49 protein-coding genes, 1 riboswitch and 1 other annotated feature (2 of these 51 only partly in view) are annotated in these 55,961 nt (G+C 68.3%); of the genes, 30 read left to right on the forward strand and 19 right to left on the reverse strand.

What is annotated here, in order from left to right:
* Positions 1-513, reverse strand: the start of a protein-coding gene (locus ACO07Z_RS18965; RefSeq protein WP_421700131.1) for an NtaA/DmoA family FMN-dependent monooxygenase. Its footprint begins 801 nt before the window's first position; 513 of the gene's 1,314 nt are visible here — the first part of the coding sequence; the start codon lies at positions 511-513; its stop codon lies off the left edge, out of view.
* Between the two features lie 262 nt (positions 514-775).
* On the opposite strand from ACO07Z_RS18965, the gene ACO07Z_RS18970 reads away from it, so the two are divergent.
* From ACO07Z_RS18970 to gltS, 12 genes are all read left to right on the forward strand, one after another.
* Positions 776-1,807, forward strand: a complete 1,032-nt coding sequence (locus ACO07Z_RS18970) for a LysR family transcriptional regulator (protein WP_421700132.1) — start codon at positions 776-778, stop codon at positions 1,805-1,807.
* 428 nt (positions 1,808-2,235) lie between these two features.
* A complete protein-coding gene (locus ACO07Z_RS18975; protein WP_421700133.1) occupies positions 2,236-3,870 on the forward strand; it encodes a C2 family cysteine protease in 1,635 nt (544 codons plus the stop codon).
* Positions 3,871-3,912: 42 nt separating this feature from the next.
* Positions 3,913-8,583, forward strand: coding sequence for a DUF6603 domain-containing protein (locus ACO07Z_RS18980; RefSeq protein ID WP_421700134.1), 4,671 nt, complete (start codon positions 3,913-3,915; stop codon positions 8,581-8,583).
* Positions 8,584-8,585: 2 nt separating this feature from the next.
* Entirely contained in the window at positions 8,586-10,589 is a 2,004-nt protein-coding gene (locus tag ACO07Z_RS18985; protein WP_421700135.1) for a hypothetical protein, read from the forward strand.
* A complete protein-coding gene (locus ACO07Z_RS18990) occupies positions 10,586-14,209 on the forward strand; it encodes a hypothetical protein (protein ID WP_421700136.1) in 3,624 nt (1,207 codons plus the stop codon). The genes ACO07Z_RS18985 and ACO07Z_RS18990 overlap by 4 nt, the downstream gene beginning before the upstream one ends.
* A gap of 5 nt (positions 14,210-14,214) precedes the next feature.
* The gene (locus ACO07Z_RS18995; RefSeq protein ID WP_421700137.1) at positions 14,215-16,815 is read left to right on the forward strand and encodes a hypothetical protein; all 2,601 of its coding nucleotides are present in this window, start codon (positions 14,215-14,217) and stop codon (positions 16,813-16,815) included.
* A 52-nt stretch (positions 16,816-16,867) separates the two neighbouring features.
* A complete protein-coding gene (locus tag ACO07Z_RS19000) occupies positions 16,868-17,905 on the forward strand; it encodes a hypothetical protein (RefSeq protein ID WP_421700138.1) in 1,038 nt (345 codons plus the stop codon).
* Positions 17,906-17,945: 40 nt separating this feature from the next.
* Entirely contained in the window at positions 17,946-18,584 is a 639-nt protein-coding gene (locus ACO07Z_RS19005) for a hypothetical protein (RefSeq protein WP_421700139.1), read from the forward strand.
* Between the two features lie 152 nt (positions 18,585-18,736).
* Positions 18,737-19,912 carry a nucleotidyltransferase domain-containing protein gene (locus tag ACO07Z_RS19010; RefSeq protein WP_421700140.1) on the forward strand — a complete coding sequence of 392 codons (1,176 nt, stop codon included), beginning with the start codon at positions 18,737-18,739 and terminating at the stop codon, positions 19,910-19,912.
* Positions 19,913-20,075: 163 nt separating this feature from the next.
* Complete coding sequence (locus ACO07Z_RS19015) at positions 20,076-20,204, forward strand: hypothetical protein (RefSeq protein ID WP_421700141.1); 129 nt, start codon at positions 20,076-20,078, stop codon at positions 20,202-20,204.
* A 210-nt stretch (positions 20,205-20,414) separates the two neighbouring features.
* Complete coding sequence (locus tag ACO07Z_RS19020) at positions 20,415-21,434, forward strand: patatin-like phospholipase family protein (RefSeq protein WP_421700142.1); 1,020 nt, start codon at positions 20,415-20,417, stop codon at positions 21,432-21,434.
* 115 nt (positions 21,435-21,549) lie between these two features.
* On the forward strand, positions 21,550-22,755 hold the full coding sequence (gene gltS, locus ACO07Z_RS19025) for a sodium/glutamate symporter (RefSeq protein ID WP_421700143.1): 1,206 nt from the start codon (positions 21,550-21,552) through the stop codon (positions 22,753-22,755).
* A 9-nt stretch (positions 22,756-22,764) separates the two neighbouring features.
* Here gltS and ACO07Z_RS19030 read toward each other — a convergent pair whose 3' ends face one another.
* From ACO07Z_RS19030 to ACO07Z_RS19040, 3 genes are all read right to left on the reverse strand, one after another.
* Positions 22,765-23,982 carry an alpha/beta hydrolase gene (locus tag ACO07Z_RS19030; RefSeq protein ID WP_421700144.1) on the reverse strand — a complete coding sequence of 406 codons (1,218 nt, stop codon included), beginning with the start codon at positions 23,980-23,982 and terminating at the stop codon, positions 22,765-22,767.
* A 97-nt stretch (positions 23,983-24,079) separates the two neighbouring features.
* Positions 24,080-25,573 carry an alpha/beta hydrolase gene (locus ACO07Z_RS19035; RefSeq protein ID WP_421700145.1) on the reverse strand — a complete coding sequence of 498 codons (1,494 nt, stop codon included), beginning with the start codon at positions 25,571-25,573 and terminating at the stop codon, positions 24,080-24,082.
* Positions 25,570-26,601, reverse strand: coding sequence for an AI-2E family transporter (locus ACO07Z_RS19040; protein ID WP_421700146.1), 1,032 nt, complete (start codon positions 26,599-26,601; stop codon positions 25,570-25,572). The genes ACO07Z_RS19035 and ACO07Z_RS19040 overlap by 4 nt, the downstream gene beginning before the upstream one ends.
* Before the next feature lie 245 nt (positions 26,602-26,846).
* Here ACO07Z_RS19040 and ACO07Z_RS19045 point away from each other — a divergent pair, with 245 nt between their 5' ends.
* On the forward strand, positions 26,847-27,386 hold the full coding sequence (locus ACO07Z_RS19045) for a TRAP transporter small permease subunit (protein ID WP_421700147.1): 540 nt from the start codon (positions 26,847-26,849) through the stop codon (positions 27,384-27,386).
* A 53-nt stretch (positions 27,387-27,439) separates the two neighbouring features.
* Positions 27,440-28,852 (forward strand): TRAP transporter large permease, encoded by a 1,413-nt coding sequence (locus ACO07Z_RS19050; RefSeq protein ID WP_421700148.1) that lies wholly within the window; start codon positions 27,440-27,442, stop codon positions 28,850-28,852.
* A gap of 2 nt (positions 28,853-28,854) precedes the next feature.
* Here the strand turns inward: ACO07Z_RS19050 and ACO07Z_RS19055 are convergent, their stop codons facing one another.
* Positions 28,855-29,346, reverse strand: a complete 492-nt coding sequence (locus tag ACO07Z_RS19055; RefSeq protein WP_421700149.1) for a hypothetical protein — start codon at positions 29,344-29,346, stop codon at positions 28,855-28,857.
* Between the two features lie 264 nt (positions 29,347-29,610).
* On the opposite strand from ACO07Z_RS19055, the gene ACO07Z_RS19060 reads away from it, so the two are divergent.
* On the forward strand, positions 29,611-30,879 hold the full coding sequence (locus tag ACO07Z_RS19060; RefSeq protein WP_421700150.1) for a multidrug effflux MFS transporter: 1,269 nt from the start codon (positions 29,611-29,613) through the stop codon (positions 30,877-30,879).
* A 124-nt stretch (positions 30,880-31,003) separates the two neighbouring features.
* On the forward strand, positions 31,004-31,411 hold the full coding sequence (locus ACO07Z_RS19065; protein WP_244375418.1) for a DUF1236 domain-containing protein: 408 nt from the start codon (positions 31,004-31,006) through the stop codon (positions 31,409-31,411).
* A gap of 22 nt (positions 31,412-31,433) precedes the next feature.
* Here ACO07Z_RS19065 and ACO07Z_RS19070 read toward each other — a convergent pair whose 3' ends face one another.
* On the reverse strand, positions 31,434-31,973 hold the full coding sequence (locus tag ACO07Z_RS19070; protein ID WP_421700151.1) for an NUDIX hydrolase: 540 nt from the start codon (positions 31,971-31,973) through the stop codon (positions 31,434-31,436).
* A gap of 75 nt (positions 31,974-32,048) precedes the next feature.
* Here ACO07Z_RS19070 and ACO07Z_RS19075 point away from each other — a divergent pair, with 75 nt between their 5' ends.
* Positions 32,049-32,447, forward strand: a complete 399-nt coding sequence (locus ACO07Z_RS19075; RefSeq protein ID WP_421700152.1) for an MAPEG family protein — start codon at positions 32,049-32,051, stop codon at positions 32,445-32,447.
* 13 nt (positions 32,448-32,460) lie between these two features.
* A complete protein-coding gene (locus tag ACO07Z_RS19080; RefSeq protein WP_421700153.1) occupies positions 32,461-33,027 on the forward strand; it encodes an RBBP9/YdeN family alpha/beta hydrolase in 567 nt (188 codons plus the stop codon).
* A gap of 12 nt (positions 33,028-33,039) precedes the next feature.
* On the opposite strand, the gene ACO07Z_RS19085 is transcribed toward ACO07Z_RS19080, so the two are convergent.
* The gene (locus tag ACO07Z_RS19085; RefSeq protein ID WP_244375426.1) at positions 33,040-33,249 is read right to left on the reverse strand and encodes a hypothetical protein; all 210 of its coding nucleotides are present in this window, start codon (positions 33,247-33,249) and stop codon (positions 33,040-33,042) included.
* Between the two features lie 93 nt (positions 33,250-33,342).
* Positions 33,343-34,125, reverse strand: coding sequence for a phosphatase PAP2 family protein (locus ACO07Z_RS19090; protein ID WP_421700154.1), 783 nt, complete (start codon positions 34,123-34,125; stop codon positions 33,343-33,345).
* A 290-nt stretch (positions 34,126-34,415) separates the two neighbouring features.
* On the opposite strand from ACO07Z_RS19090, the gene ACO07Z_RS19095 reads away from it, so the two are divergent.
* The 5 genes from ACO07Z_RS19095 to ACO07Z_RS19115 all read left to right on the forward strand — a co-directional run bounded on the left by ACO07Z_RS19095 (position 34,416) and on the right by ACO07Z_RS19115 (position 39,602).
* Positions 34,416-36,737, forward strand: a complete 2,322-nt coding sequence (locus ACO07Z_RS19095; RefSeq protein WP_421700155.1) for an MHYT domain-containing protein — start codon at positions 34,416-34,418, stop codon at positions 36,735-36,737.
* A gap of 57 nt (positions 36,738-36,794) precedes the next feature.
* Positions 36,795-36,914: riboswitch (TPP riboswitch) on the forward strand.
* A gap of 51 nt (positions 36,915-36,965) precedes the next feature.
* Positions 36,966-37,988, forward strand: coding sequence for a glycine oxidase ThiO (gene thiO, locus ACO07Z_RS19100; RefSeq protein WP_421700844.1), 1,023 nt, complete (start codon positions 36,966-36,968; stop codon positions 37,986-37,988).
* Complete coding sequence (gene thiS, locus ACO07Z_RS19105) at positions 37,966-38,163, forward strand: sulfur carrier protein ThiS (protein ID WP_421700156.1); 198 nt, start codon at positions 37,966-37,968, stop codon at positions 38,161-38,163. Before thiO ends, thiS begins: the two co-directional genes overlap by 23 nt.
* Positions 38,164-38,166: 3 nt before the next feature.
* Positions 38,167-38,985 carry a thiazole synthase gene (locus ACO07Z_RS19110; protein WP_421700157.1) on the forward strand — a complete coding sequence of 273 codons (819 nt, stop codon included), beginning with the start codon at positions 38,167-38,169 and terminating at the stop codon, positions 38,983-38,985.
* Positions 38,986-39,005: 20 nt separating this feature from the next.
* On the forward strand, positions 39,006-39,602 hold the full coding sequence (locus ACO07Z_RS19115) for a thiamine phosphate synthase (RefSeq protein WP_421700158.1): 597 nt from the start codon (positions 39,006-39,008) through the stop codon (positions 39,600-39,602).
* Between the two features lie 147 nt (positions 39,603-39,749).
* Here the strand turns inward: ACO07Z_RS19115 and ACO07Z_RS19120 are convergent, their stop codons facing one another.
* The 6 genes from ACO07Z_RS19120 to ACO07Z_RS19145 form a co-directional block, all read right to left on the reverse strand.
* Positions 39,750-40,301 (reverse strand): DUF2087 domain-containing protein, encoded by a 552-nt coding sequence (locus tag ACO07Z_RS19120; protein ID WP_421700159.1) that lies wholly within the window; start codon positions 40,299-40,301, stop codon positions 39,750-39,752.
* Between the two features lie 194 nt (positions 40,302-40,495).
* On the reverse strand, positions 40,496-41,977 hold the full coding sequence (locus ACO07Z_RS19125) for a SulP family inorganic anion transporter (RefSeq protein ID WP_421700160.1): 1,482 nt from the start codon (positions 41,975-41,977) through the stop codon (positions 40,496-40,498).
* Positions 41,978-42,040: 63 nt separating this feature from the next.
* Positions 42,041-42,096: a sequence feature (sul1 is cis-regulatory element that is thought to sense ions involved in sulfur or methionine metabolism; They are found in Alphaproteobacteria), on the reverse strand.
* Between the two features lie 257 nt (positions 42,097-42,353).
* On the reverse strand, positions 42,354-43,709 hold the full coding sequence (locus ACO07Z_RS19130) for an NAD(P)H-dependent oxidoreductase (RefSeq protein WP_421700161.1): 1,356 nt from the start codon (positions 43,707-43,709) through the stop codon (positions 42,354-42,356).
* A gap of 96 nt (positions 43,710-43,805) precedes the next feature.
* Positions 43,806-44,918 (reverse strand): hypothetical protein, encoded by a 1,113-nt coding sequence (locus tag ACO07Z_RS19135; RefSeq protein WP_421700162.1) that lies wholly within the window; start codon positions 44,916-44,918, stop codon positions 43,806-43,808.
* A gap of 121 nt (positions 44,919-45,039) precedes the next feature.
* Complete coding sequence (locus tag ACO07Z_RS19140; RefSeq protein WP_421700163.1) at positions 45,040-45,612, reverse strand: DUF1134 domain-containing protein; 573 nt, start codon at positions 45,610-45,612, stop codon at positions 45,040-45,042.
* Positions 45,613-45,783: 171 nt separating this feature from the next.
* Positions 45,784-46,611 (reverse strand): 3'(2'),5'-bisphosphate nucleotidase CysQ family protein, encoded by an 828-nt coding sequence (locus ACO07Z_RS19145; RefSeq protein ID WP_421700164.1) that lies wholly within the window; start codon positions 46,609-46,611, stop codon positions 45,784-45,786.
* 154 nt (positions 46,612-46,765) lie between these two features.
* Here ACO07Z_RS19145 and chpT point away from each other — a divergent pair, with 154 nt between their 5' ends.
* The 4 genes from chpT (at position 46,766) to copM (ending at position 49,681) form a co-directional block, all read left to right on the forward strand.
* A complete protein-coding gene (chpT, locus tag ACO07Z_RS19150) occupies positions 46,766-47,416 on the forward strand; it encodes a histidine phosphotransferase ChpT (RefSeq protein WP_421700165.1) in 651 nt (216 codons plus the stop codon).
* Between the two features lie 143 nt (positions 47,417-47,559).
* Complete coding sequence (locus ACO07Z_RS19155) at positions 47,560-48,762, forward strand: chemotaxis protein CheW (RefSeq protein ID WP_421700166.1); 1,203 nt, start codon at positions 47,560-47,562, stop codon at positions 48,760-48,762.
* A 116-nt stretch (positions 48,763-48,878) separates the two neighbouring features.
* Complete coding sequence (locus ACO07Z_RS19160) at positions 48,879-49,235, forward strand: hypothetical protein (protein WP_421700167.1); 357 nt, start codon at positions 48,879-48,881, stop codon at positions 49,233-49,235.
* 53 nt (positions 49,236-49,288) lie between these two features.
* A complete protein-coding gene (copM, locus tag ACO07Z_RS19165; protein ID WP_421700168.1) occupies positions 49,289-49,681 on the forward strand; it encodes a CopM family metallochaperone in 393 nt (130 codons plus the stop codon).
* 113 nt (positions 49,682-49,794) lie between these two features.
* Here the strand turns inward: copM and ctrA are convergent, their stop codons facing one another.
* The gene (ctrA, locus tag ACO07Z_RS19170; protein WP_091435836.1) at positions 49,795-50,496 is read right to left on the reverse strand and encodes a response regulator transcription factor CtrA; all 702 of its coding nucleotides are present in this window, start codon (positions 50,494-50,496) and stop codon (positions 49,795-49,797) included.
* Positions 50,497-51,016: 520 nt separating this feature from the next.
* On the opposite strand from ctrA, the gene ACO07Z_RS19175 reads away from it, so the two are divergent.
* Positions 51,017-51,415 carry a flagellar export protein FliJ gene (locus ACO07Z_RS19175; RefSeq protein WP_421700169.1) on the forward strand — a complete coding sequence of 133 codons (399 nt, stop codon included), beginning with the start codon at positions 51,017-51,019 and terminating at the stop codon, positions 51,413-51,415.
* Between the two features lie 6 nt (positions 51,416-51,421).
* Here the strand turns inward: ACO07Z_RS19175 and ACO07Z_RS19180 are convergent, their stop codons facing one another.
* Positions 51,422-52,051, reverse strand: a complete 630-nt coding sequence (locus ACO07Z_RS19180) for a GNAT family N-acetyltransferase (protein ID WP_421700170.1) — start codon at positions 52,049-52,051, stop codon at positions 51,422-51,424.
* 167 nt (positions 52,052-52,218) lie between these two features.
* Between ACO07Z_RS19180 and ACO07Z_RS19185 the strand changes: the two genes are divergently transcribed.
* Positions 52,219-53,319 (forward strand): sulfate/molybdate ABC transporter ATP-binding protein, encoded by a 1,101-nt coding sequence (locus ACO07Z_RS19185; RefSeq protein ID WP_421700171.1) that lies wholly within the window; start codon positions 52,219-52,221, stop codon positions 53,317-53,319.
* A 95-nt stretch (positions 53,320-53,414) separates the two neighbouring features.
* Positions 53,415-53,870 (forward strand): hypothetical protein, encoded by a 456-nt coding sequence (locus ACO07Z_RS19190; protein ID WP_421700172.1) that lies wholly within the window; start codon positions 53,415-53,417, stop codon positions 53,868-53,870.
* Between the two features lie 54 nt (positions 53,871-53,924).
* Here the strand turns inward: ACO07Z_RS19190 and tmpT are convergent, their stop codons facing one another.
* From tmpT to ACO07Z_RS19205, 3 genes are all read right to left on the reverse strand, one after another.
* The gene (tmpT, locus tag ACO07Z_RS19195) at positions 53,925-54,563 is read right to left on the reverse strand and encodes a thiopurine S-methyltransferase (protein WP_421700173.1); all 639 of its coding nucleotides are present in this window, start codon (positions 54,561-54,563) and stop codon (positions 53,925-53,927) included.
* A gap of 55 nt (positions 54,564-54,618) precedes the next feature.
* Positions 54,619-55,608 carry a YncE family protein gene (locus tag ACO07Z_RS19200; RefSeq protein ID WP_421700174.1) on the reverse strand — a complete coding sequence of 330 codons (990 nt, stop codon included), beginning with the start codon at positions 55,606-55,608 and terminating at the stop codon, positions 54,619-54,621.
* 260 nt (positions 55,609-55,868) lie between these two features.
* Positions 55,869-55,961, reverse strand: the 3' end of a protein-coding gene (locus tag ACO07Z_RS19205) for an SRPBCC family protein (RefSeq protein WP_421700175.1). The gene runs 453 nt beyond the window's last position; 93 of the gene's 546 nt are visible here — the last part of the coding sequence; its start codon lies off the right edge, out of view — the gene reads right to left on this strand; the stop codon is at positions 55,869-55,871.

A 55,961-nucleotide genomic window follows, 5' to 3' on the forward strand; every position in this document is an offset into this window, starting at 1 on the left:
GCTGCCCCAGAGCTGCTTGACGAGTTCGACATACTCGTCCGCCATGTCGTAGCGCTCCTGGCGCGGCGGCAGCTTGTCCATGCCGAAATTCTCGGCGGCGAGATCCTCGCCCGTGGTGACGATGTTCCAGCCGAAGCGGCCCTTGCAGATGCTGTCCAGCGTCGAGCACAGGCGCGCCAGCATGAAAGGCGGGTAGGCCATGGTGGAAAAGGTCGCCACCACGCCGAGATGGGTGGTGTGGGCGCCGATCAGCGCCGCCATCGGCGAGGGGTCCGCCTTCGGACCCATGATGTTGTGCTTGAGATAGACCTCGTTAGAGCCGCCATAGGCCTCGGAGATCATCAGCGTGTCTTCGAGCATGATGTAGTCGAAACAGGCGCGCTCCATGGCCTTGGCCATGTCGATGTAGAACCCGCCATCCCAGGGGTCGCCGCCGCCGCCGGTGAACGGCTTGGTCCATTCGTCGACCGCGAAATTGGTGAACCAGCCGAGATGGAGTGGCCGTGGCGCCATGATACCTGCCCTGTCTGCCCGTTACCGATAGGCCGAGGCTAGGGCGGGGCTCCCTGTCCGTACCATCGCGAAAAGCCCAAGCGATGTTCGCGTCCCGGCGGCTCATCCTTGGGCAGCGGGGCAGAGGATGTTCAAACCCTGGGCAATTACCTCCATCGCCATGATGCGCCGCACGCGGACAGATCGCGCGCGATCATGCGGCGCACAATTTGCTAGCGGGGTGGCGGGGGGAAGGGGTGTCGTTGACCGGAGAGGCCTAGCTATGTCGTCTATCAGCCAGATCTACGATATCGACCTGAAGCTTCTGCGCTGCTTCTGCACCATTGTGGAAGAGCAGAGCTTCACCGCCGCGCAGGCCGCGCTGAACCTCTCCCAATCCACCCTCAGCGAGAACCTGAAATCGCTGGAAATCCGCCTCGGCACGCGGCTGTGCCGGCGCGGGCCGAAGGGTTTCAAGCTCTTCCGCGAGGGCGAGGTGGTCTACAAGGCGGCAAAGGAGCTGTTCGCCTCGGTTGAGGCGTTCAAGCAGAAGGCCGCGAACATCAACCAGAATGCCGGCTACGAGCTTTCCATCGGCATACAGGACGGCATTGTCGAAAACCCGTGCGCCCGCATCCACGACGCCATTCACCGCTTCTCCGATTATTACCCCAATATCCGCTTCCGCATGGAGGTGATGCTCGGCTTCCAGCTGGCGGGAAGGGTGGCCGATGGCATGCTGCATGTCGGTATCGGGCTGGTGAACGAGCATTATGCGCAGCTGTCCTATGAGCATCTGTTCGATGAGCAGGGCTTCATGTGCTGCGGCCACCGGCATCCCTTGTTCGCCGTTCCTGAGGAGGAGCTGACGCTAGCGGAGATCGAATCCGCCGCCTATTGCAACCGGGGTCATCTCGAATACTACCACCCCGAGCGCACGCGGCGCAGCGACACCTGCGGTGATGTCGGGCTCGGCATCCAGTCGCAGCTGGCGCTCATCCTGTCCGGGCGCAATATCGGCTATGTGCTCGACCACACCGCCCAGCCGCTCATCGCCAGCGGCGCGCTCCGGGCGCTGCGGCCGGACCGGGTGCGCATCGTCAATCCGATCACCGCCATGACCGGCCCCGCCGCCGCCGATTTCAAGCTCGCCCGCCAGTTCGTGGACTGCCTGGTCGATGTGCATATGGAACTGGGTCAGAGCCGCCTGCTGCCGCGCCCGGACTATGTGACGAGCTGCGGCACGGTGGTGGACCGCGACGGCGTGTTCAGCGTGCTCTCCACGGCGCGGTCTCCCGTCTTCGCCGGCGCGTGAGGGCCGACGACGCTGGCGCCTGGCGGGCATTTAGGCTGCGCGCTTCACCGCGCCTTATTTCTCGTAATGGTTGCATTTCATCGGCGGGACCTTTGCTTCGTTCGCGGCGCGGCCACCTGGGTCAGGTGCCGGATATCCTTTCATTTCAATGGCCTGCGGTGATGAACGCGCCGTCTGCGGGACGGCGTTCAGCGAAAAATCTCTGATTGCACTTATTGACGATACAACTCTGAGGTGCCAATCTACCGCTCGTGGCTGGAGGGCGGTGGATGGTGCGGCCGAGTGTGAGTCTTGCGAACAGGAACGGTCGGCTGGCCCTCCCTGCGCCACCCGGTCCTGCGCAACCCGGGCCGGTCCAAGTCGCTCCCGTGCAGGGCGCTCCCGTGCAGGGCGCTCCCGTGCAGGGCGCTCCCGTGCAAGGTGCTCCCGTGCAAGGTGCCCTGGCCCCTCTCATTCACTGGGATTTTCATAAATTCGACGACACGCACCTTCCGCCGCCGAGCGACAAGTACAGGTACGTGCCGGTATCTCTCCCTCTTTTTAAATACACGCCCGATTTTGCGGATGTGAAACAGGAGAATATCGGCGATTGCTATCTTTTGTCGGCGATTAATTCGATGCTACGAGTTAAGAATCAAAGTTTTTTCTACAATATGATAGGTAGTACCGAGAAACACGTGCATGTGCGTTTCTATGGGGTGAATGCCGGTGCGATCGTGCCCGTCATCGTCCAAGTCCAGCGCACGATACTGAAGAGGATCGACGGCAAGAAGGTCGTCGATATGCAAGGCCACAGCGCGATCTGGCCCTATTTCATCGAAAAGGCCTACGCTTTCTTTCGGGCCTATTATCTGCAGCCTCTGCTCAGGCAGAACCAGATCGAGATCCCCGATCCGACCAAGCCGCAACCGGCGGCCCCGGCCTGGCCATTCGCCGCTGCAACCTCTCCTGCGCCTGAGCCGGGCCACCGGTATTCCGTTGACTATACCGAGGCGCTGGAAGGCGGCAACAGCGGGCGCGCCTACCAACATCTCACGGGCGAAAGGACGATCAATGTGACGCCCTCCATAGAGGTTCCCGACCCGCAGGGCGGCAGGGCGTCGATCGATATGAGGGACTATCGCGGCGCGCTGCTCCGCTTGGTTCTCGACGAGAGTCTGCCCAATCCGTTCGCCGAGACCTGGGACGCAACCTTCGATCGGTTCATCGGCGTGTTGGGCCTCACGGTGCCGGGCCTGACGACCTCACTCGCGGTTCCCGCCGTGCCGGTGAACGAGATCGTCGTGCGAGCCGCGATCAAGCAGCATATCGCGGACACGCGACTGGCCAATCGCTCCGTTGTCGACGATCTGATCGACATGGTGGACAAGAAAAAGAAGTTGTTGCGGGAGGTGCGGAGCACCGACATCCGGCCCTATCTCACGCGGATTGCCCGCAGGCCCGTCTCTCTCGCCGCGAACGGGATGAACGACATCGATTTCGGCAAGTTGATCCTTGATTTCGTCAGGAAGTCCTTTCCGGGAAAGCGGGGCACGGGCGAATACACGGATTACCATGAGGCACTCTTCGCGCGCGTGCGCGCGGCTTGCGCCGCGAACCCGCCCAAGGCGGCGTTCACGTCTACCCGCGACATCGTGCATGTCTATGATTTTATCACCAAGACCCAAGTGCACGAAGGCACACGTAAAGGGCTCGTTCCTTGTCATGCCTACGAAGTATCCGGCACATCGACAATAAGGATCAGGCGTCCAACAGGTAATGTTGAAGTTCGCTTTCTTCTCTTGCGAAACCCGTGGAATAAATATGTTCGTGGGTACGACTTCAAGTTCGAGAAGGTGGGCGGAGTCGACATCGTGAGGTCCCTGTCGGCCAAGCCGGTGCAGGATCTGAAAAACCTCCCCGTAAACGCGCTCAAGATCCTGGAATTGCAGGGGCAGGGACTGAAGAGCCAGGTCGTCCAACTGCAGGCCCGCGCGTCGCAGCAGGTGCGCCAGAGCGCTGCCTTCCCCGTCGAACTCTCCGACATCACCAAGTACTTCGATCAGGTTCAGCTCGGCATCTGAGCGGCTTTTCGCAATGTGACGTGTTCAGCAAAGGGCGAGGCCATGGCCGGCGGCAATGAGGGGGTGAAGGCGGACAACGTCCTTCCCCTGTCGAAGATCGACCCGGAACGGTTCGAGGCGCTGGGGTTGACGGATCATGGCTGCGCGCAGCTCGATCTCTGGCTGGCCGCGCTCGGCGAGAGCGGTGGCGCCGTCTCCGCGCTGCAATTCGAGCTGCCGGTCTATGCCGAGGGCGGGGCGCGCACCACCGCCACGCGCGTGGTTGTCGCCTCCCGCGAACCGCGCGAGGTGTGGCGGCCCGGCGATGCCTATTCCGACCTCAAGCCGGCAAAGGCCGTCATCGACAAGGCGCTGGCGCTGCGGGCGGCGCAGCTGTCTTATTGCTCCCATGATTTCGCCGCGCCCGCCGCCAGCACGGCGAGCGCCGCCGACATCGCCCTCATCACCGCCACCGCGCGGGCGCTGCTGCCGGACTGGCCGCACCAGCTGGCGCCGTTGCGTGCCGGCATGAATTTCACCGGCGAGGCGACGCTGCTGCCCGAGGTCGACGCGGCGCTGCGCAAGCGTTTCGGGCTCGACGGCAGCGTGCGCGTCGCCGGCAGCGTCGGAAGGCTGCCGCAGGCGGGCCAGCAGGCGCAGGGCTACCGGATCGAGGCCAGCACCGCCCTCGATGTGCCGCCGTTGGAACTGCTGGGCGGGCGCCTGTCGGTCGCCCTCCAGCGCGCCCGCGTGGCGGCGGAAGGGGTGGGGACCGGGGCCGGCGGCGACGCGCCGTTCGCCCTGGGGCTGTCCGGCGCCATTTCGCTCGACCAGCAGCGGCTGGCCGCGTCGATCGAGCTCAATCTGGCCAGCCGCGAGCTCAACCTCATCGCCGATGCGCCGGAACTGCTCAAGGCCGGGGCGCTGGTGCGCAGCCTGGTGCCGGAGCTCGACGCGGCGCTGTCCGGCGCGCTGGGCACGGTGGACAAGGTGGTGCCGGGGCTGCGGCGGCTCGACGTGACCACGCCGCTCGACGGCTTCGACGGGGCGAGGCTGGCGCTGTGGCTCACCTATGCCGAGCCCTTTGTCCTGTTCGACCTGATCCGTGTCACTCCCAGCCTGTTCGCCACCGGCACCTATGGCGGCGGCGCCTTCGCCTTCGAGGCGGAGATCACCGGCACCGGCACGATCGGCAGCGGCGCGCAGGCGATGCGCTTCGAGACCAGCCTTTCCCTGCCGGAGGGGACCTTCCGCGCCGCGCTGGCGGAAGGCAGTCCGCTCGTTCTGCCGGGAGAGATCGCCGGCAAGCTCGACAAGGTGGCGGGCCGGGAGAACCTGCACCTCATCGACCTCGCCCTCAGCGCCAACACGCGCGACGGTGCCTATTCCTTCTCCATCATCACACTGGGCTTTCTGGATATCCCGATCGGCAGTGGCCTCCTGTCCATCGGCGATGTGCGCTTCGAGGTCGGCAAGCGGCGGGGCGAGGGCTACACGGCGCAGCTGGAGGCGTCGCTGGTCATTGGCGATGTCGAGGCCGAAGTGGCCATCGACATCGATAAGGGTGTGCAGGGCAAGGTGACGGTGCCGGTCCTGCCCATCGGCGCCATCGCCGCCGATCTGCTGCAAATCGAGGCGCCCGGTGAACTGGCGGCGGTCGAGCTCAGTGCTTTCGAGCTTAAGCTCAAGCTCAGCGAGAGCACTGAATTCGAATTCAGCGCCGGGTCGGAGGAATTCACCATTGGCGGCCTGGCGCTGAAGCTCGCCCAGCTTGAGGTCAGCTATGCCGGCGCCCTGACGCTGAAGGGGAAGGGGCGGGTGCGCTTCGACACCGGCACGGTGGAGCTCACGCTCGACTACCTCGCGGGAAGCTGGAACTTCACCTTCGGCGGTGACACGGATGTCGATCTCGGCCGGGCACTGGCGCCGCTGGCGCAGGATATCGGCTTCGATCCGCCCTTCGCTGATCGCAGCGTCAAGGTCACCCGCGTGGCCGGCGCTCTGCGCCTCGGCGCGGAGGGCCCGCGTTTCGCCGTCAATTTCCAGTTCAAGATCAATGACGGCGATTTCCGCCTGACCCTCGTGGCGGGGCGCGCGGCGGGTGGCAAGGCGGGCTGGGACTACAGCCTGAAACTGGGCCCGGCGACAATCGATTTCCGCAGCCTGCCGGTCGTCGGCCAGGCGATCGGCGCGGCGGCGGACGCCTTCGCCAAGAGCGGCGCAAAGAAGGCGATCGGCGTCGATGCCCTGCGGGTGGGCGTGCTCTCCACCTTGGAAGAGAAAGCGCTCACCGACCTGTTCAAGGGCCTGCCGCCGACCGACTACCCGCCGCCGGAGGCGCCGACGGGCAAGCTGATGCTGACCGGCACGCTGCAACTGCTCGACTATAAGAAGCCGATCCTCTACCCCCAGCCGAAGGACAAGGCGCCGGCAAAGGACGCCAAGGACAGCAAAGGCGCCAAGGCGGACACGAAGGGCGGCGCGAAGGCGGAGGTGGAAATCCTGCCGCCTGTGCCGGCCAAGGTCGACACCGCGACGAAAGCCGGGGGCACCCCCGCCGCGCCGCCCGCCGACAAGCCTGCGGATGATATGCACTGGCTTTCGGTGCAGCGCGATTGCGGGCCGCTCCACCTCGCCAAGCTCGGCCTCGGGCTGCGGCAGGCGGGCGGCAGCTACGAGGTGTCCGCCGGCCTCGCGGGTAAGATCACCGTTGCGGGGGTGCAGCTGGAGCTGATGGACGCCGGCATCAGCGTTCGCCTCAACGAACTCACCGCCCCGCGCGGCCGGCTGAAGGGTATGAGCCTGAGCTTCCGGCGCGGGGCGGTGTCGGTCGAGGGCGGCTTCCTGCAAATGTCGGAGACGGTCTATGGCGGCCAGCTCAGCGTGCAGCTGCCCAAGGTCTCCATCGGGGTGGTCGGCGTCTACGGCACCTACAAGCTGCCGGACAACCGCGGCTCCTCCACCTCGCTGTTCATCTACGGCACGGCGAGCCTCACCGGCGGCGCCGGCATCAAGCTCGGCGCGATCACGCTCACCGGGCTGGCGCTCGGCTTCGGTCTCAACCGCCGGGTGATCGTGCCCGCCATCGGCGAGGTGGCGGCGTTCCCGCTGGTGGCGCTGGCGATGCAGGAGAAGGCCGACGGCGCCAAGTACTCGGCCATGGAGATGCTGACCACGCTGGAGCGGCACCTGCCCTTCACCGAGGGGCAGATCTTCGCCGCGCTGGGGCTGCGCTTTACCATTGCCGAGACCATCGAGGCCTTCGCGCTGGCCATCGGCCAGTTCGGCCGGGATGTGGAGTTCTCGCTGCTGGGCCTCGCCCGCTTCGAGAAATCGGTGGGCGACCAGAAGTTCTGCCGGGTCGAACTCGCGATCAAGATGACCCTGCGGCCGGAAGAGGGCGTCTTTCTGCTTCAGGCCGAGCTTACCGCCAATTCCTGGGTGCTCGACCCTTCCTGCCGGCTCACCGGCGGCTTCGCCCTGGGGGTCTGGTTCGGCGGCGCGCGCAAGGGCGACTTCGTGCTCACCCTTGGCGGCTATCATCGCGATTTCACGCCGCCGCCGCATTATCCCGTCGTGCCCCGTCTCGGGCTCAACTGGGCGGTGACCAACGAACTCACCCTCAAGGGCGAGCTCTATTGCGCGCTCACCCCGTCGCACCTCATGGCCGGCGGGCGCTTCGAGGCGTCGTTCATCCATAGCCGCATCAAGGCCTGGTTCGTCGCCGCCGTGGATTTCCTCATCCGCTGGGCGCCGCTGCAATACAGCCTGGAGGCCGGCATCTCGATCCGCGTCGAGGCCGATCTGTGGCTGTTCTCGATCAATCTCAGCCTCGATGTGCAGCTCAGCCTGTGGGGGCCGCCCTTCGCCGGGCGGGTAAGGGTGCGCCTGTCGGTGCTGTCCTTCGAGATCGCCTTCGGCGGCGACCGGGCCGCGGCGGAGATCCGTGGCTGGGCGCAGTTCGGCGCGCTGTTCCTCGACAAGGCCAGCCCGCATTGGGACGCCTTGCCCAAGCCCGGTGCAACGGTTGAGGCACCGGCCATCTGCGGCGTTGCGCTGGCCGGCGGGCGGCTGTCGCAGCCCGATGACCGGCCGCCGGGCGGCCCGTGGATGGTGCGCGGGGACGAACTCGTCCTCTCCGTCACCTCGGTGCTGCCGGCGACCACGATCGTGATTGGCGCGGTTCAGGGCGCGGTGCCGAAAAAGGAGCGGGAGGCCCGCAATCTCGCTTTGGCCACTCCGCTGGCGCTGGAGACCATCACGGCACGGCATGGCGCCGCGAGCGAGGCCTTCGGCATCGTGCCGCTGGCGGTGACCCGGGCCGAGAGCGCGCTGACCATCGCCATCGTCCGCGATCTCGCCGACGACGTCACGAAGGCGGTCGACCTCGCCGGCTGGCAGGCCGAGCCGGAGCGCCAGGGCATGCCGGCCGCGCTGTGGGACCGGCAGCCACCCGGCGACGCGCCGGCCGCGCGTATGACCGGCGCCTACCTCGCCGGGCTTGCCCGCTTCGCCCCACCCGAGGGGCGCCGCCAGGGCGAGGGCACGCGGGTGGAGATCGCCCGCTATCGCGAGAGCGACCGCATCTTCCGCGCGGCCGCCGCCGCCGAGCCCGCGATCCGTACGGCCGCCCGTGCGGGGGAGGCGCATGTCCCCGCCCACGATCCGGCGGAAAGAGGCCCGCGCACCTTCCGCGCCCCGCCGATGCACCGCAGCTGGCTGCAAGGAGCCTGACCATGCCAGATCCCGGCTCCGCCTCGGAAGCGCTCAGCCTCGACCTTTACGACGCCTATGTGCCGGCGCTCACCGCCGGAAGCCACCGTGTGCTCGTCCAGCAATCCATCGTCTATGAGGAGCCCGGCGGCGCGGCGAAGGCGCATCATTATTACCGCGACGAAGCATTCGTGGTGCGCGGCCCGCGCTTCTTCCTCGACGAGAACGACATCCATGCCCGCTACCCCTCGGTGGGCGCGATGGGGCAGTTCGACCGGCACGTCGCCAATATCGTGCTGCGCAAGCGCGCCTTGCCCTGGGAACGGCAACTGGCGCTGGCGGCGGCGCCGCAGGCGCCGTGGATGGCGCTGCTGCTGCTCACCGAGGCGGAATTCCAGGCGCAAGGCGGGGACGCGGCGGTGCAGACCATCGCGCCGGACGCGCTCTTCGCTCCCGGCCGGCGCACCTCGGATGGAAAGGTGCTGTTCCCCCGGCTGGCCGCCGAGCCGAGCCCCGACGCCGGCCAGCAGCGCGTCAACGTCCTCGATCTGGAGCGCGGGCTTGCGAGCGCCCTGTGTCCCTCGCCCGCCGATCTGCCGCTGCTCGCCCATGTGCGCCGGGTCGCGATGGACGACAAGCCGCGCGCGGCGATGCACGGGGCGGGGGAATTCCCCGTGGTCTGCGCCCGCCGGGTGCCGGCGCCAGGCGCCAACCTCGCCCTGCTGGTGTCGCTCGAAGGCTGGGAGGAACTGATCGAGGGGCAGCTGCCGGCGGGGCCGGAGCGGCTGCGTTTCGTCGTTCTCGCGCGCTGGCGCTTTATCCATGATCCCGGTTTCGCCCACAGCTTTTCCGGCCTCGCCAACGGTCTCGACATCGACCTGCTGCGGGAAAAGTCGCCGCCCGGCATGCTGCCGGCGGTCGCCGTGCCGCACGCGGCGGGCTACACGCCGATGGCGTATCGGCGGGACGCGGGCGACCCTCTCCCTTCCTGGTATCGCGGCCCGTTCGCGCCCGCGCCGGTGGCGCCGCTCCCGGTCGATTGTTTCGATCATGCCGACGCCGCGCTGATCCTCTCGCCCGAGGATGGCGCGCTGACCGTTTCCTATGCCGCCGCCTGGCAGCTCGGCCGGCTGATGGCGCTCGCCTCTCCGAGCTTCCTTGCCGCCACCCGGGCCTTCATCACCGACAATGCCGGCCCGCGCGAAGTGGCGTTCCGGCTCGACACGTTCATGCGCCTGCATCTCGCGGCGATAAGGCGCGAATGGGCGGCGTCGGCCCCGGCAGCCCCAAGCCCGGCCGGCGAGGTGGAAGCCGAGCCGCCGGACAGCTTCCATGCCGTGCTGAAGATGGTCGCCTGGCTGCGGGGGCTGCTGCGGCTCGAAGGCGTGCCCTTTCCCTATCTCGTGGGAGGGGAGGCGCTGCTGCCGGCGGCCAGCCTGCGCTTTTTCCATGTCGATTCCAACTGGTTGCTGGCGCTCGCCAATGGTGCGCTCAGCCTGAGCGGCACGGCGACGGGGGCGGCGGCCCGCGACGGGCTGCCCCTGCGCCGCCTGATCGCGCGGCTGGTGGAGCGGAGCGAGGCCGGGCCGATGGCGGAACTCGATCCGCCCGGCGACACGCTCGACCGGCCCCGCACCGGCTTTCTGCTGCGCTCGACACTGGTGTCGGACTGGCCGGGACTGGAGACGGTGGTCGACACGGCGGCGGAGCCGGGCGCGCGGCCGCTGCGGCTGGAGCGCCTGGCGCCGGATGTGCTGCTGGGAGTTGCCGACGGTCAGCTCGTTCGGCTGACGCTGAAGGAGCCGCCGGAGGGGTTGGCGTTCCGGCTGGCGAATCACCCCAATGTGCCGGAGCCGGACGCGCGCGGCCTGTTCAGCCCGCTGGCGCGGCTGCGGGCGGAAAGCGCGCTTAAGGGCGCCCGGCTTCAGTCGGCCGCGCCCGTCGATCCACTTTCCGCCGCCGCTTTCGCCGCCGGCGCGCTCAGCAGCGGCAGCGTTCAGAGCTTCGTTTGGGAGATTGCGCGGTGAGCCCTGTCGAAACCGCCGCCGCTGCGGCCACTCCCCTGCTGGTGCCGATCCAGCTTGAAGCGCTGGTGATCGAGGGCGCGGCTGCGCCTGAGGGCGATCTGCTGCTGGCGCGTCACACGGCCGAGCGCGGGGCCTCGCTGCGCTGGAAGGCGAACCGCGTCAATTACGTGTCGGGCCTGCGCACCCTGGTCGATCCCAAGCTCACGCCGTTTCTCGGAGCGGTGTCGGCGGCGGGCGACCGGCTGGCGCTCCGCGACAGCGAGCGGCCCACCAAGGCCGATCGCGGCGTCTATCTGCGCTGGATCGTGCCCGCCGGCCTGCGCAAATCGCTGGCGGCGAACAGCCTCAGCTTTCCCGCGCTGCCCGACCAATGGGTGATCCTGCGCCTGCTGCGCCGCGCCACTTCCCGCACGGAGGTCGAGCTGAAGGCCTGGGTGATCGACGGCTCGGCCTATCCCGGCGATGCCGCCTCGGCCAGCCTGCCGGTGGCGACCCCGCGCAAGGGGGGCGGGGCCGGGCTTGAGGTCACGGCGCAGCCGGTCGGCGTCGCTCGCACGCTGGACGACTACGACCCCGCCCGGCAGGCGCAGATGGAGCACACCACGCTGACCGCGCTCGGCACGGCCTGGACCGGCTCGCCGACCTTCTCCACTTCGCTGGCGGAGAACCGCAATATCCTGTCCTGGCGCGACGGGTTGGAGGATCTGCGCGACGCGCACGATAAGCTGCCGCTCGCCGCCGTCAGCTATGCCGTGGTCGGCTGGTATCGCACCCCGGGTGCCGATCCTCTGGCGGCCCTGCCGCTGACGCTGAAGGCTGAGGCGGGCGCACTGGGCGATCTCGATGCCGTGCTCAAGCATCTCGGCTGGACGGCACCGCTCGATGCCGAGGAGCGACCCGGGCCGTGCCTGTTCCATGGCGCGCTCGCCCATATCAATTTCTGGGACAGTGAGCGCTATCGCGGGCCGCTGCTCGGCTACCCCCAATCGCCTCCCGCCCATGCCGGCCTGGTGCCGCCGGAGGCGCGCATGGAAGTGGGGATCGGCACCTCGGCGCAGGCCGCGCTGGCCGCTCTGGTGTCCGACCAGTTCTGGGACGATGAGGTCGAGGCGAAGGACCGTCCGAAATGGGCGGTGCTGGAAGGGCATCTGCTCGGCGCCGCCGATCCCGCCGGCCTCGATGCGGCGACGCGGCGCAAGCTCGACCATCCTCTCGGTTTCACATCGCTGGAAGCCGGCCAGCGCCATGTCCTCGTGCGGGAGAAGGAGGCGGCGGAGAAGGCCCCGGGCCCGACGCCGGCGCAGCGAGAAGAACTTGTGGAGCTCAACGCCTGGCAGGCGACGCTCAATGGCGAGGTGCGGGCGCTGATCGCGCGGGGCAATGCGCTGCGCATCGCCTGGCGGGAGCGTGTCGTCGCGGTGCGCACCGGTACGCTGCGCCCGGATGCCACCCCCGACCCGCTGGCCGCGCTCAAGGCCGAGCTCAGCGCGTTCGCGGCGGCGGTGGCAACGGCCAAACGTGCCGCGACCGATCTCGCCGCCGCCCTTGTCGCCTTCACGGCCACTCTGCCGGCCGGGTGGAGCCTGAAGGCCGAAGCCGAGCCGTCTTTCTGGGCGGCGGCCGACCCGGTGGTGATGCTGGCGGGCATGCCGGGCGCCAGCCGGCCGACGCTGCCGGAAAAACTGCCCTGCCGCACGCTGGCGGGCCTTGTCGCCCGCGCCTCGGTGGAGCCGGAGCGCGCGGCGTTTCCCGAGGCTGGGCTTGCCACGCTCGCGGAACGGCTTCGCGCCAAGGGCCTGCCGCAGGCCGGCGCGCTTGCCGCGCTGCTGCGCGAGGCGGCGCTGATGGAACAGGCGGTCGCCGCCGAAGCCTTTGCCGAAACCGTGCCTTTCGCCGGCCAGATCGAATGGACGCGCTGGAAGGACGCGCTGCAGGCGCGCTTCCGTTCCGGGACGCCGGGGCAGTCACGGGTGCTGGTCGGCGGCGATGGGCGAGAGGTGCTGCCCGAGGCGCTGGTCTCGGTCTGGGGCCAGCAGCCCTGGTCGCCGCTCTACATCGACTGGAGCGTCAATTGGCACGCCAGCCCCGGCGGCGTTCAGGACTGGCGCTTCGCCACCGGCCAGCACCCGCTGCACTATGATTACCGGCAGCCGGCCGGGGTGCCGGCGACCGGGCGCGAGAACGCGATACGGGTGAAGGGGCGCAGCGTGATGGCGCCTATGGACGGGCGCTTTATGGCTGACGCGCTGACCGCCGCCATTACGGAGTCGCGACTGAACAATGGCGATTTCGCCGCACTCACCCGTACGCCGCTGGTCGGGCAGGAGCTTTCCGGGCTGGGGGCGAGCCTGCGGCGGCTCAACGCCCAGGCGCTGATCCCCCGACCCGATGCCGCCTTGCCCTGGCTTAACGCGGCGACCGACCAATTGCTCGCAGAAGGGACGAATGCGCTGGCGCAGATCGCCGCCGGGCTGCGCATCGCCATGCCGGCGCCACTACCCCCGCTGCCCTCGGCGGGCGAGGTGCCGGCGCTGGAGGCTGGCTGGTTCCGCCTCGAACATCTCTGGGTGATCGATGATTTCGGCCAATGGGCGGAGCCGATCGCGCGGCCGGAGACGCGGGTGCAGCCGCATCCGCGCTCGCGCCTGCGGCTCGGCCCGGCGGTGGACGACACGCAATGCGGTCCCTTTGCCCGTCCACCCCGGCTGACCGAGGGTGCTCGTCTGGACATCGCCTTCTCCGGCGGCGCGGACCCGATCCGGGGCTGGATTTACGTCAACCGCTTCGACCAGGCGCTGGTGGTCTGTGCCGGCGATGGCAAGCTGCTGGGCGAACTCGCACTGGTGGGCGGCACGGTCGTCTGGCGCAGTCTCGCCGAGACCGCTGCGATCGGGCTCACTACGATCGGCGATCCGGTGCTGGCCCACTTCGCGACGTGGCTGGCGGACCCGCTGGAAGGGGCGGATCGGCTGGCTCGCATGCTGGCCGCCATTGACGAGGCGGTGCCCACCATCCGCGCCCGCGAGGCGGCGCCGGAGCAGATGTTGATCGGCCGGCCGCTGGCAGTTGTGGCCGTCGAGGCGCGCTTCCAGTCCTTCCGGGGGGAGCCCGCACCGGGTGCCGCCGCGCTGCGTCTGCCGCTGCGGCTTGGCAATCGGCACGACGAGCAGGATGGGCTCGTCGGCCATGGCGACGGGCGGCGCTTTTCCGCCTTCGCCGCCCTCGACACGCCAACCGCACCGTCGGCCGGCTTCGCGACGGCGAGCGAGCTTGTGCTGGTCATGGACCCGCTGGCCGCGGTGGAAGTCGCCAGCGGGGTGCTGCCCGCCCGCGCGGCCAGCCTGCCGATCGACACGGTACGGGCCGCGCTGGCACGGCTGGAGATCGGCTTCAGCGCCGGGCCGGTGCTGTTTCATGGCGCGCTGCCGCTGCTGCCGCCGCCGGCCAGCACGGGCGGACGATGGGAATGGCAAGGGAGCGATGGGGCATCCGTGCCGATCGCCGCTCTCGGCATTGATCCGCGTTTTGACGGCGCGCCGCCGTCCGTGGGGGAGGGGCGGCTGATCCTGCGCCGCACCGAGCCCGCGGCTAAAGCGTCGCCCGTCCCAGCAGAAGGCTGAATGGCATGAACTCCCGCTCGCAGTTTCACGCCTGGCTCGCCGTCGCCCTCCTCGCCGCACTTCCCTTTCTCGCCGATGTGCCGGCCCTCGCCCAGACGCCACCGGCGGCTACGCCGCTCGACGCGCGCGTGGTGCCCGGCACACCGCCGACGCTGCAGCTTCTCGTGCCGCCGGCGCCCGGGGCTGAGGGAGCGCCCCGCCCGCGTGTCGTGCAGGTCGTGGTCGATCGCGAGGCCCTCGCCGATGCTCTCATCCGCGACCAGACGGACGAGCTCTGGCAGGATATCGGCAAGGTCAACGGCGTATTGCGCGATGCCGGAGGCGACCCGCTCTGGTACGTCATGTGCAGCGATGCCGCCGATCCGGAGAAGGTGCGCATCGGCATTGCCAATTTCAACCTGAATGACGGCGGTGCCGCGCCGCTCCTTTCCGGCAATAAGGAACTGCGCATCCTGCTGCCGCTGCGGGCCGGCGACCGTTCCCTCCCGCTGCAGGTGAGCACCGGCGCGAGCATCGACCAGCTGTCGGCTCCCGTCGTGGTCGAAGCGCGGCTGGAGAAGCCGGTAGATGTCGACCAGGAAGCCAAGGTCCGGTTCAACGCCGATGTCGCGACACCGCTGACGCTGGCTCTCGGCGCGCCCGTGACGCTGAGCTGGAAGATTGTCGATTGCGTGCAGGCGACGTTGAGCGGACCCATCGACTACCGCCAGCCCGTGCTCGCCATCACTCCTGAAAACGGCGTGTGCGCGGGTTCGAAGAAGGTGCTGGCGCTGGGTCCGGCCACCTATCAGCTGACCGCCGAAATCGCCGGCAAGCAGGGAAGCCGCGTCAGCGTGGTCGTCACCCGCACGGTGACGCTCGATGTGCGCCGGTTCGACCAGTTCGCCAATCTGACGTTGACACCTCCATCCGTTCTGCCGGGCGGCAAGGTGCTGGCGCGCTGGTACATCCGCGAACTCCCGGTCGACGACCGCCGCGAGGCGGTGCTGTCCTGGACCGATGCCAATGGCAATCGCCGCCTGCAGCGCCTGCGCGCCTCGGCCAGCCAGACGACCTCCGGGGAGATGAGCTTCGCCGTGCCGCAGAGCGCGAGCGCGACCGACACCTCGGTGCGGCTGCACTATGGCGAGGAGACCATTGCGCGCTCCTTCGACATTGAGCGCTGGCAGCCCGCCGGTGCCTCCGCTCTCGCCACTGGCGCCCTGCGCGGCCTCGACTTCGCCGGCGGCAAGCTGGTGCTGTGCAGCGAGAAGGGCCTTTTCCTCGCCGATGTCGGGGCCGGCGGCGGCATCGGCTCGGATGGCAGCGGCAAGACCAACGACCCGTTTCCGCCCTTTGCCCGCGTGCCGCTGCGCATTGGCGAGCGGCCGGAGGCTGCCGGAGCGGCCGCGAACCGGCAGCCGCTGCAGGACGCGCCGTGCCTGGCCGTGCGCGCCATCGATGCCGATCGCGTGGCGGTGCTGGCCCAGATCGACACGCCCGTGCCCGGCCGCCCCGCCTATGCCGAGCTGACGCTGCTCTCGCCGCGCGAGCAGGTCGCCTCCTATCCCGTGACGCTGACCGACGACCCGATCAACACCACGGCCGCCCAGCGTCGGGACTACCAATTGGGCATGTTGCGCGGGCGGCTGTTCGTGCAGGTGCAGATCGGCCCGGTCGATCGGACGGGTAGCCTCAATGCACGCTCCACGGTCAGGGCGTTCTCGATCGTCGAAAGCGACATGCGCACCGGCAAGGCCGGATGGCGCACCGAGCCCGCGCTCAGCAGTATCGAACTGAGCCCGAACTATGGCTGGCACCTGGTGGACGGGTTTGGAACCGACAACGAGTTCCTGTTCCTGATCAACGATATCAACGGCAAAACGCTGCGCTTCGAGGCAAGCCCCGATAGCGCCAAGAGGCTGGCACAGGCCCGGGCCAGCGGCTCTCCGGCGCGGCTGACGGCCGCCCGGGAGGCGGTGGAGATCGAGTATCCCATGCCGGCGAAAGAGATGGGGAAGGAATGGGCGGCCGCGCTGTCGGCGGGGCCGGTGACCAATGTGGGCGGCGTCATCGTCGGGCTGGGGGCGGGGCTCGCCTACAACCCGCAGACCAATGAATGGCAGCAGGGCTCGTTCGGGCTGACCGGCAGCGCCGGCGCCGCTGCGGCCTATCGTGGCGACGGCGAGCCCCGCCTTTGGCTGATGAAGGCAAACGGCGACCGCCTCAGCCTGACGGTCGAGAGCCCGCGCCTGTTCGCTGCCGACTATTTCGAGAATACCCGCGCCGCCAGCCTTCCCTATCTCGTGCTGGGCGCCAAGGTGACGACCCGCACCCGCGAGGCGCGCAACTGGAAAACCGAAAATCGCACCGAACTGGCGAAGACGGGTGAGCGCTCGGAGATGGTGACCTGCACCGCCAAGGGCGTCACCAGCACCGTCCCAATGGTGGTCAGCGAATTCACGCTGTTCTACCCCGATCGCCCCTTCGAATTGGTCGGCAGAGGTGCCGACCGAAAGACCGACGTGTCCAAGGCGCATCTGGGCGCGGGCAAGTGGGACACCACCACCAGTCTCGACTCCTGCGAAACCGTTCGGATCGAGCCGATTCCCGTGCCGAGCCCTTGAGCCCCGCAGCACGATTGCCGCAGGGCGGCAATCCTCAGCAAGGAACAGCAAGATGAGCGATACCGTCACCCCGCCATGGACCCTGACCCGGGTCCGGCAGATCGACAGCGATACGGGCAGCCTCAGCCTGACGCTGGACGGGGAAAGCACGCCGAAGGTGGAGGTGACGGCCGATGGTCGGGCGACCTTCAACACCTCGCTGGCCGTCACCGGTCCCCTGCTCATGGAGGGGCCGGCAATGGCCCATTCCGGCCTCTCCGTCACCGGCGACGCGAAGGCCAGCGGCAGCATCGAGGCGGAGAAGGGGCTGGTCGGCCTGGGGGCGGTGCCGGTCGGCGCCATCCTCATGTGGTCGGGAGATCCGGCGAAGCTGCCGGAGGGCTGGCATCTGTGCAACGGCGTCGGCTGGTTCGCCAATGGCGACCCGGTCCCCGACCTGCGCGGCAGGTTCATCGTCGGCCACGATCCCCGCTACGCCGACTATGCGCAGGTTCGCACCAGCGGCGGTTCCGCCACGCGCGTGCTCAAGGTGGAGAACCTGCCCAGCGAAGAGATGTTGAACCTGAAACAGTTCATCGCCGCCCGGCCGATCATCGATGGCGACACCTATGGGCTGTCGCGCAGCGTCGGCCGGGATGTGGAGGTCGGCTCGAAGGGCCTTAGCAAACCGATCGACATCCGTCCGCCCTGGTACGCCCTCGCCTACATCATCTATGGCGGGCGCGGTGGCCTCGCCAATGTGGGGAGGGAACTGCGTGCCGATCAGTTCCTGGTCAAGGGTCAGGGCATCGCGTCACCGTCCGGGCGCTACGTCCTGATGCTGATGGAGGATGACAAGCTCAAGCTGCTGGACATGAAGGACAAGGCCCAGCCCAAACCGATCTGGGTGGCTAAGCAGGAGAATTCGGACGCGCTTGGCGTCGAGGCGCGCATGCAGTCCGACGGCAATTTCGTCATGTACACCAAGGAAAGCAAGCCGACCTTCGCCTCCAATACCTACAAGGATGGCGGCGTTGTTGTCCGCGTGACCGATGAAGGCACGGTGCGGATCGACGATGCGCAAGGCAAGTCCGTCTGGTCGAAACCCTGATGCGCCTTCGCTGCACCTACAGGCATGAAAGGATACCGCCATGAACGACCGGACCGTGACGCCGAAATGGAGACTGACCCGCGTCAGTCAGGAGGACGATGACGACCTCAAGCTCACCTGTGTCGGCCAGACCGAATCGTCGCTGGAAATCACCACTGACGGAAAGACCACGCTCAATACGTCGCTGACCGTGAAGGGGCCGCTCACCCTGTCGCAGCCGATCTCCGGGGCCGGCGGCACGGTGACGGTGGCGGGCGAGCTCAGCGTTACCAGCGCGGTGAAGGTGGCGGGCGGGCTTACCGTCACCGGGCCGGTCGAGGTGCCGGGCGGCATCAGCGGGCCGGGGGCGGTGCCGCGTGGAGTGATCCTCATGTGGACAGGCGACCCGGCGCGGCCGCCAGAAGGCTGGGCGCTCTGCGATGGTAACAACGGCACGCCGAACATGCGGGCCAAGTTCCCGGTCGGAGCCGACGGGGGCTGGTTCAAGTTCAGGGAGGCAGGCGGGACAGCGAGCCACAACCATGACATCAAGCATCAAATGCCGCTCAAGGCGTACCGGAAGGCCGACGGCGAAGCCTTCGATGTCGTCGCTCCGGGATCGCAGTTGATCGACTGTAAGACGCACGATACCGCCCATTTGCCGCCCTTCATGCCGCTGCATTTCATCATGAAGCTCTGAGGACGCGCCGCCGTCCCACGCATGTCTGACATCCCCGACCTCACCGTGATATGCCGTTCCGTCACCGGCGCACCCGTTAGGCGTCTGGGGCATAGATGCGAGGCGGTGGGGCAGGCATGGGCGGAGCGTTGCGACCATCCGCGGCGGAGGCTTTGGCAGCCTTCGATCTGCTTCGGCGCGCCTGTGCCGCGGCGGCTCCACAAGGCGTCTCTGCCTCGCTTATCGCCGCCCCCGACCGGATGGTGAATTGGGAGCTGTTCCTGCGTCTGGTGGAGCGGCACCGTGTGCCGGGTCTCGTCCATGCCGGGCTCGGGCACCTTCCCGATGTCGTGCCGGAGCCCGTTCGGCAAGCGATCGCCGGGCAGGCTCAGGCGCTGGCGCGGCGCAATCTCGCCCTCGTCGCCGCCACCATCCGTCTCCAGCAGTTGTTCGACGCCGCCGGAATCGAGGTGATCTTCTTCAAGGGCGCGCTGGTCGGGCAGCGGGCCTATGGCTCGCTCGCAGTCAAGCACGGCAAGGACATCGACTTTCTGGTGCCGCCGGAGGACCTCGCGGCGACCTTCGCCCTGCTCGCCGGGGAAGGCTACCAGCCGGTCTTCCCCGCCGCGCCCTTGACGGCGGCCAAGATCGACGCGCTGCGAGACTTCCAGATCGAGGCGGTGATGGCCGATCCGGCGCGCGGCGTGCAATTGGAGCCGCATTGGCGGTTGACCGAGAACCGTCGGCTGCTGCCCCTCGGTCCGCTTCGGGCGGGGGCGGCCAAGCGCGCGAACCTCGGCGGTGTGCCGATTCGCGGCTTTCATCCCGACGATGAATTCGCCTATCTCTGCGTCCACGGCGTGCGGAGCGGCTGGTTTCGGCTGAAATGGCTGGCCGATCTTCATGCGCTGCTGGCGGGGCAAGCGGAGGCGGAGCGGCTGCGGCTCTATCGCCACGCCGAAGGTCGGGGGGCGGGGCCGGCCGCCTTGCTGGCTTATGGCCTGTGCCGCGACCTGTTCGCGCTGCCGGTGCCGGCCGCGCTGGTCGGTGCGGTCGAAGCGCCGCTGCAACGGGCCATGCGCGGGCTTTGCCATGCCTCTCTCGGCGCCAGCCACCCGCAGACCTCGCTGCGTCAGGTGCTGCTACTGCCCATGCTGCACGCGGTCGCGTGCGGGCCGGCGCACATCGGCAGCGAGGTCCTGCGCTGGGGGGTGAACGGCCAGGATGTGATGGAACTGCCGCTGCCGCGCTACCTGTTCTTTCTCTATCCGCTGCTGCGCCTGCCGCTCTGGGCTGGCCGGCAGATCGCAGGCCGAGGCATGTTCAGCGGCCCGGGGCGTGCCCCGTGAACCGGCAGGCCGTCGATGCGGCGCTGCTCGTCGGCTTCCTGCGGGCGCTTGTACAGTGAGGGGCTCGTCTCCCTCTGGTTCGCCGCGTGGCGCCGCGACAACCTGCTGCTGCTCCTGCTCGCGGCTTTCCTGTTGGCGATGACGGCGCGGGCCTTTCTCCTATATGCGCGTGACCGATGATCCGTTTGTCGACTTCTATCCGGCTGTTCGTACAGATCGCGTGGCCGCGCTGCTGGTGCGGGTGCAGGGCGGGCTGGAGATGCGGCAGGGGCAACTGTTGACCTTGGGATGAGGCCGTCGGTCATTCCCCTGATGTTGCGACGCAGCATTCCGGCCGCTACGGTGCCCGCCCCCGGTTCCAGAAGGCGCGCCCATGCCCTCCAAGATCCCGTCTCCTGCAACGGCATCTGGCTCGACCACCGCCCGCAAGCCACGACAGGGCGGCCGGCGGCGGTCTCAGCCGAGCGCGGCGCATGAGCCAGAAGCAGGACAGGCGCCTGCTTTGGCGCGTGGCCCGGTGCGGGTCGAACTGGCCCTGCAGGGCGGCGGCTCGCATGGCGCCTTCACCTGGGGTGTGCTCGACCGGCTGCTGGAAGAAGACTGGCTCAGCATCGAAGGTGTTTCCGGCACCTCCGCCGGGGCGATGAACGCGGCGGTGCTGGCGGATGGCTACGCCGCTGGCGGGCGGGAGGGCGCACGGGCGGCGCTCGACGCCTTCTGGCACAATGTCGCCGAGGCGGCGCGCTTCAGCCCGTTTCAGCGCGGTCCGCTCGACGTGCTGCTTGGGCGCTGGACGCTGGACCATTCGCCGCTCTTCGTCGCCCTCGACCTGATGTCGCGGCTTTACTCGCCCTATGATCTCAACCCCACCGGCGCCAACCCGCTGCGTGCCGTGCTGGAGAAGGTGATCGAGTTCGAGCGGCTGCGCGCCTCGCCGATCAAGCTGTTCATCACCGCCACCAATGTGCGCACCGGGCGGGGGCGCGTTTTCCGCAATGCCGAGATCACGCCGGAGGTGCTGCTTGCCTCCGCGTGCTTGCCCACCCTGTTCCAGGCGGTGGAAATCGACGGCGACAGCTATTGGGACGGTGGCTATTCCGGCAACCCGACCATGACGCCGCTGGTGCGCGAACTCGCATCGGAGGACACCATCCTCGTCCCGATCAACCCGGTGGAACGGCCCGGCACGCCGCGCACCGCCTATGAAATCCTCAACCGACTGAACGAAGTCTCGTTCAATTCCGTGCTGATCAAGGAGCTGCGCATGATCGCCCTGCTGCGGCAGGTGGCCGATCCCGGCAATTGCGAGGGCGCGCACTGGGCGCGGATGCGCATCCATGTCGTGCCCAACGGCGTGGTCGATCAACTCGGCTATTCCTCCAAGCTGAATGCCGAACGCGAATTCCTCGCCATGCTGCGGGAGGAGGGGCGCAAGGCGGCCGACGCTTTTCTCAAGGCCGACGGTGACAATATCGGCAAACGCTCCTCGGTCGATCTCGACGCGCTGCTCGACGGCGTGTGAGGCGCGGCCCGGCTTGCCATGGCCGGCACCGGGGTGGCACCTAGGGCGCTGACCGGGCGCCGCGCGGTGAGGTGTTTTGCAGAAAGGGTGCCTGAGGGCGCCGAGGCGGAGAACCATGTCAGCGATCGAAGTGTCCGGCCTCCTCACCTTCACCATCGCCATCGTGGTGTTTTTCGCCGGTTCCGGCATCAACCGGGCACTGCCGCCGCTCGGCCGATTCAACATTCCGGAGGCGGTGACCGGCGGGCTGCTGGCGGCGTTAGCAACCCTCATCGCCTACCGGGTCTTCGATACCGCCATCGTGTTCGATCTCGCCGCGCGGGACATGCTGCTGCTGTATTTCTTCACCGGCATCGGCCTCAATGCCCGGCTGGACGATCTTCTGGCCGGCGGGCGGCCACTGCTGGTCCTGCTCGCGCTCACCGTCCTCTATCTCGTCATCCAGAACCTCATCGCCCTCGGTGCCGTCAGCCTGCTCGACCTGCCGGAGGGGCTTGCCGTGTTCCTCGGCTCGGCCTCGCTGATTGGCGGGCATGGCACCACCATCGCCTGGGCGCCGCTGATCGCCGAGCGCTTCGGCGTCGCCAATGCGCTGGAAGTGGGCATCGCCGTGGCGACGCTCGGCCTCGTGCTGGCGAGCCTCGCCGGCGGCCCCATCGCCCGCTATCTCATTACCCGCCACCAGCTGAAAAGCGAGCCTGGCCAGGAGGCGATCGTCGGCCTGCCCAAGCCGGTGAACGAGCGGGCCGACGACGACATCAGCCATATCAGCCTGCTGCGCACCGTGCTGGTGCTCAACGTGGCGATCCTCATCGCCTTCGGGCTTGAGGGGGCGGTGGAGTGGACCGGGCTGAAGCTGCCCATGTTCGTGGTGTGCCTGCTGGTCGGCATCGTGCTCACCAACACCGTGCCGCGCCTCTTGCCGCGCCTCGCCTGGCCCACCCGGACGCGGGCGCTGGCGCTGGTCTCCGATCTCGCGCTGAACATCTTCCTCGCCATGTCGCTGATGAGCATGCAGCTGTGGAGCATTGGCGGGCTGGGCCTCGCGCTGGTGCTGGTGCTGGCGGTGCAGACGGTGGCGGCGGTGGCCTATATCGTCTTCGTCGTGTTCCCGGCCATGGGGCGCGACTATCAGGCGGCGGTGATCTCCGCCGGCTTCACCGGCATCAGCCTCGGGGCGACGCCGACCGCCATCGCCAATATGACGGCGGTGACCAAGGCGCATGGGCCTTCGCCCCGCGCCTTCATCATCCTGCCGCTGGTCTCCGCGTTCTTCATCGACATCATCAATGCGGCGGCGATCGGCTTTCTCGCCCGCTGAAGCGGCGGTTCAGTCCGCCGCCGGGTCCTCGACCGTCTCGCTGAGCGTCTGGCCGAAGCGCTCGACCTGTCCTTGATAGGTGCGCCGCGTCTTCGGGTCGATGACGGCGATCGGCGCGCTGAGCGCGAGGCCGGCGGCGCTGCCGACGGTCTGCCCGACACCGATGGCGCCGGCGGCGATGCGGTCGCCGAGGCTGATTTCGGAATCGGTGACGGTCTGCCCGTTCACCAGCCGCTGGCCGATGAGTTGCACCACTTCCGGCGAGGAGGCGAAGCGGCCGTGATTGAGTGAATCGCCGCCGCGCATGGCGGTGAGATCGATCACCACGATGCCGGATTTCTCCAGATCGGCGTAGTATTTCTGGGTATCGATCAGCCCCAGCCGATCCACGCCGCCGGCGATGCGGCGCGAGACCTGCAGCGCCCGGTCGTCCTGCGACACGAACAGGGTGAAGCGCGCCTGCGGCCCGTTCAGCGCCCGCCATTGCGAGGCGAACACGTCGACATCGACATCGGGCGAGGCGAGGATGACGTTGCGGATCTTGGCCGGCAGCTTGCCGCGCCGGATCGCCATCTGCCGCAGGCTTTCCATCGCCAGCCACGCGCCCATGGAATGGGCCATGATGGTCACGTCCTCGACGCGCGGGTCGCTGGCGACCTGCCACACCGTCTCCTCGAAGGCGTCGCGCGAGAAGATGGTGCTTTCGCGGTCGAAGAGATAGTCGAATACCCGTGCGCGGGAGGGCCAGGTGAACAGCACCGGCGCCACTTCCGATCCCGAATCATGCACGATCTGGGCGAAGCGGTAGACCGCGTCCTCGAAGCGGTTGTTGAAGCCGTGGACGAAGATCAGCACCCGCCGGCTCGGCGGCAGATGACTGTCGAGCCAGCCTTTCGCGGCCTTCACATTGGGCAGCGGCTTCACCGAGAGCGTAGCGAAGTCGGTTTCCGGGTTGGGCGGCAGGCGGCGCGGCCACTGCACTTCGCCGATCTGGCGGCGGCTGTCCGGCGGGATCGAGACGGTGAAAGCGTCGAGCGACACGCCCGCGCCGCGCTCGCCGGTGTAGAGGATGCCGGCATCCGTGGAGGCCTCGCGCGTGGTGGCGACGAGCAGGTCGACCTTGGTGGTGTCGGGCGCAGCGGCCTCGACGGGGGTGAGCACGCCCACCGGCCGGTTCGAGCATCCCGCGCACAAGGCGAGTGCCAACGCAACGATGACGAGACGCATTCAGCCTCCGCAGGCCCTTGCCTGTGCCGAGCGCCAGCATTAGCGCGGCACCGTGTCAAAGGCGAGTCGTCCGCGCGAGAGGCGGGCCTCTCGCGCGTCAGGGAGCGGGCGCGGTTTCCGGCTCCGGTGGCGTGCTCGCGGGCGGAGGGGGCATGATGCGGTCATTCATGTAGGAGAAGAACGGGTTCGACGACATGCGCACCAGCGCATCGAGGCTGACGATCAGCGCCCCCCGCTCGCCCCGCACGGCCATGGCCCCGAGCTCAAGCCCGAAATCATCCTTCGGATCGGGGTGCGAGCCATAGAGCCCGTCCTCCGGCGGGAAGGGCAGGGCGACATGGGACAGCGAATAGACATCGGACGGGTAGAACAGGCCCAGCGGACGCACCGTCTCCTCGCTGCTGCCGGCGGGGATGGCGTGCTCGATCACCTGGTCCGAGCCCGCATCCTCATTGGTGATGATGACAGTGCGGAAGGTTCGCGGCAGCGGGGGCAGCAGGCGCAGCAGCGCCGAATAGGAGGTGGCGCGCAGCAGCGGCCCGAGCTTGGTGTTGCGGTTGATGTCGAACAGCACCAGTTCGCTGCCATTGGCCGGCAGCTGGCCGTACAGCGCGTCGATGATGGCGCGGGTGGACACGGTGAAGTCCATCACCGACTGGAAGGTGAGCGTTGGCGCCAGATCCTTCAGTCGCCCGGCCCGCGCCTCGGCGGTAATGGAGGCTTGCAGCGCGCGGGTGAGACGGTGCGACTGCACGGCGCCGTTCACCGGAAAGCTGTTGTACTTGAACGGATTGAACTCCGGCACGATGCCGAGCCACGCCGCTTTGTCGAAGGCCGGCAGCCAGGCCGGCAGCGCCGCCAGCCCGGCGAAGCGGGCGAAGCGGGTGATGCCGATCATCGGCGAGATCAGCACCAGCCGGTCCGGGCGGACGAGCTTGTCGTCGCTGAGCGCGTCGAGCGCGTATTTCAGCGCCAGCGCCCCGCCATTGGAAAAGCCGACGATTTCCAGCGGTTTGCCCGGCGCGCGGGCGGCGGCTTCGCGCACGGCGAGGCGGGTGGCGGCCAGCCAGTCCTCCCACTCGGCGGCGGTGAGCCCCGCCGGCACCGTGCCATGCCCGGGCAGGCGCGGGGCGATGACGAGGAAGCCGTTGGCGAGATAGCGCCGGGCGACATGGCGCAGGCTGTAGGGCGAATCGGTGAGCCCGTGCAGCAGCACGACGACGCCCACCGGCGCGCCTTCCGGCACCAGCTCATAGGAGCGGTTGAAATCGTGCGAGAGATGGGGCGGGTAGACCACGCTGCCGGCGAAATAGCGGTTGGAGGGAACGCGGTCCTCCTCCGGCAGCTGCTGCACGACTTCGCGGGTCACGTCAGCGAACAGCTTGTCCTCGCGGGCGAGGTAGGCGCGCCAGTCGGCCTTGTCGAGCTCGGCGACGCTCATCTCCTCCGGCACGAAAGTGTGCCAGGGTTCCAGCGGCGCGCCGCTCTGGGCGAACCAGACGCGCGAGCCGAGAAAGGCGACGAACAGCACCAGCGCCAGCACGCCGGCCCATTTGAGGACCCTGCGCAAAACCTTGAAAACCGTGCTCATGAGCGGACCTCGGGTTCCTCGCGGCCGGACAGCAGTCGGGCGATCCAGCGTGTTCCCTCGCTTTCCTCGCAGAAGGTGAGGGCGGCGATGACCAGCGGCACGCCGATGAAGGCGCCGGACAGGCCCCACATGAACGCCCAGAAGAACACGGCGAACAACACGAGGAAGGGCGAGATGGCGAGCGCCTTTCCGGCCACGCGCGGCTCGATATAGCTGCCGCTGAAGAACTGGATGACGTTCATGGCAAGGAACACCGCCACCGCCGTTTCCCAGGCGCCGAACTGCGCCAGGGCGAAGAAAGTGGGCAGCAGCGTCGCCACCAGCGGGCCGATGAACGGGATGTAGTTGAGCGCGAAGGCGATGACGCCGAAGGCCAGCGCGAGATCGAGCCCCATGGCGGCGGACAGCGCCCAGACGAACAGGCCGGTGAGCAGGCTCATCACCGTGCGCACCATCATATAGGTGCGGAACTTCGCCGCCGTCGCCGCGCTGGCCCGTACCAGGCGACGGCCGGTGTCGCCCGCCTCCGCCACCAGCTTGGTGCGGACGATGTCGACCTCCAGCAGGCCGAGCATGACGAAGATCAGCGTGACCACGCCGAAGCCGAGCATGCCGTTCAGCCGTCCGGCCAGCCCCTGAAACGTGCCGATCAGCCAACTGGCGTTGAAGGTGTCGGCCAGCATGCCGGCGGAATAGAGCCCCATTTCCTCCAACTGCGCCGCCGTCTCGCTGTAGATCGCCTGGAAGCGCCCGGCATTGGCGATGAGCCAGCGGCCGGCCTGGCTGAAGCCCCAGATGGTGACATAGCCGAGCAGGGCCAGCGCGAGAATGGTGAGGACCAGCGTCACCATCATCGCCAGCAGGGCTGGAACACGCTGCTGCAACCGCTGCTGCAGCGGCCAGACAAGGGCGATGATGAACAGGGCGAACGCCACCGGCGCCACCACGGAGCGTGCGAGATAAATCGCCCCGGCCGCGAGAATGAACGCGCAGATACCGAGTGGAAGGCGGAGCGCGCCGAGCGTCATGGGAGCTTTCGTGAAAGATGGCGGCAAAGTGACATGCGGGATAACACGCCGCGCCGACTTGGGAAATCCGCCAGAGCCGGCGCGACCCCGCTTCGCTGCCGCAAGGGCAGAGACGCTGTCGGCGCTCGCCGCGACAAGGCGGGTTAAATTGGCTGAGACGATGGTCTATCTTGCCGTCCTCGGCGGGGGCGGCGATGGGGGCGCCCCGGCCCAAGCAGAACAGCCGGCCAGTTCGGGGGGATAGGATGGGAGGGCTTCTCGCCTTCAGCCGTTTCGTTGACGGGTTCAACGAGAAGTTCGGCCGTATCGCCGATTACTGCGTGCTGTTCGCCTGCCTCGTCAGCGCCGGCAATGCCACGGTGCGCTATCTCTTCAGCTATTCCACCAACGGCCTGCTGGAAGTGCAGTGGTATCTGTTCGGTGCCGTGGTGCTGCTGGGCGCCCCCTATGCGCTCAAGCGCAACGAGCATGTGCGGGTCGATCTCGTCTACATGGCGGTGTCGCCGCGCGTGCGGCTGTGGATCGACACATTGGGCTTCCTGCTGGTGCTCATCCCCGCCGGCCTCTATCTCACCTGGCTGAGCTTCCCCTTCTTCTGGCAGTCTTTCGAGGCCGGCGAAGTCTCGCAAAATGCCGGCGGGCTTATCCTGTGGCCGGCCAAGCTGCTGCTGCCGCTCGGCTTCGCGCTGCTCACCGTGCAGGGGCTTTCCGAACTCATCAAGCGCATCGCCGCGCTGTCGGGCGTGCTCGACATCTCGACCGACTACGAGAAGCCGCTCCAGTAGGAGCGGCACGACACCCCGCTGTTCCGGCCCCTCATCCGACGCGCGAGCCCCGCATGTTCTCCTATGGCGTGATGCCCCCGCTGATGTTCGCCGGCATGATCTGCTTCATGCTGGCCGGCTTTCCCGTCGCGTTCTCGCTGGTCGCGGTCGGCCTGTTTTTCGGCACGCTGGGCATACTGACCGACCATTTCACCTTCAGCTTCCTGCAGGCACTGCCGTTCCGCTTCTACGGCATCATCTCCAACGACCTGCTGCTCGCCATTCCGTTCTTCACCTTCATGGGGGCGATCCTCGAACGCTGCGGACTTGCGGAGGACCTGCTGGAAGGAACGGGCAAGCTGTTCGGCAAGGTGCCGGGCGGGCTGGCCTATGCGGTGATCATCGTCGGCGCCATCCTCGGCGCCATCACCGGCACGGTGGCGGCCTCGGTCATCGCCATGGGGGTGATCTCGCTGCCGGTGATGATCCGCTATGGCTATAATGAGCGCCTCGCCACCGGCGTCATCGCGGCCTCGGGCACCATCACCCAGCTGATCCCGCCCTCGCTGGTGCTGATCGTGCTGGCCGAGCAGCTCGGCCGTCCGGTGGGCGAGATGTATCTTGGCGCCATCGGCCCCTCGCTGCTGCAGGTGCTGATCTTCCTCGCCTATGTGTTCGTGCTGTCGCTGTTCAAGCCGCAGCACATGCCGCCGCTGCCGCCGGAGGCGCGCGGGGAGGGCGGCTGGCCGCTGGTGCGGCAGGTGCTGTGGGGCATGGTGCCCTCCATCGTGCTGATCCTGCTGGTGCTCGGCACGCTGGCCATGGGCCTCGCCACGCCGACGGAAGCGGGCGCCATGGGGGCGGTCGGCGCGATTGCGCTGGCGGCGCTGCACGGACGGCTCAGCTGGAGCCTGCTGCGCCAGGCCATGGGTTCGACCGCCCGGCTGACCTCGATGGTGGTGTTCATTCTCATCGGCGCCACCGTGTTCAGCCTGGTTTTTCAGGGCATGGACGGCGCGCTGTGGATCGAGCACCTGCTGGCCCAGCTGCCGGGCGGGAAGGTCGGATTCCTGATCTTCGTGAACGTGTTCATCTTCTTCATCGCCTTCTTCCTCGATTTCTTCGAGATCGCCTTCATCATCGTGCCGCTGCTGGTGCCGGTGGCGATGAAGCTCGACATCAATCTCGTCTGGTTCGGCGTGTTGCTGTGCGTGAACATGCAGACGGCGTTCATGCACCCGCCCTTCGGCTTCGCGCTGTTCTACCTGCGCGGCATCGCGCCGAAGTCGATCCGCACCTCGCAGATCTATTGGGGCGCGATCCCGTGGCTGCTGATGCAGCTCGTTCTCGTGGTCGTGGTCATCCTGTGGCCGGAGGCGGTGACCTATTGGATCAGCGCGCCCTCCACCGTGGACCCTTCGACCATCGAGCTGAACATCCCGCAATTCGACGCGCCGCCGCTCGACCTGGCGCCGCCGCAGTTCTGACCTCAGGCGGGGAGGGCGGCGGGCGGCCTCTTTCCGCGCGCCGCCGCGACGCCGGCCAGCACGAACAGCAGCAGGACCACACCCTGCGCGATGGCGAAGGGCGGTTCCGACTGGGTGGGCGCCAGCGCCTTCAACGTCGGAACCTTGGCGAAGGCCTGGGCGATGGCGACGAAGACCAGGAACCACTGGCTGGCGACAATGCCGATGGCATAGACGAGGCCCCATCGTCCGGCCCGGTGGAAATGGGTGAGCGCCGGCACGGTGACGGCGAGCACCGCCAGAGCGATGGCGCCGACGATGTGCGAGGGCAGCACGCCGTTGAAGGGAAAGCCGAAACCGGTAGCGCTGGTGGCGAAGGCGGTGACGAGAAAGGCCACCGTCCAGCCCCGCCGGGCGCGGCCGGCGATAAGGTCCGCCATCACGACGAAACCGGTGGCGATGGCGATGAGGCTGAGCCAGGTGTGGAAACCCGTCCACGTGGTCGGATCGAACATGCGCATGCTCCCCGATCGCGCCCCCGCCCGACGCGGTGCGCGGCGCCGGCAGGCCGCCGCCGGCGCATTGATGATATCCATCAGATTTATTGACGCCAGCAGGAAAGCCTTGCGGTTGCTGCTTTTGTCGCCAACGCACGGCGGAATTCACCCGTCTGTGTCTTTCAGCCTATAGGCCGCATCGGTGCCGCGCGTTAAGGCGAGGTCCGCTACCCGCCGCCGCCCGTTCGTTGATCGGGGCGGCCCTGCCGCATTGGATCGCCTATGTCCTCCCCCCTCTCCACGCCGGAGCGTCCGCCCGCCGGCTCTCCGCACCCGGGAATGGGTTTCCGGGAATTCGTGCTGTTCATCGCCGGGTTGATGGCCACCAATGCCATCGCCATCGATTCCATGCTGCCGGCGCTGCCGGAGATCGGCGAGTCGCTCGGCATCGACACGGCGAACCACACCCAGCTCGTCATCACCGCCTATCTGCTCGGTTTCGGCGGCGCCCAGCTGTTCTATGGCACGCTGGCGGACCGTTTCGGGCGGCGTAGCGTGCTGCTGTTCGGCCTCGCGGTCTATACGCTCGCCTCCATCGGCGCGGTGTTCGCCGGCACGCTGGGGGTGATGCTGGCGGCGCGGGTGCTGCAGGGCGTGGGCTCGGCGGCGACGCGCATTCTCGCCATCACCATCGTGCGCGACTGCTATTCCGGCTCGCACATGGCGCGGGTGATGTCGCTGGCCTTCCTCGTCTTCCTGTCGGTGCCGATCGTGGCGCCTTCCATCGGCCAGGCGATCATGCTGGTCGCGCCGTGGCGCGGCATTTTCCTGATGCTCTGCCTGTTCGGAGCAGTTCTGTTCATCTGGACGCTGGCGCGGCTGCCGGAAACGCTGCACGCGGAAGACCGCTCGCCCATCTCCTTCGCCGGCATATCCCATGCGTTCGGGCTGATTGTCCGCAGCCGCATCACGGTCGGCTACACGCTGGCCATCACCATGGCGATGGGTGGGCTGTTCGGCTTCATCAATTCGGCGCAGCAGGTGTTCGCGGACGCCTTCGATGCCGAGGAGTTCTTTACGCTCATCTTCGCGCTGATCGCCGTGTTCATGGCCGCCTCCTCGCTGCTCAATGCCCGCATCGTCGAGAGGCTGGGCATGCGGCGCGTGTCACATGCGGCGCTGTGCGGCTACCTCACCGTGACGCTTGTGCATGCCGCCATCGTGCTGGCCGGGATCGAGAGCATCTGGAGCTTCTCCATCCTGCAGGGGGCGATGATGTTCTGCTTCGGCCTCATGGTGTCGAACTTCAACTCGATGGCGATGGAGCCGGTCGGGCATGTGGCCGGCACGGCGTCGTCCGTGCTGGGTTTCGTCAGCACGGTGGGTGGTGCGCTCGCCGGCTTCGCGCTGGGGCAGAATTTCGATGGCACCACGCAGCCGCTGACCCTGGGCTTCGCCGCCCTGGCGATCACCGCCCTGGGCTGCGTGCTGTTCGCCGAGAGGGGCCGGTTGTTTCAGCGCGACCGCCGCGTTTCCGACACCGAAACCTGAACAGCAGAGCACCCCAAGGTATTCCGCCGCTGTCTTCTGTCGCCTTCCCCGACACTGGAACGCCTTTCCAGTTTCGGCGTTGAGTTCCCGCCAATCAAAGGGGCAGGGCGACAGGAGAATTACCATGATTCGACATGCTATTATTGCGGCTTCGCTTGTTCTGGCCGCGCCTTTGGCCGCGAATGCGCAGGACGGCGCCGGCACCGCTGCCGGTGCGACCACAGGTGCGGTTGGCGGCGCGCTGGTGGGTGGGCCCGTCGGGGCCGTCGTCGGCGGTGTCGCCGGCGCGGTGGTCGGGGGCATTTCCGACGAGCGCCGGTCGCGCTTCCGCGGTTATGTCGTGGAAGAGAACATCCCGTCCTACCGCGTGGAGCGCGAGGTCGTGGTCGGCACGGAACTGCCGCCGGGCAGCATCCGCTATTACGAAGTTCCCGCCGAATACGGCGTGCAGGAATACCGCTACACCGTCGTAAACGAGCGCACCGTGCTGGTCGACCCCGCCACCAACCGGGTCGTGCAGATCATCGATTGACGAAAGCCCGCTCCGCGGCGGTTCATCCTGCCGCGGAGCCAGCGCTGGCTTCCGCGCGGCGGGACGGGCGCCCGGCCCGCGCCGGCTTCGCCGCGGCGAGCAGCCGGGCCGCCCGGGACTGGGAAAAATCCAGCAGGATGGCGCCAAGCTCCGGCTCGTCGATCAGCAGAGCGGCATCCTCGGCGGGCAGCCAGACTTGCGCCCGCTCGTGACGCTCGGGCCAGTCAGCGAGCTGACGGCGCACAGCGAGCGGATAAACGGACACTTTCACCAGCGCAAAATGGGTGTCGAGCCGCTTCCAGTAGAGATACTGGCCGAGCCGCTTGCGGCCGACCTCGCCGACCACACCGGCTTCCTGACGGGCCTCGATCTCGGCGGACTTCCAATCCTTGCGGTTCTTCATCGGCCAGCCTTTCGGGATCACCACACGCTGGGTTTCCCGCGAGGTCATGATGAGTACCTCGATCTCGCCGACGGGTGTCACACGGTAGGGTAGTGCCGCCACCTGGCTGAGGGGGCGGCCGTCGGTCATGCGACGCCTGATCTGCTTCTGTTTGGCCATGATGTGCTAAATGTAGGGCATCGCGCAGGAATAGCGATGCCTCTCAAGGGGCTTTCTCATCCGACGGGACCTCGCATGACGATCGAATTGAACCTTCTCGCCTGGGTTCTTGTCCTCGCCGTGGTGCAGGTGATGCTCCCGGCCATGTGGCGCAACCGGGAGACGGGGCTCGACTACAATGCCGGTCCGCGCGACGAGCCTGGCCCGCCGGTTGGTGTGGTCACCGGGCGGCTCCGGCGTGCGCAGGCCAACCTTTATGAGACGCTTCCTCTTTTCGCTGCGGCGGTGCTGATCGCTCACGTCGCCGGCCGGGAAGGGGCGCTCACGCTCTGGGGCGCGTGGCTCTATCTCGGGGCGCGGATCGTCTATGTGCCGCTTTATGCAATGGGCGTGCCTTATCTGCGCTCGGCGGTCTGGTCCGTGTCCGTGCTGGGGCTGGGGCTGGTCCTCCTCGCCATTCTGATCCCGGGCTGAGGAGGGCGGGCGCATGGCGGTCGATTTCGCCTCCTTCGATTTTCTCGTCGTTCCCGGCCGCGAGAACGCGCCGGCCGAACATTGGCAGTCGCATTGGCTCGGCGCCTTTGCCAATTCCAGCCGGCTGATCCAGGCCGAGTGGAGCCGGCCCGAGGTCGGGGCCTGGACCCACCGGCTCGATGCGGCGGTGGAAGCGGCGCCGCGCCGGGTCGTGCTCATTGCCCATTCGGTTGGCGTGGCCACCGTAGTGCGCTGGACGGCGGCGCAGCCGGAGCGGGCGCGCGCCAAGGTGGCGGCGGCCTTGCTGGTGGCGCCGACCAATGTCGACGACCCCGACCCCTCCTTCGATCTCGTGCGCAATTTCGGCCCCATGCCGCTCTCGCCTTTGCCTTACCCCGCCTTGATCCTGTCATCGCGGGATGATCCGCGGGTGACGCCGCGCCAGGCCCATGCCTTTGCGCAGGCCTGGGGCGCGGATATCGCCGATGTGGGCGAACTCGGCCACATCGGCTCCGCTGCCCGGCTCGGCCTGTGGCCGCAGGGGCTTTTGCTGCTCGGTGGGTTGCTGGCGCGAATCTAGTGGCGCTGCCGCTTAGTGCTGCGCCAGAATCGCGGCGATGGCTTGCGCAACGGATTTGGTCACGCGCTTGCGGTAGCGGCGGTGCACGAGCTGGCCATTATGGAACACATCCTGCTCGACATAGAGATTGGTGCCGTCCCAGCGCAGGATGTTGTCGGATTCGACGGTCTCGATGACGCCGATCCCCGGGATGAGATGACCTTCCGGTGCGGTGGAGCTCATGCGCTTTCTCCTGCGTTTGCTGGCGCGCTCTGCGGCGGCCTGAGGTGATGATAGCCGAGCGCGCGGCGAAAGCCATCGGGTGGTTTGCGGGGGTCACGAGGGGGGCGTGCGCGGGCTGGCCTCCTCCGACCCGTTGCCATTGGGGCTCTCCACTTTTCCGCGTCGTTGCAGCAGCAGGACGGTGATCCAGCACAGCAACGCCCAGGCGCTGCCGGCGCACCAGCCGGCGAGAACGTCGGTCGGCCAGTGGACGCCGAGATAGATGCGGCTGAAACCCACCAGCAAAGTGAGGCCGACCGCCACGGCGAGCGCATAGGCTTTCACCCGTCGCTTCCGCTCGGTGCGGACGATGAGGACGCCGAGCGTGAGAAAGGTGATCGCCGAGCCCATGGCGTGGCCGCTCGGGAAACTGAGGGTGCGGACATCGACGAGATGGGCGACGAGGTCCGGCCGGGGGCGTTCGAAGCCCAGTTTCAGCGCGTAGCTGAGCAGGCCGCCGCTCGAGGTCGCCAGCAGCACGAACAGAGCCGCCGCGCGTTTGCCGTCAATGGCGAGGAAGCCGGCGACGATGAGCGTGAGGAGGGTGAGCACCGTCGTACCGCCCAGCGCCGTCACGTCGCGCATGACGATTTCGAGCCACGCCGGCCCTAGCGGGTCCGCCGGGTCGCCGGGCGCGCGGAAGGCCAGGAGAATGGCCTGGTCGAAGGCATGGGTTTCGCCCTCCACCACTTCATCCGCGATGAACGCAAAGCCGAGCAAAGCCAATGCCGCCCCGAGCAAGGCCAGCAGGATGGCCAGTTCAGGCAGAACCAGTCCGGGCAACTGGCGCAGGCGAGGGGGGAGGTAGCGGGCGAGGCGAGAGGAAGCTGGGGACATCGTTCACCGGTACAGACGCGAATTGGCCCGAACGGGCCTGGCGGGCATGGAACCGATAAGGGCCCTGCGGTGTTCCCTTGCTGCACAAGCAAGGAGACTGTTCATGTTCAAAGGTGCCGCTCTCTGGATGCTCGGTATTCCGCTGCCGATTATTCTCATTCTTTGGTTCATGGGCTATCTCTGAGGCCTTATGAGGGCCTTGAAGCCCTGAGACCTTGAAGCCGCCGACATGAGGCTGAGGGTGCGCGACAGGTGCCTTCCGCGCAAAAGGTGAGATACACACGCCGATCATGAGCATCATCGGGAGCCACAATAGCGCGCTGGTGGCGCTGTCGATCCTGATCGCCGTCGCGGCGTCCTACACCGCGCTTGATCTCGCGGGACGCATGACCCGCACGCGCTCGGCCGGGTTGGTCTGGCTGGGCGCCGCCGCGGTGGTGCTCGGCGGCGGCATATGGGCGATGCACTTCATCGCCATGCTCGCGCTCAATGTGGGAATGGAGATTTCCTACGGCGCCGAACTGACGCTCGCCTCGCTGCTGCTGGCGGTGTTCGCCACCGCGCTGGCGCTGTTCGGCGCGAGCCGGCCGGGCGTCGGCTTCGAGGGAATACTGCTCAGCGGCATTTTCATGGGGCTCGGCATTGTCGGCATGCACTATACCGGCATGGCGGCAATGCGCATGCCGGGCTCGATGAGCTACGACATGATCCATGTCGGCATGGCCATTGTCCTTGCCATCGCCGCCTCCACCGTCGCCATCTGGCTCGCCTTCCGCCACCATTCGGTTCTTCAGCGCGCCATCGCGGCGCTGGCCCTCGGCTTCGGCATTGCCGGCATGCACTATGTCGCGATGATGGGGGTCACCTTCGCGGGCCATGCTGACGCGCATGATGCCGCCGCGACGGCGCGGGCGGCTGTGTCGGGGGGAATCGGTGCGGCCTCGCTGGTTGCGGTGGTGACCGCCGCCACCTTCGCCATTTTCATCGCTCTGCTGCTCGCCGCCGCCTATGATCGGCGCGTCGCGCTGCTCGCCGACCGCGAGGCCGGGGCGTGGCGCGAGAGCGAGGAGCGCTACCGCAATCTCTACCGTCACACGCCGCTGCCGCTGCACTCTCTGGGGCCGGATGGGCGCATCGCGCAGGTCAGCGATCGCTGGCTGAGCCTGCTTGGCTATCCGCGCGAGGAGGTGGTCGGGCGGCCGCTGACCGACTTCATGACGGAAGACTCCGCCCGCCGGCGCACCGAAGAGCACTGGCCGCGCCTGCTGGAAACCGGGCAATTGCGGGAGGCGGAATACAAGCTGGTCGCCAAGGATGGGCGCCTGCTCGACTGCGTGCTGTCCGCCGTGGCGGAACGCGATGCCGACGGCAATCTCACGAACACGCTGTGCGGTCTGGTCGATGTCACCGAGCGGCGCGCCACGGAGGACGCCCTGCGCCAGGCGCAGAAGCTGGAAGCCGTCGGCCAGCTCACCGGCGGAATCGCGCATGATTTCAACAATCTGCTCGCCGTGGTTCTGGGGAATCTCGAACTCGCGGCCAAACGCACGCCGGATGATGCGCGGCTGCGGACGCTGCTCGGCAATGCGATGCAGGCGGCGCAGCGCGGCGCGGCGCTGACCCAGCGCATGCTCGCCTTTGCCCGGCGGCAGGACCTGAAGCCGGAAGCGGTGGATGTGCCGGAACTGGTGCTCGGCATGGCGGAGATGATGCGCCGTTCCATCGGCCCGGCGGTGCGCATTGAGACGCGCTTTCCGCTCGGACTGCCGCTGGCGCGGGTCGATGCCAACCAGCTTGAACTCGCTCTGTTGAACCTCGCGGTGAATGCCCGCGACGCCATGCCGGACGGTGGAGTGATCACCATTGCCGCGCGGGAGGAGACCGTCGCCGCGCCCGTCGGCGAGGATGTGGTGGAGCCGGGGCGACTGAAGCCGGGGCATTATTTCTGCCTGTCGATTGCCGATACCGGCAGCGGCATGGATGCGGAAACGCTGGCACGCGCCGCCGAACCGTTCTTCACCACCAAGGGCGTGGGCAAGGGTACCGGGCTCGGCCTCGCCATGGTCCATGGCCTCGCCGCCCAGTCGGATGGGCGGCTCGTGCTCTCCAGCACGCCCGGCAAGGGCACGACCGCCACGATCTATCTGCCCGTCGCGGATGTGGCGCGGCCGGCTTCCACGGCTGAGGTCGAGGATGAAAGCGGCGTGCCGGATGGCGACGAAGGCGCCCAGCGGGTGTTGGTGGTTGATGACGACCCGCTGGTGCTCTCCGCCACCGGCGCCATGCTGGAAGACCTCGGCTGCGTCGTCACCGAGGCGATCTCCGCGCGGGAAGCGTTGGAACTGCTCGATTCCGGCCAGGTGTTCGATGTGGTTCTCACCGACCAGGCGATGCCGGGCATGACCGGGGTGCAGATGGCGGCGGTGATCGAGCAGCGCTGGCCGGAACTGCCGGTGGTTCTCGGCACCGGCTATGCCGAACTGCCGGCCGACGCCAAGGCCGGCCTGCCGCGCCTTGGCAAACCCTTCAGCCGCGAGGCGCTGAAGCGCGCCATCGTCGCGGCCACGCGCAAGGTGCCGAGCAATGTGGTGCCAATGTCGCGGCGGGGCTGAGCGCCCGTTGGATTATTGACAAGCGCCGGTGACATTCGCCGGCTGAATGACTATATCCAGAGCGTCCAGGGGAGCCTCGTCAGGAGGCTGAGAGGCCATCGGCGCGTTCGCGCGGCATGGCGACCCTTTGAACCTGATCCAGTTGACACTGGCGGAGGGAGGGAGTGCATGGTGTCTCCTCACACGAAATCGACTGAAACGACAACGGTTTACCCCACGGCCAACGCCATGCGGGTGAAGGTGGTCGGCGCGGGCGTGGCCGGGCTCACCTGCGCCCATGCCTTTGCGCTGCGCGGCGCGCAGGTGACCGTGGTGGACCGCCGCCCCGGTTCGGGGCAGGGCTGTTCCTGGTATGCCGGCGGCATGCTGGCGCCGTGGTGCGAGCGCGAGAGCGCGGAGCCGTTGATCGTCGATCTTGGTTTGGAATCAAAGGCTTACTGGCAGGTGGCGGTGCCGGATGTGCCCAATGAGGGCTCGCTGGTGCTGGCCCAGCCGCGCGATCTCGCCGATCTTCGGCGGTTTTCGCGAAGAACCGAGCATTTTGAATGGGTTGACGGAGCGCGGATCGGCGAACTCGAACCCGATCTTCAGGGCCGTTTCGACCAAGGGCTGTTCTTCCCCACCGAGGCGCATCTTGAGCCGCGCAAGGCGCTGGCGGCGCTGACCCGGCGGCTGGTCGACGAGTATCAGGTTACCTTCCGCTTCGAGGCCGATGGGTTCGATGAGGTGGACGATGAGGCCGGCGCGTCCGATGAGGCCGACCTCGTGGTTGATTGCCGCGGGCTGGCGGCGCGCGACACGCTCGCCGACCTGCGCGGGGTGAAGGGCGAGATGCTGGTGCTCTATTCCACCGAGGTGGCGCTCAGCCGTCCGGTGCGGATGCTGCACCCGCGCATCCCGGTCTATATCGTTCCGCGCGGCGACGGACATTTCATGATCGGGGCCACCTCGATCGAGAATGACGAGCGCGGCCGGGTGACGGGGCGCTCCATGCTGGAGCTGCTCGGCGCGGTCTATGCGCTGCACCCCGCCTTTGGCGAGGCGGAGATCGTCGAGATCGGCGCGGATGTGCGCCCGGCCTTCCCGGACAACCTTCCGCGCCTGCGCAAGCGCGGCAACACGATCTATGTGAACGGCCTTTACCGCCACGGTTTCCTCGCCGCCCCCGCTCTGGCGCGCCGGGCGGCGGAACTGGCGTTTGACGGGGCCTATTTCCCGGAGGTGATGGATGAAGATCATCGTCAATGGTGAGCCGGCCAGCACCGACGCCGCCACGCTGGCGGAGCTTCTGGCCGAACTCGAACTCGCCGACGCCATCGTGGCGACGGCGGTGAATGGCGACATGGTGAGGGCCGCGCGCCGCATGGCGACCCCGATCGCCGATGGCGACCGGGTGGAAATCCTCGCCCCCATGCAGGGTGGATGAACCATGGATGCGATGACAGGCCTGACGACCGACATCGGCACCGACAAGGTGACCTTCTACGACACGGAAATCTCCTCGCGCCTGCTGCTCGGCACGGCGCAATACCCGTCCCCGGCGATCCTTGCCGAGGCGATCCGCGCCTCGGGGGCGGAGATCGTCACCGTCTCGCTGCGGCGCGAATCCGGCGCGGCGAAGGCGGGGCAGAGCTTCTGGCAGCTGATCCGCGATCTCGGGGTGAAGGTGCTGCCCAACACCGCCGGCTGCAAGACGGTGAAGGAAGCCGTGACCACCGCCGAGATGGCGCGCGAACTCTTCGGCACGCCCTGGGTGAAGCTGGAGGTGATCGGCGAGGACGACACGCTGCAGCCCGACGTGTTCGGGCTGGTGGAGGCGGCGCGCATCCTCTCGCGCGACGGCTTCCAGGTGTTCCCCTACACCACGGAAGACCTCGTCGTGGCGGAGAAGCTGCTCTCCGCCGGCTGCGAGGTGCTGATGCCCTGGGGCGCGCCGATCGGCTCCGGGCGCGGGCTCAACAACCCCTATGGGCTGCGCTCGATGCGGGCGCATTTCCCCGGCGTGCCGCTGGTGGTGGATGCCGGCGTCGGCGTGCCCTCGCATGCGGCGGCGGCGATGGAACTCGGCTATGACGCCGTGCTCTTGAACACGGCGGTGGCCAAGGCCGGCGATCCCGTGCGCATGGCCCGCGCCTTCGCTGCCGCCATCGCGGCCGGCCGCGAGGCGGTGCTGGCCGACCCGATGGAGGTGCGCGACATGGCGGCGCCGTCCACCCCCGTAATGGGCCGGGCCTTTGTCGGCTCCTGAAAACCAAGCGTGAGTGCGTGATGAAGCTCGATCCGTTCTATCTCATCGTCGACCGCGCCTCCTGGCTGCCGCGCCTGCTGCCGCAGGGGGTGAAGCTGCTGCAATTGCGCGCCAAGGACATGGACGAGGCCGAGCTGCGGCGCGAGATCGCCACCGCGCGCGAGGTGTGCGCGCGCTATGGCGCGCAGCTGATCGTCAATGACTACTGGAAGCTCGCCATCGAGCTCGGCTGCGATTTCGTCCATCTCGGTCAGGAGGACCTTGCCGAGGCCGACGTGCCGGCGATGCGCCGCGCCGGGCTCAAGCTCGGCATCAGCACCCATGACGAGGCGGAGCTGGAAGCCGCGCTGCTGGCGGGGCCGGATTATGTCGCGCTCGGCCCGGTCTACCCCACCATCCTGAAGAAGATGCGCTGGGCGCCGCAGGGGCTGGAGCGGGTGACGCAGTGGAAGAAGCGGATCGGCGACCTGCCGCTGGTCGGCATTGGCGGCCTCACCATCGAGCGCGCCCCGGGCGTGCGGCAGGCGGGGGCGGACAGCCTCGCCGTCGTCACCGACATTCTCTTGAACGCCAACCCGGAAGCCCGCGCCCGCGAATGGGTGCTGGCGACGCGGTAGGGGCTGCCGCGCCTTGCCGCGCCTCATCCCGGGCTTGACCCGGGGATCCAGACTTTCCCCACGCGCCTAAGACCCAGGCTTGGCGCAGGCCCTCCCAGTCTTCCGGGTGCCCGGGTCACGCCCGGGCATGGGGGCTGCGAGGGGGCCTCAGCCGGCGGCCCGGCGCTGGCGCAGCAGGGCGGCGAGCTTGGCCATTTCCGGAGGCGGCTCGCGTTCGATGCGGGCATATTCCCGCCCGTCCGGCGTGCGGCGGAACAGGCCGAATTCCACCATTTCCCGCCGCAGCAGGGCGTAGTCACCGAACAGATGCTCGGCGTTGAGCAGTTCGTTCATCCGCCGCTCGGGGAAGGTCTCGCCGCTCGGCAGGCGCGACCACAGCAGCCATAGGCAGAGGATCTGCTGGTTGCGCTTCTTCGGCCAGCGCAGCAGACGGCCCTGCGGATCGAACAGCCGCAGCGCCTTTTCGCAGCGTGTGTGGTCCGCCGGCGCCGGCGGTTCGGGCGGGGCGGCTGACAACCGGCCGCGCGCCTGCGCGTCGGCCCGCAAATGCTGGAAATTGCGGTAACCGGCGCCCCGCGCCAGCAGATTCAGCAGTTCGACATGGCCCGGCGGGCGGTCGAGCGCGGCAAGGCCCTGATGCAGGGTGCGGGCGAGCGCAGAGATATCCGGCGCCTCATAGGCCAGATGGAGTCGCGACATGACTTATCCTCGTTGGTGCCCTTTCGCGAGGAAATGTCGGGGTTGCCGTCTTGCGACCGGGCACAAGGACAAGTGCGGGGTGCGGGTATTGAGCAGGTTTAGCTCCCCTTGCGGGGCGGCAACGCCTCGGTGAACTGCAGACCGTGGCGCAGAGATAGGCGAGGCCGGGCGCGATGTCCAGAGGCGCCGCCGCGTCAGTGTGGCGTCGCGACGCGCGCTCCGGCCTTGTCGTGGAGGGCGAAGCGGTCGACCATGGTGGCGCTCGCCTCGTTCAATCCGATGAGCTCCACCCGGGCGCCGGCCTTGCGGAACTTCAGCACCGCCTTGTCCAGCGCGCCGATCGACGTGATGTCCCAGAAATGCGCGTGGGTGAGGTCGATCACCACGTCCCGCGCCGGGGTGTCGAAGTCGAAGGCGGCGAGGAACGCCTCGGAGGAGGCGAAGAAGATCTGTCCCTCGACGACGAAGGTGAGGCGCCCGGTCGCCGCGTCGATCACCTCGCCGACGCTGACGAGCCGCGCCACCTTGCCGGCGAAGAACACGCCGGAAAGCAGCACGCCGACCAGCACGCCGATGGCGAGGTCATGCGTCGCCACCACGGTAATCACCGTTGCCGGCATGACGATGGACGAGGAGCGCGGGTTACTGCGCAGCTCCAGCAGCGAGCGCCAGGAGAAGGTGCCGATCGACACCATGATCATCACCGCCACCAGCGCCGCCATCGGGATGATGCGCACGAGGTCATCGAGAACCAGGATCAGGAACAAGAGGAAGGCGCCGGCGACGAAGGTGGAGAGCCGCCCGCGCCCGCCGGAGGTGACGTTGATCACCGACTGGCCGATCATGGCGCAGCCGCCCATGCCGCCGATCAGCGCCGAGGCAATGTTGCTGGTGCCCTGGCCGATGCATTCCTGGCTCTTGTTGCTCGGCGTGTCGGTCATGTCGTCGACGATCTGCGCGGTGAGCAGCGATTCCAACAGGCCTACGGCCGCCAGAGTGAGCGAATAGGGAAGGATGACCTGCAGCGTCTCCAGCGTGAGCGGCGCGGCCGGCAGCGTGAACACCGGCAGGCCCGAGGGCAACTCGCCGAGGTCTCCGACCGTGCGCAGGTCCATCCCGCTCCACCACGCGAACAACGTGAGCGCGGCGATGGCCACCAGCGGCGAGGGCACGGCCTTCGTCAGGCGTGGGAAGAGATAGATGATGGCGAGTCCGACCGCGATCATCGGGTAGGTCTCGACCGGCACGCCGATTAGTTCCGGCAGCTGCGCCATGAAGATGAGGATGGCGAGCGCGTTGACGAAGCCGGTGATGACCGAGCGCGAGACGAAGCGCATCAGGCGGCCGATTTTCAGCAAGCCGGCGAGAAGCTGGATCAGCCCCATCAGGATGGTCGCGGCGAACAGATATTGCAGGCCGTGGTCGCGCACGAGGCTGACCATCACCACAGCGGTGGCGGCGGTGGCGGCGGAGATCATCCCCGGGCGGCCACCGACCACGGCGGAGACGCAGGCGATGGCGAAGGAGGCGAACAGCCCCACCTTGGGGTCGACGCCGGCAATGACGGAAAAGCCGATGGCCTCGGGAATCAGGGCAAGGGCGACGACGATGCCGGCGAGGACATCGCCGCAGACATTGGCGGTCCAGTCGCGGCGGTACTTCTGAATGGGAGTCATGAGGTCTTTCGCAAAAGAGCGGGCTTCCGCCCCGAGGGGCGGCGAAGGCGGGCGCTGCATGTGCGTGGTCCGGCGGATCGGCGGCCGGAAGAGCCACCCGGGATTTCACCGGGTCCAGATTCGTACCCCCTCGTAACCTCATCCGCCCTGCGGTGCAACATGAAGGAGTGGCCGGGCGCGATGTCCAGAGGCGCCTCGTTCCCATCGAAGGGGCATCCTCCCCGCGCCTGCCCCCGGCATGAGGGAAAGGGTGGCGCGTCATCCCGGACGACGCAGCGCGTCAATCCGGGATCGCTTTCCGCGAAGTATGAGCGCGATCCCGGCTTTCCGCTTCGGCTGCCGGGATGACGTGCGGAGGTCTAGCAGAATCCGCCGCTCAGACCGCGCTCGCGAAGCTCCGCTCCATTTCGCGGCGCAGGCGCACGGCGGGGCTGTCCTTCACCTCGACATCGGCCCAGCCGACGATCTCGCCTTCCGCGATGTCGCGGGTGAGGGTGACGTGATGGGCGAGGCCGATGGGCAGGCCGCCTCGTGCCAGCGAGGTGGCGGCGGGGAAGAGCTTGCCCCAGACGGTGAAGCCGCCTTCGCCATCCAGCGTCTCGCCGGCCTTGAGCGGGCGCTTGGCCACCGCCACCACATCGGCGTTGAAGGCTTCCGTCACGCCGGTCGGCTCCTGGCGCAGCGCCGCCGAGGCGACGCTGACGCCCAGTTCCAGCCCGATGAGGTGATAGGGCCGGTAGAGCGCGGTGTAGCGGCCGGAGGCATCCGTCACCACGCCATACTCCTTGAAGCAGCGGCGGGCATAGTCGCCGCGCGGGCTGGGATCGGCCTCGAACACGACATAGACGCCCCAGCGCAGGTCGCGGAACACCGGGCGGCCGTCGCGCTCCAGCGAGGAGACGGTTTCCACCGTGCCGGAATGCTCCAGAATGCCGCCGGCCGCGCGCGGGCGGAGAATGGTGGCGAGGTCGTCGACGCCGCAGGGCGGGAACAGCAGCCCGTCGGAGGGCGCCTTCAGCCCGGCCGCATTGGCGATGGCGGCCATCTCGATGGAGGATTTGGTGCCGTCGGCGAAGGAGTTGAACATCTGCGCGTTCATCCCGCCCTCGGCCGCCTGCTCGGGCGTCAGGCCGTAGAGGCTCCAGATCGTGTCGGGCGTCGAGCGGTGGAAGCTCGGCAGGTATTTGGTGCCCTTGCCGGCGCAGACGACGTTGAAGCCGCAGGTGCGGGCCCAGTCCACCATCTCGCACACCAGCGCCGGCTGGTCGCCATAGGCCATGGAATAGACGACGCCGGCCTTGCGGGCGCGCTCGGCCAGAAGCGGGCCGACCAGCACGTCGGCCTCCACCGTGACCATGACGACGTGGCGGCCATGCTCGATCGCCAGCAGCGCATGGGCGGCGCCGGCGGCGGGACTGCCGGTGACTTCGACCACCACGTCGAGCCCGTCGGTGGCGATCAGCGCCGCCGCGTCATCGGTGAGCATGGTGCGGCCGGTGCCCAGCGCCTCGGTGAAGGAAGAAGCGACGACGGCGTCCGCGTCCCAGCCGGTCGCCTCCAGCGCGGCGCGGGCGCGCGGCACAGAGAGATCGGCGATGCCGAGCAGATGCAGGCCCGGCGTGGTGCGCAGCTGCGAGAGGAACATGGAGCCGAACTTGCCGGCGCCGATGAGGCCGACACGGACGGGCCGGCCGGCATCGGCGCGGGCCCGGAGCAGGCGGGCGAGATTCATGGCGTATCCTTGATGCGTTTCGTCCCGGGAGGGCGGCCGGGCTTATGTTGCCCGGTCCGTTGGTTTCTCCGCCGGTCGCGGCCGGCGGGGATGGGCTCAGCCGGCGGCGGCGCGGCCCTGCGGGCGGGCCTCTTCCGCCACGACCGCCTCGATGAGGGCGGGGGCGGGCGGGGTGACCGGCGCCTCGGCCTCGGCGCGCTCGGCCTCGGAGCGTTCGGCAGCGGCCTTGAGGTCGAGAATGCGGTCGGCGAGGCTCGGCGGCGCGCCGGGCACGCGCGTGTGCTCGGCCAGCAGCGCCTCGATCTTCGAGCCGGGGCCTTCCAGCCGGGCGGTGAGATGGGCGACCCCGGCGGCGATGTCGCTGATGTGCTCGCGCAGCAGCGCCGCCGCGTCCGTGCCGTTTTCCGCCGCGCCATTGGCGGCCTGCGGCACGGCGGCGGCGAGCGCGGTGAGCCGTTCGATCCGCTCCTGCAGCGCGGCGCGTTCTTCCTGCGCGCGGGTGAGAGCGTCGGCGAGAGTGTCCTGCACCTTGGCCAGTTCGTCCTTCATCGCGTGGTTCCGGCGCAGTTCGGTTGCGAGGCTTTCGCTTGTGGTGCGCACCGTCTCGCGCTCGCTCGCCAGATGGGCGTTGGCGGCGACGAGCTGGCGGTCGAGTTCGTGGATGCGGTCTTTCAGCGTGTCGCGCAGCGTGGTCAGCGCCACATGCTCGATCTGCAGCCCCTCCTCACGCGAACGGGTGTCCTCGAAGGCGTCGCGGGTGCGGGCGAGCTCGGCGCGGGTGTGCAGCAGCGCGGCGCGGGCTTCTTCCAGCGCGCTGGTGGTCGTCTCCAGCTCGGCCAGCAGATGGTCGCGATGGGTGGAGACGCTGGCATGTTCGGTCTGCAGCGCGTCGAGATCGGTGGAGAGGCGGTCGATCGTGTCCTGCCGCAGGCGCAGGGCCTCGGCCTGGCGGACGATCTCGCCATATTGCGCGGCGGTGCGAACTTGCTGGCGCTCCACCTCCATCTCCAGCCGGCGGATGCCGACGGCGAAAACGGCGCGCTGTTCGTCCTTGTCGGCCTGCACCTCGGCGATGGAGACGGGAATCGCGCCCTCGATCCGCTTGCGGGTGAGCCGCACCGCCCGGCGCCACACGGCCGGCAGCGTCAGCAGCGCCAGCAGGGTCGCGGCCAGGAAGCCGATGGCGCAATACATGATCGCTTCGATCATGCGGTGATTTCACCTCACAACGCGGCGGCGGTCCGGAGCGGGACGGCCGGCCAGGGAGCCAACAGGTTACAGATACCAAAACGGCCGGGCTAGCCCGGCCGCACGGCATTCGGTGGGAGGATCAGAACGGATTCCACGTCGCCGAGGGGGTGAATTTGAGATAGCCGATATTGGCGCCGAGGCGCACGCCGACACCGGAGCGGATCGGCACCACGACGATATTGTCGGAGGCCAGCGCCGTCATGCCGAAGCCGGCGACGAAATAGGCCGAGCCGGAAATGCCGCCGAAGCGCCGGTAAATGTCGTTGATGCCGTTGAGGTTGTACACAAGGATCATGGTGCGGGCGCCGTCGCCGCCGAAATCCCAGCCGAGCGAGGGGCCCTGCCAGTACACCTTCAGGTCGCCGGCATTGCGGGTGTAGAGCGTGCCGTCGCCATAGCGCAGGCCGCCGACAAAGGCGCCGGAGCCTTCCTGGCCGAGAATATAGCCATTGGGCTGGCCCCACTGGCTGACCGCCTTTTCGATCGACAGAGCGAGGCCGCGCGAGACCTCGCCGAAGAAGCCATGGCCCTTCTCCACCAGTTCGTCCGTGGAGTAGGTGCCGCCGGCCTGCTGCGCCACCGCAGGCGGGGCGAGGAAGGGCAGGGCACAGAGAAGGGCGAAGCAGGCATAAAGGGCGCGCAAGGTCGGCATGGACGGTCTCGCGTTTGATCTCGACAGGCAGGGCGCCGCGGGTGACGGGCCCGTTTCAGGACCCGGGCAACCGGCACCGCGTGCCTATCAATAGCATGGAGTGCGACCAGAGAAAGGCATGGCCGGCCCAAAAGGGCGGAAGCGGGGCGGGTGTGGCCCGGCGACCCTTCCTCACACCTCGCGGCCGCGGGCGATGAAGCCGTGCACCCGGTAGTCCGCCTGGGTGCGCGCATAGGGCAGGGCGCTGCCATCGGGCCGGCGCACGCTGCCCCCCGCCGCCCGCACCAGCGCATGGCCGGCGGCGACATCCCATTCGCACACCGTGCCGAAGCGCGGATAGAGATCGGCCCGCCCTTCCGCCACCAGCCCGAATTTCAGCGCCGAGCCGCAGCTGATCGATTCGGCGATGTCGAGATTGGCGAGGAAGGCCGAGGTCTCGGGATCGAGATGCGAGCGGCTGGCGACGGCGATGAGCCCCTTTTCCGGCATCGGCCGGCAGCGAATCGGCGTCCAGCTGGCGGGCGCGGCGTCGTTGCCGCCGAGAAAGGCGAGGCCGCCCTCTGCGGTGGTGGCGCCGGCATAGAGCTTGTTCACCGCCGGGGCGAGGACGATGCCGACGCTGGGCACACCGGCCTCGACCAGCCCGATATTGACGGTGAATTCGCCGCTGGCGCCGATGAATTCGCGCGTGCCGTCGAGCGGATCGACCAGCAGGAACGTGTCGGCCGGCACTTCGCCCTTGCCCTGCGCCACCGCCTCCTCGGCGATGACGGGCACGCCCGGCAGCAGGCGGGCGAGTTCCTCGCGCAGGATCGCCTCGGCGGCGAGGTCGGCGGCGGTGACAGGGCTTTCGTCGCTCTTGCGCGCACTGGCGAGGCCCCCACTGGCGAGCCCCTCGGCGCGTATGCGCAGAATGACCTCTCCCGCCTTCAGCGCCGCATCGGCGAGGGCGGAGAGCAGGCTGAGGGCGGGCGGCAGGTGCGGGGGAAGAGAGGACATTGCGCGCGTGTTTCCGGCTGGAACGGGAGAGCGGAGGGGGAGAAACGGTTGGCCTCCATGGGAGCGCGGTGTATCACACCCGGCGATGCCGGCCACACGGGCCGGCGCGATTTCCGGGCGGGCGATCCCGCCATAGCTCTTCGCAAGGGACGCGATGACGACCGCCATCGACCTCGACAAGCTCGACCTCGCCGCTCTGCTGTGCTCGCGCGTCTGCCACGACGTGATCAGTCCGGTCGGCGCCATCGTCAACGGGCTGGAAGTGCTGGAAGACGAGGACGACCCGGCGATGAAGAGCTTCGCGCTCGACCTCATCGCCAAGAGCGCCCGGCAGGCCTCCGCCCGGCTGCAATTCGCCCGCCTCGCCTTCGGCGCCGCCGGCTCGGCCGGGGCGCAGATCGACACCGGCGACGCGGAAAAGGTGGCGCGCGGCTTCCTGGAAGACGACCGCACCACGCTGACCTGGCAACTGCCGCGCGTGCTGGCGCCGAAAAACAAGGTGAAGCTGCTGCTCAACCTGCTGGTGGTCGCCACCTCGACCATTCCGCGCGGCGGGCGCATCGGCGTGGAAGAGAACGGCGCGGGCGAGGAGGGCGGTTTCCGCCTCACCACCCAGGGCAGCCATTCCCGCATTCCCCCGCATCTCGTGGCGCTGCTGGCCGGGCACCCGGCCGAGGAGGGCGCGGCGCTCGACGCCCATGCCATTCAGCCGCATTACACCGGCCTGCTGGCGCGGGCGACCGGCTATGGCATCGAGCTCGCCCATGCGGGCGACACGGTGACGATTCTCGTGGCGCGCGGCTGAGGCCGCGCCGCCGGTTTATGGCGAAACCGCGACGGCGGGCGGGACACCTTCCCGAAGGTTCAGACGACATTAACGGTATCGGTGGAAACTGACGCTCGCAGGCCGAAAGGTCGGTGTGTCCTGTCCCGTAGTGCCGGTCGCCCATGTTCCCCGTCGATTCCCTGCCTGCCGCCCCGCGCGGCCCCGTTTCCCGCGAAGCCGCCCGCATCGCCGCGAGCCTGCGCGCCCCCGCGCCGCGCCCGGAGCCGGCCCGCGCCGCCCCGCGCCCGGCGGCAGCGCGCGTCGAGATCATGGCCTTCGCCCTTGGCGGGCTGCGCCTCGCCTTCGCCGCCTCCCAGGTGATGGACACCATGACGGTGAGCGGCGCGCGCTGGGCGCGGCTGCTCGCCATGACCCAGACCGGCACGCTGGCCTCCAGCGGCCTGCCGCTCATTCATCTCGCCGCCCGCATGGGCGTGGCGCCGCTGCGCGCCACCACGGGCACGCTGCTGCTGCTCGGCAGCGGCGGCAAGGTGCGCGCCGCCGTGCTGGTGGAAGGTGAATTGCAGGCGCAGACGGCGCGGGTGGAGAGCCTGCCGCCGGGCTGGCGGCCGCGCTTTGGCAGCGGTGCCGATCTGGTGGACGGCATGGCGCTGCTGGCCGACGGCACGCGCGCGGCCATGGTCGCGCTGCCGCTCGGTGTGGCGATGAAGCGCCCCGCCGCCGCCGCGCCGGAGACCGACACGGCGCATCTTCTGGTGCGCGCCGGACGGGCGCAGATGGAGGCGGTGCGCGTCGCCTCGCTGAAGACGGTGACGGCGCTGGAGAAGGTGCCGGGCATCGCGCTTCTGCCCACGGCCGGCGCCCCGGCCCGGCGCATGCTGCTGGCCTTTGGCGGCGAGGGCGAGGTGGTGATCGTCGACGAGATTGTCGGGCTGGCGCCGGAAGGCCGGATCGAGCGTGTGGGCGGGCTGCGCTTTCTCGCCACGGCGCAGGGGCGCTACCGGCTGCTGGAGCCTTCCAGCACCCAGGCGCCGCGCGCCACGCCTTCCCGCGTGCTGGTGACGGCGCCGGCCGGCGCCGCCCGCACCGCGCTGCGCGCGCTCATGCGCTCCCTCGGGCATGAGGTGTCGCTGGCCGAGGATCCGCGCGCGGCGCGGCTGATGGGCGAACGCTTCGACGTGATCCTGTTCGACCTCGACGCCTATGGCGAGGGGTGTGAGACCGGAATTGCCGCCGGGCCGGGCCGGCGCATCGGGCTGTCGACCGCTGCCGTCGCCGCGCCGCCGGGCTTCGAGGCGGTGGTGCCGGCCGGCGACGCGGTGGCGCTGGTACTCGCCCTGCTGCAAAGCGCGCCGGGGCGCTGACGCCCGATCACGCTTGCGCCATCCGGATGAGCCCGCTCTGTCCTCTCCGGGCCGGGCTTGCTAGCCTGACGCTTCGATCGGCCCCGTGGCTGCGGCCGGCCGTCACCGGAGGGATGATGCGGCTTCGACTGCTCCGCCTGCTGCTGGCGCTGTGCGCGCTGGGCGCCGCTCTGGCGAGCCCGGTCGCGGCCGCGCGGGCGATGGCAGCGCCGGATCTGGCGGCATCCGACCCCGTCCTGCCGTGCCACGAGACGGCGTCGGAGACGGCGCAGGCGGCACCCTCCGTCGCCCCCACGCAAAAGCCGACGGCGTCGCATCTGTGCTGCGTGCTGACCCAGACCGTGGTGCCCCCGCTCGCTGCGCCCGCCTTGCCGGTGCCGGAGGCGGTGTCCGCACGCCCGGCCGTGGCGGCGGAGACGACGCGGGCGGGCCTCGCCCCGCCGATCCCGGTGCCGCCGCCGCGCCTTCTCTGATCGGTTTCGCGCGGCCGGAGCGGCCGCTTTCCCACCATCAGAGGATTTTCGACATGAACCGTACCCCTTGCGCGGCGCTGCTCGCCGCCGGCTTTGCCCTGCCCATGCCGCTGCTGGCGCAGCAGGCGACCACCCCCGTGCCGGGCATGGACCACAGCCAAATGGACCACAGCGCCCACATGAGCGCCGCGGCCCCCTCGACCCAGGCCTTCGAGGCCGCCAATGCCCGCATGCATGAGGGCATGGCCATTCCCTTCACCGGCAATGCCGATATCGACTTCGCCCGCGGCATGATCCCCCATCATCAGGGGGCGATCGACATGGCGCGGATCGAGCTGGAGCACGGCAAGGACCCGGAGCTGCGGGCGCTGGCGGAAGAGATCATCAAGGCGCAGGAGGGCGAGATCGCTTTCCTCAAGGCCTGGCTGGCGAAGAACGCGAAGTAGCAGGTCGAAGGCTCTCCCGGACGGCCACGCGGCCGCTCCGGGAGGGTGCCCCAAAACAAAAACCCCGCCTTGCGGCGGGGCTTTCAGTCGGGGAGGATCGGAAAGGCGGGCGGTCAGGCGGACAGGCGGTCCGACTCGTTGCCGGCGTCGCGCAGCACATAGCCGCGGCCCCAGACCGTCTCGATGAAATTGTGTCCCTGCGAGGCGTTGGCCAGCTTCTTGCGCAGCTTGCAGATGAACACGTCGATGATTTTCAGCTCCGGCTCGTCCATGCCGCCATAGAGATGATTGAGGAACATCTCCTTGGTCAGGGTCGTGCCCTTGCGCAGGGAGAGGAGCTCCAGCATCTGGTACTCCTTGCCCGTCAGATGCACGCGGTTGCCGGCGACCTCGACCGTCTTGGTGTCGAGATTGACCACGAGATCGCCCGTGGTGATGACCGACTGCGCATGCCCCTTGGAGCGGCGCACAATGGCGTGGATGCGGGCGACCAGCTCGTCCTTGTGGAACGGCTTGGTGAGATAGTCGTCGGCGCCGAAGCCGAGACCCTTCACCTTGTCCTCGATGCCGGCGAGGCCGGAGAGGATGAGGATCGGCGTCTTCACCTTGGCGACGCGCAGCCCCTTGAGGACATCATAGCCCGACATGTCGGGCAGGTTGAGGTCCAGGAGGATAATGTCGTAATCGTAGAGTTTGCCGAGATCGACGCCCTCTTCACCGAGATCGGTCGTGTAGACGTTGAAGTTCTCGGACTTGAGCATCAGCTCGATGCTCTGCGCGGTCGCGCGGTCGTCCTCGATGAGCAAGACGCGCATGCCAATCCCCTTCCCTCGCCATGGCCCCGGGGGGGTCAGCGCTCAACACGACTCTTTCAAGCCGAGCGTGACCCCACCCCGCGCCCGGCCGACACACACCGATTCGTTACTCGTGAGACAAGGGGTAACAAAAACCGATTCCCGAGCACAAGGCGTGAGCCGAATTATCTTCGAGTCTTCCGCCAAGAGTTTGTTCGAAAATTGGAATTCCAGATCCCAGCCCTTAGAGTCGAATCTTAACAAGCGTGCCTAAGTGAGTCTCTCGACTCCGCTTTCGCGAAAGCCTGACCCCACCGGACGACATCGCGATCATTAATGAGCCCGGTAAACAAATCGTTTCGATCCGGCGGCCTGTCGGCGCTTTCCCCCAGCCGGGCACCCTTTTCCGACGAAAGAGTAAGGAAGCGGCAATATCTGTTGTCGAAAATGGCTTTGCCGCAGCGTGATGGCGGTACGTGACGGCCGCCTTGTCGCGCCCATCGGGGATGCGGGCGGACGACGGAACGGAGTTATGCCGACCATGAAGTCGCTCGATACCCTTATTCGCCTCAAGCGCTTCCAGGCGGAGGAAAAGCGCCGCCATCTCGCCCAGATCGAGACCATGATCGCGGACTTCGACCGCATGGCGCGCGATCTCGAACGCGAGATAGCCGCCGAGGAAGAGCGCTCGGGCATCACCGACACCCAGCATTTCGCCTATTCCACCTATGCCCGCGCCGCCGCCACCCGCCGCGACAATATGCGCCGCTCCGCCGACGAGCTGAAAGGCCAGCTCAGCGAGGCGCGTCTGGCGCTGGACGACGCGCTGGACGAACTCAAGAAGATCGAGGCGCTGGGCGAACGCGAGCGGATCGAGGCGCCGGTGGAAATGACCCCGCGCAACATTGCCGGCCGCGCCCGCGCCGTGCTCGGCGCCTGAACCACCTCAGCCGGCCGGGCGAATGACCGGCACATGCGGCGATGCTCCGGGCGCCATCAGCCCGGAGAGGCGAGGGTCGTCGACGATCTCCACCGCGCTGGCATAGGGACGGAACCCCGCCTTGATGTAGAAGGCCAGCGCGCCCTGCTTGTCATTGGTGCAGGTGTGAACATGCACCCGGCGGGGCTGGCGCGCCCAGGCGCGGGCGAGCGCCCGGTTGATCAGGAAGCGCCCGGCGCCGCTGCCGACCATCTCAGGCACCAGCCCGACAAAGGCGAGTTCGATCTCCCCCGGCTCGCGGCCGTCCAGCTCGATATAGCCGGCCTCCACCCCGTGCTTGCGCAGCAGCAGCACCTCCACCTCGGGGTGCTGGATGATGGCGGCCAGTTCGGCGTCGCTCATGCGCAGCCGCGAGAACCACATCCAGTCCTCGCCGACCCGGCGGAACAGGTCGCGGTACCAGACGGGATCGGGGCAGGGCACGCGCTCCAGCGTCAGCCCCTCGCTCGCGCGCTCCGGCAGCGGCGGCGGCGGGGCGGTCATCTCAAGCATGGTGACGATCGCCGCCACCTTGCCGGGAGGCAGGGGCGTGTAGCCATTGAGATTGAGAATCAGCGGGGCGTCGGTGGCGGTCATGAGCGGCTCGGGTCCGGTGAAGCCCGGCTTTTACCGCCAATTTGGCGCCCCGCGCCATGGGAAAGGGCCACACCGGCGGCCGCAGGGCGCGGTGCGGGCTTCACAGCGGCGAATTTTCAGATATCTTGCGGATAATTCCAGTTAGTACATCTAATGAGAGTGAATTCATGACGGTCGCCGTCACCATCGACCAGGTCGGCAAGAGCTTCGGCAGCGGCGCGCCGGCGCTTTCCAACGTGTCGCTGGATGTGAAGCCCAGCGAGCTGGTGGCGCTGCTCGGGCCTTCCGGTTCGGGCAAGACCACGCTGCTGCGCATCGTCGCCGGGCTGGAGCAGCCGAGCCATGGGCGGGTGCTGTTCAACGGCGAGGACGCGCTTTCCGTGCCGGTGCGCCGGCGCGGCATCGGCTTCGTGTTCCAGAATTACGCCCTGTTCCGCCACATGACGGTGGCGGAGAATGTCGCCTTCGGCCTGCGCTCGCGCCCGCGCGCCGAGCGGCCCTCGGAAGCCGAGATCCGCTCGCGTGTGGCGGACCTTCTCGCGCTGGTGCAGCTGGAAGCCTTTGGCGGCCGCTTCCCGGCGCAGCTTTCCGGTGGTCAGCGCCAGCGCGTGGCGCTCGCCCGCGCGCTCGCCATCGAGCCCAAGGTGCTGCTGCTGGACGAGCCCTTCGGGGCGCTCGACGCGCTGGTGCGCAAGGAACTGCGCCGCTGGCTGCGTGAACTGCATGACCGCACCGGCCATACCACCCTGTTCGTCACCCACGATCAGGAGGAGGCGCTTGAACTCGCCGACCGCGTGGTGGTGATGGGCAAGGGGAAGATCGAGCAGGTCGGCACGCCGGACGATGTCTATGACCGGCCGGAGACCGCTGCCGTGTTCGGCTTCATGGGCGAATCGAGCCGGATCGAGGTCGAGGTCAAGGACGGTGTCGCGCTGGCCGGCGCCACCGCCATCGCCGCCGCGACCCAAGGCGTGCCGGACGGGCCGGGCCTGCTCTATGTGCGCCCGCACGATGTGACGCTGGGTCTGCCGGGCACGGCGGGGCTGAAGGGGCAGGTGCGCGCCTTCCGCCGCCACGGCGCCATTCGTCGGGTGGAGATCGCGGTCGGCAATGCGGTGCTGGAAGCCGACATCGCCCCGACGGTGCGGGTGCCGATTGGCGAGAAGGTGGCGGTGCGGCTCGACCGCGCCCGCCTGTTCGCCTCCGGCGGGCCGGGCGTCGACACCAAGGCCCCGCCGGCGCAGCAGCCGGGCGATTACGCAATCTGAGCGGCGTCCATCCTGAAGCCCTCATCCCCGGCACGATCCGGGTATGGGCGCGTCTGTGCCGTTGCGCATGTCGCGCGATGATCTAGCTTCTCAGGATGGGCGTCGCTTTCTCCTACGTTCTGAATGGCAAGGGCTGGGCCGAGTGTCAGATCGATGTCGATGGCGCGCATCTCTTCATGCGGGCCTCACATCTTTCCGATGCGTTCGATGAAATCGTTCGTGCCACGCTGAGCATGATCGTGAATGGGAGCGTAGAGACCGCGATCTTCAACGATGAACCCGGGACATACCGCTGGCGTCTCACACCCGCCGGCGACCGGCTCAACATTCGGATCGTCAGTTATGACGAACCGTTCGCCCGTGAGACCGATCCGACAGGGTGCTTGTCTTTTGATGCCACCTGCCGCTTGCGTACCTTTGCAGGTGCGGTCCTCGCGGCAGGGCAGCAACTTCGTGCAACGCATGGTGAGGATGGCTACGCAGCGCAGTGGGGCCATCCATTCCCTAACGCGCCCCTCGAGCACCTCAAGCAAGCCCTGCGCAAAGGCTGACGACGCCCGGCCAGGCTGCCCGGGTCACGCCCGAGCATTAGGGGGAACGGGCGGTCAGCGCCGCTCCAGCTTCCACGCTTCCTCGGCCACCGGCTCCTTGCCGCGCAGCCCGCCCTTGAGCGGGTGCTTTTCCAGCAGGGTCACGTGATAGGCCGCGCCATAGTGCCGGCGCACCTCGTGCTCGTTGACGGAGAAAGGCGGGCCGACGGTGAGCAGCGGATCGTAGTCGAAGGTGATCAGCAATTGCCGGGCGCTGTGGGTGAGATGCACGAGATGGCCGGCATAGCGCGCCCGCATCGCCTCCGGCAGCGCGACCAGCGCGGCGCGGTCATAGACGGCATCGACCGGGCCGAGCACGTCGCGGGTGAGGTCGAAGATGTCGCCGACATAGATGGTGATGCCTTCCGCCGCGAAGCGCTCCAGCGGGCCGATCTCGGTGATCTCAGGCGTCACGCCGAGTTCGCTGAACAGCTGTTCGACGGCGAGGCGGCTCAGCTCCGCCCCGGCGACGTCATGGCCATGGCCGAGCAGCCAGTTCATGTCGCGGCTCTTGCCGCAGAGCGGCACGAACACCCGCGCGCCGGGGGCGAGGCCGAGCGCGGAGAAATGCCGGACCAGAAGCGGATGGGCTTCGCTCTCGTGGAAGGCGATCTCGTTCGCTTCCCACTTCTTGTGCCAGAAATCGGGGTCCATGGCGGTGCCCTCCTGTGACGCGGGCCGGCATCCTAGACCCGGCCGGGCGGGTGGCTCAATCGCCCGTCCGGCGCAGGAAGGCGCCGAAGGCGCGCGGGCCATCGGCGACGGGGATCGTCTCCACCACCTTCAGCGTGGCGGCGTCGATGATTTCCAGCGTGTTGGCCTCCCAGCAGGCGACATAGACGAAGGCGCCGTCGCGGCTCGCCGCGATGCCCTCGGGATAGTCGCCGACGGGAATGGTGGCGAGCGTCTTCAGGGTGTCGGTATCGAACACGGTGACGGTCGAATCATATTGGTCGGTGACGAAGGCCCGGCCTTTCGCCAGCGCCACCGCATAGGGCCGCGCGCCGACCTTCACGCGCGCCACCACCTTGCGGTCGGCGAGATCGATCACGCTCACATCGTTGGAGGCGACATTGGCGGTGTAGGCGCGCGCGCCCGTCGCGTCGATGGTGACGCCGAAGGGGCGGGCACCGACGGGAATGGAGGCGAGGCGGGTCAGGGTCTTCGTGTCGATGAGGCTCACCGCGTCGGAATCGCGGTCGGCCGAGACCAGCAGCGCGCCGTCCGGCGTCACCGCAAGGCCGGAGGGCGACTGGCCGACGTCAACTTCGCCGACCACGGCACCGCTCGCCGCGTCTACCGCCTTGATCCGGTGCAGGTACCAGTCGGCGACATAGGCCGGGCTGCCGGAGGGATGAACCGCGACGCCGAGCGGCCCGCCGCCGAGGTCCACCCGGTGGGTGACGGTGCGGCTGGCGGCGTCGACAATGGTCAGCGTCTTGCCGTCCGGCGCGGTGACGAAGGCGCGCGCGCCGTCCGGACTCACCGCGATGCCGGCCGGCTTGCCGGATATGGGCAGGGTTGCCACGACCTTGCGGCTGGCGAGATCGACGACGGAGAGCGTCTCGGCCGGCTGCGAGGTGATGAAGGCCTCATCCGCGCGAGCGGGTGAGGCTGCGAGGAGGGCGAGGAGGGCGCACCAGGCGAGGATCCTCCGAGGCCCGGCTTTGCCGGGCACCTCAGGATGACGACGCTCCATAGGATGACGACGCTCCGTGAGAGTCGCGTCATCTTGAGGCGCGCGCCCTCGGCCCTTGCCTCCGGCCGGCCCGAGGGCAGGCTTCGCGAGCCTCGAAGCGTGCGGAGGGGCAGCGGGTCGAACGCCGAGCGGCCGTTTCATTGCTCTCAGGATGCCGATGCCACATCGTGCACCGTCATCCTGAGGCGCCGGCCGAAGGCCGGCCTCGAAGGATGGTGGGTCCCGAGCAACCATCCCGCCCGCCCTGTCGGAGCCAGTGCTCAGCTGCCGCCCTCGATCTGCTTCTTCAGGCTTTCCAGCCCCGCCTTGTAGAGGCCGGTCACCGCGTTGATCGCGGCTTCGTCGTTCAGCTC

This window comes from Ancylobacter sp. (assembly GCF_965229075.1).
Lineage (GTDB): Bacteria > Pseudomonadota > Alphaproteobacteria > Rhizobiales > Xanthobacteraceae > Ancylobacter.

What these genes read in the sequence shown, in the direction of transcription:
- ACO07Z_RS19135 (WP_421700162.1), bottom strand. Translation starts at nt 44,918, where the DNA reads ATGATCGAAGCGATCATGTATTGCGCCATCGGCTTCCTGGCCGCGACC.
- ACO07Z_RS19125 (WP_421700160.1), bottom strand. Translation starts at nt 41,977, where the DNA reads ATGACTCCCATTCAGAAGTACCGCCGCGACTGGACCGCCAATGTCTGC.
- ACO07Z_RS19065 (WP_244375418.1), top strand. Translation starts at nt 31,004, where the DNA reads ATGATTCGACATGCTATTATTGCGGCTTCGCTTGTTCTGGCCGCGCCT.
- ACO07Z_RS19050 (WP_421700148.1), top strand. Translation starts at nt 27,440, where the DNA reads ATGTTCTCCTATGGCGTGATGCCCCCGCTGATGTTCGCCGGCATGATC.
- ACO07Z_RS19200 (WP_421700174.1), bottom strand. Translation starts at nt 55,608, where the DNA reads ATGGAGCGTCGTCATCCTGAGGTGCCCGGCAAAGCCGGGCCTCGGAGG.
- ACO07Z_RS19140 (WP_421700163.1), bottom strand. Translation starts at nt 45,612, where the DNA reads ATGCCGACCTTGCGCGCCCTTTATGCCTGCTTCGCCCTTCTCTGTGCC.
- ACO07Z_RS19155 (WP_421700166.1), top strand. Translation starts at nt 47,560, where the DNA reads ATGTTCCCCGTCGATTCCCTGCCTGCCGCCCCGCGCGGCCCCGTTTCC.
- ACO07Z_RS19030 (WP_421700144.1), bottom strand. Translation starts at nt 23,982, where the DNA reads ATGCGTCTCGTCATCGTTGCGTTGGCACTCGCCTTGTGCGCGGGATGC.
- ACO07Z_RS19095 (WP_421700155.1), top strand. Translation starts at nt 34,416, where the DNA reads ATGAGCATCATCGGGAGCCACAATAGCGCGCTGGTGGCGCTGTCGATC.
- ACO07Z_RS19005 (WP_421700139.1), top strand. Translation starts at nt 17,946, where the DNA reads ATGAACGACCGGACCGTGACGCCGAAATGGAGACTGACCCGCGTCAGT.
- ACO07Z_RS19040 (WP_421700146.1), bottom strand. Translation starts at nt 26,601, where the DNA reads ATGACGCTCGGCGCGCTCCGCCTTCCACTCGGTATCTGCGCGTTCATT.
- ACO07Z_RS19190 (WP_421700172.1), top strand. Translation starts at nt 53,415, where the DNA reads ATGGGCGTCGCTTTCTCCTACGTTCTGAATGGCAAGGGCTGGGCCGAG.
- ACO07Z_RS19130 (WP_421700161.1), bottom strand. Translation starts at nt 43,709, where the DNA reads ATGAATCTCGCCCGCCTGCTCCGGGCCCGCGCCGATGCCGGCCGGCCC.
- ACO07Z_RS19035 (WP_421700145.1), bottom strand. Translation starts at nt 25,573, where the DNA reads ATGAGCACGGTTTTCAAGGTTTTGCGCAGGGTCCTCAAATGGGCCGGC.
- ACO07Z_RS19085 (WP_244375426.1), bottom strand. Translation starts at nt 33,249, where the DNA reads ATGAGCTCCACCGCACCGGAAGGTCATCTCATCCCGGGGATCGGCGTC.
- ACO07Z_RS19185 (WP_421700171.1), top strand. Translation starts at nt 52,219, where the DNA reads ATGACGGTCGCCGTCACCATCGACCAGGTCGGCAAGAGCTTCGGCAGC.
- thiS (WP_421700156.1), top strand. Translation starts at nt 37,966, where the DNA reads ATGAAGATCATCGTCAATGGTGAGCCGGCCAGCACCGACGCCGCCACG.
- ACO07Z_RS19090 (WP_421700154.1), bottom strand. Translation starts at nt 34,125, where the DNA reads ATGTCCCCAGCTTCCTCTCGCCTCGCCCGCTACCTCCCCCCTCGCCTG.
- tmpT (WP_421700173.1), bottom strand. Translation starts at nt 54,563, where the DNA reads ATGGACCCCGATTTCTGGCACAAGAAGTGGGAAGCGAACGAGATCGCC.
- ACO07Z_RS18985 (WP_421700135.1), top strand. Translation starts at nt 8,586, where the DNA reads ATGCCAGATCCCGGCTCCGCCTCGGAAGCGCTCAGCCTCGACCTTTAC.
- ACO07Z_RS19015 (WP_421700141.1), top strand. Translation starts at nt 20,076, where the DNA reads ATGCGCGTGACCGATGATCCGTTTGTCGACTTCTATCCGGCTGTTCGT.
- ACO07Z_RS18995 (WP_421700137.1), top strand. Translation starts at nt 14,215, where the DNA reads ATGAACTCCCGCTCGCAGTTTCACGCCTGGCTCGCCGTCGCCCTCCTC.
- copM (WP_421700168.1), top strand. Translation starts at nt 49,289, where the DNA reads ATGAACCGTACCCCTTGCGCGGCGCTGCTCGCCGCCGGCTTTGCCCTG.
- ACO07Z_RS19055 (WP_421700149.1), bottom strand. Translation starts at nt 29,346, where the DNA reads ATGTTCGATCCGACCACGTGGACGGGTTTCCACACCTGGCTCAGCCTC.
- ACO07Z_RS18980 (WP_421700134.1), top strand. Translation starts at nt 3,913, where the DNA reads ATGGCCGGCGGCAATGAGGGGGTGAAGGCGGACAACGTCCTTCCCCTG.
- ACO07Z_RS19160 (WP_421700167.1), top strand. Translation starts at nt 48,879, where the DNA reads ATGCGGCTTCGACTGCTCCGCCTGCTGCTGGCGCTGTGCGCGCTGGGC.
- ctrA (WP_091435836.1), bottom strand. Translation starts at nt 50,496, where the DNA reads ATGCGCGTCTTGCTCATCGAGGACGACCGCGCGACCGCGCAGAGCATC.
- ACO07Z_RS19080 (WP_421700153.1), top strand. Translation starts at nt 32,461, where the DNA reads ATGGCGGTCGATTTCGCCTCCTTCGATTTTCTCGTCGTTCCCGGCCGC.
- ACO07Z_RS19075 (WP_421700152.1), top strand. Translation starts at nt 32,049, where the DNA reads ATGACGATCGAATTGAACCTTCTCGCCTGGGTTCTTGTCCTCGCCGTG.
- ACO07Z_RS19120 (WP_421700159.1), bottom strand. Translation starts at nt 40,301, where the DNA reads ATGTCGCGACTCCATCTGGCCTATGAGGCGCCGGATATCTCTGCGCTC.
- ACO07Z_RS19175 (WP_421700169.1), top strand. Translation starts at nt 51,017, where the DNA reads ATGAAGTCGCTCGATACCCTTATTCGCCTCAAGCGCTTCCAGGCGGAG.
- ACO07Z_RS19115 (WP_421700158.1), top strand. Translation starts at nt 39,006, where the DNA reads ATGAAGCTCGATCCGTTCTATCTCATCGTCGACCGCGCCTCCTGGCTG.
- ACO07Z_RS19180 (WP_421700170.1), bottom strand. Translation starts at nt 52,051, where the DNA reads ATGACCGCCACCGACGCCCCGCTGATTCTCAATCTCAATGGCTACACG.
- ACO07Z_RS19060 (WP_421700150.1), top strand. Translation starts at nt 29,611, where the DNA reads ATGTCCTCCCCCCTCTCCACGCCGGAGCGTCCGCCCGCCGGCTCTCCG.
- ACO07Z_RS19045 (WP_421700147.1), top strand. Translation starts at nt 26,847, where the DNA reads ATGGGAGGGCTTCTCGCCTTCAGCCGTTTCGTTGACGGGTTCAACGAG.
- ACO07Z_RS19000 (WP_421700138.1), top strand. Translation starts at nt 16,868, where the DNA reads ATGAGCGATACCGTCACCCCGCCATGGACCCTGACCCGGGTCCGGCAG.
- ACO07Z_RS19070 (WP_421700151.1), bottom strand. Translation starts at nt 31,973, where the DNA reads ATGGCCAAACAGAAGCAGATCAGGCGTCGCATGACCGACGGCCGCCCC.
- gltS (WP_421700143.1), top strand. Translation starts at nt 21,550, where the DNA reads ATGTCAGCGATCGAAGTGTCCGGCCTCCTCACCTTCACCATCGCCATC.
- ACO07Z_RS19145 (WP_421700164.1), bottom strand. Translation starts at nt 46,611, where the DNA reads ATGTCCTCTCTTCCCCCGCACCTGCCGCCCGCCCTCAGCCTGCTCTCC.
- ACO07Z_RS19110 (WP_421700157.1), top strand. Translation starts at nt 38,167, where the DNA reads ATGGATGCGATGACAGGCCTGACGACCGACATCGGCACCGACAAGGTG.
- chpT (WP_421700165.1), top strand. Translation starts at nt 46,766, where the DNA reads ATGACGACCGCCATCGACCTCGACAAGCTCGACCTCGCCGCTCTGCTG.
- ACO07Z_RS18970 (WP_421700132.1), top strand. Translation starts at nt 776, where the DNA reads ATGTCGTCTATCAGCCAGATCTACGATATCGACCTGAAGCTTCTGCGC.
- thiO (WP_421700844.1), top strand. Translation starts at nt 36,966, where the DNA reads ATGCGGGTGAAGGTGGTCGGCGCGGGCGTGGCCGGGCTCACCTGCGCC.